This window comes from Priestia sp. TGN 0903, assembly GCF_050846855.1.
Lineage (GTDB): Bacteria > Bacillota > Bacilli > Bacillales > Bacillaceae_H > Priestia > Priestia zanthoxyli.
This window is the reverse complement of sequence record NZ_JBOZGL010000011.1, coordinates 1-57671: the sequence shown is the minus strand read 5'-3', so window position 1 is coordinate 57671 and position 57671 is coordinate 1. Positions and strand designations below refer to the sequence as shown.

Below are 57671 nucleotides of genomic sequence, written 5' to 3'. Positions count from 1 at the left end.
GAACCGATATGTGTACTAAGAGAAGCTTGCGTTAATTCAATGCCGCTTAGTCCCTGCTTATAGGCGGGAGATAAGAGAACGATAAATGCTGTGCTTGTACAAATCACGAGCGTGTCCGTCAAGACACCAAATGCTTGGATAAGACCTTGTTTAACTGGGTGACTCGTCACTGCAGTTGCCGCCGCGTTGGGAGCACTTCCCATCCCTGCTTCATTGGAAAACAGTCCGCGCTTTACTCCGTTGATTAACGTTGCACCAATTGATCCCCCAAGCGCCTGTTCAAATCCAAATGCATTTTTCACAATTAGAGATAGAACGGCAGGCATTTGATCAATATTTTTAAAGATGATGAACAGAGCCATTCCAATGTATAAAACGGCTAATACGACAACGATGTATTCCGATATCTTAGCGATGCGTTTGATCCCGCCAAAAATAATTATCGCAAATATAACTGTCATAATAATCCCAATCAATAAGCGGCTCGTTCCGAAAGAGTTCTCAAATGCCAGCGTAATCGTATTAGATTGCACAGCGTTAAACACCAGGCCAAATGACAGTGTAATGAGTACAGCAAATAGCCCGCCCATCCATCTTTTATTTAACCCTTTTTCCATATAGTAAGCGGGTCCTCCTCGAAATCCGTTTGACCCTTTTACCTTATAGATTTGAGCGAGTGTACTTTCTACAAAACTTGATACTGAACCGATAATGGCAATAATCCACATCCAAAATACAGCACCCGGGCCACCAAGAGCAATAGCAATCGCTATACCGGTAATATTTCCTGTTCCTACTCGAGCTGCCATGCTTATGCAGAAAGCTTGAAACGGGGAGACTCCCCCATCTTTAGCCGCTCGTCCTTCTTTCAAAACAAGTACCATTTCTTTCAACATGCGAAACTGCAAAAATCGAGAGCGGATCGTAAAATAAATACCGATTGATACAAGTAAAATAATTAATAAATTCGACCAAAAAAAATCATTGATGACACTAATTACACTTTCGATTGCTTGTTGCACGCCTATCACCTCATTAAAAAATTTGGTAGAACAAATGCAAAACATGAAAGTTTTTTCTCTTGGTGTTTATATTATTGAAGCGAATGAATAGTACGTAAATAGACTAAAAAATACTCAAATCCCATTCTTTTGCGATTTTTTTTAGCAGCGTAACGCCTTTTACGCTATTCCCGTACTCATCAATAGCTGGACTGTAAATTCCGATACCGCATCCGTCTGGAAATGGAGACTGCTTTTTCGTATTAGGTGGCACCAATGACATGATTCCTCCTGATACACCGCTTTTAGCTGGCATACCAACAAATGCCGCAAACTTTCCTGAGGCATTATACATACCGCATGTAAGCATAAGCGCTTTTGTTAATTTAGCTACTTCTTTTGGAATTACTTGTTTGTGAAACACTGGATGATATCCGTCTAATGACAGAATTAATCCGATCAGCGCAATATCTTCAGTCGTTACTTCAATTGAGCACTGCTTTAAGTAAACCTCTAGAACTTCTTCTACTTCTCCTTGTAAGTAGTTTGTTTCTTTTAAATAGTAGGCAAGCGCACGATTTCGATGAGACGTTTGCCATTCTGATTCAAAGACGGTTTCATTAATGAGTGGTGTTTTCCCAGTAAGCATTGTTATTACATCAAACAAATAGCTTAGTTTTTCTTTTGCCGTCTCTCCAGATAAAAGAGATGAAACCGTTAAAGCACCGGCATTAATCATAGGATTGAACGGCTTTCCTGGTTTATGCATTTCCAGTCTTATAATAGAATTAAATGCATCTCCAGTTGGCTCTACATCTACTCTCTCTAGTACGTAGGGAATGCCGCAGCATAAGCAAGCTGCTATAAAGCTAATGACTTTAGAAATACTTTGAAGAGTAAATACCGCTTCATAATCCCCAGACTGGATAACCGTTCCGTCAGCACCAATCAAACAAATACCTAATTGAGACGAGTCCATATCTTTCAGAGCGGGGATATAATCAGCCGTTTTTCCTTCTGACGAAAATTCTTTTATTTGCTCTACCCACTCGTGTAACTGCTCTTTTGCAGTGACCTGTAAGTAAGACATTTCCTGTTCAATTTCTCTTTTCATTAAAATCACCTCATCACTTCATTAACTTTTTATTTTAAAGCGCTTTCATAAAGCGGGATTTCATTTTCGTTTTTAATGTACAATGCAACCTACGAGAGCATACAAAAACCTACAAAACTTTTTGGAATTATATTTTTATCTTTGGTACTCTTCTCCATTGTGCTGGACGCTGTCACAATGTATACTAATTCACGAATCACTTCAGGAGGTGTAATTATCTGAATTTTAAATCTTTCATTCGAAAAGATCCGTACATTTTATTGCTCATGCTCATTACTGTTCCGCTGGCGGGAGAGCTAAAATTTTATCCGTTAAATGAAACATTTCGAATTACATTTGGAGCTCCAACATTTTTCTTTTTCCTATTGCTTTTAAAACGGAAAACCGTTTTATCTGGCGGCTTGTTAACCGCTTTAAGCGTCGTTCTCTTTCGCATCATGCTCGATTATATCACGCTCGATCATTTTCAATTTGCGGCTTCTGCACATACGCATTACCCTACGTTTTTCTTTTACTTTACGTATGCACTTTTATTTTTTATTTTTAAAGTAAGCCGCATGAACTATAGTGCTATTGTGATTGGATTAATTGGACTCATCATTGAAATAGCTGCTGATATAGTCGAACTAACTGCGCAGTATATCGTTTTGCACACAACCATTCATATCGATTCATTATCCGACATGGCCGTTATTGCTTTTGCTCACAGCTTCATTGTACTTAGCTTTTTTAATATGATGACAATTTATGAATCACAGTCACGAGAACGTCAAATTCGCAAACAAAATGAGCACATGCTAATGCTTATTACAAGCCTTTATGAAGAAACCGTTCATTTAAAAAAGACCCTTCATAATACAGAAGTGATTACAAAAGCCTCGTACGATTTATACCGTGTATTACATCAGCAGGAAAAAGATCATTCTGTGCTTAACCAATCGCTCAGTAAAAAAGCGCTTCGGATTGCCGGAGATATTCACGAAGTAAAAAAAGACAACCAGCGTATTTTTGCGGGCTTATCTAAAACAATTTCAAATGAAAGTTTCCAAAATTATATGAAAGCAGAGGAATTAATCGAGCTGATCGTACGCATCAACAAAAAATATGCCGATTCTCTTCACAAACAAATTAGCTTTTTTTCCTCTGTCACCGGGGAACATTTCAGCTACCACGTTTACACAATTTTATCGATCATTAATAACTTGGTAGCAAACGCAGTGGAGGCGATTAAAGATGAGGGAATGATTGTTTTATCCGTACATAGACAAGCTGAATTTGTAGAATTCCATGTACAAGATGATGGTCCTGGCGTGCCTTTGAAGTACGAAAAAGCTATTTTTGAACCTGGTTTCACCTCAAAATACGATCAATTTGGAAATCCCTCTACTGGAATTGGCCTTTCTTACGTAAGAGATATTGTTCAAGAACTTGGAGGTACGATTGAAGCTAAACAAGGAGATAAAGGGATGATTTTTATCATTCAAATACCTCTTTGTAGTCTAATTCAGAAAGGATGAGTTTATGCGATTTTGTATTACAGATGATGATTCAGCCATTCGTTCAACGCTCAGTCAGCTGATTGAAGATGAGGATTTAGGAGAAGTTGTAGAAGAAGTCGTAGACGGCAGCTTTTTAGATGCCTCTACGTTAAATTTAAAGCAAATTGATATTTTATTTATTGATTTACTTATGCCAGGACGAGATGGAATCGAAACGATCCGTCATTTAAAAGATTCATTTAAAGGAAAAATGATTATGATTTCACAGGTAGAGTCCAAAGAATTAATAGGAGAAGCCTATTCATTAGGAATTGAATACTATATTACAAAACCAATTAATCGAATTGAAATTTTAACGGTTATTCGAAAAGTAATTGAACGAATCTCTCTTGAGAAATCAATCGATGATATTAAAACCTCCTTGAATAGTTTAGCGACAGCCCATCACGCTCCCCCTTCAAGCCAGCCGATAACGAAACAAGCCCATCTATACGATGTAGGGAAATTCTTATTAGCCGAATTAGGTATTGTAGGAGAAAATGGTGCAAAAGATTTACTGGATATTTTACAGTTTCTGTACACTTATGACCAAAGAGAAAGTGTGGAAAAACATTTCCCTTCTCTAAAAAATATTTTTGTGAATGTCGCTGAGAAAAAATTGGGAGCTCACGCGTCTTCTATTGAAATTAATCGTGAAACCAAGGCTTGTGAACAGCGAATAAGACGAGCAGTTACTCACTCACTGAATCACTTTGCTTCTATTGGATTAACAGATTTTTCAAATCCAAAGTTTGAAAATTATGCTTCTAAGTTTTTTGACTTTACAGCCGTTCGTAAAAAAATGAAAGAACTGCAGGGAGATTCTAAAATTTTGCCGATTCGCATTAACACCAAAAAGTTTATTCAAATATTTTTTCTTGAAGCCAAGCGTTTGTTAAGCCAAGAAAAAAGCTGGTATTGACAGAAAAGACGGAAAAGGTTCAAATCCCTCATCCGTCTTTTATGCTAATTGATTCAGTTTTACTAAGGCAGGACCATATACAGTACGCAGAAGCAGCGTCTCTTCGCCTTTTGCGTATTCCGCTAGAGAAAAGGCTCCTTTTTCTGTTTCTACCTGTACATCTACAGAAACTGGGCATCTCTTTAGCTTACTGACTATCATTTCCGCTTGTTTCACCGACAAATAAGAAGAAAGGCGAATAAGTACATCTAAATCACTGGTTGTCGTGACAACTTCTTCACCGCTTGCAAGCTCGAACCCTACACTGCCGGTTGGTCCCCACGCAAATTTTTCAAAAATAATAGCCACCTCTTCCAAAGCGCGTATAGCTGGCATGTTTCTAGACTGGGCGTTTTGAAAAAATGAAACGAGATTTTCCGGCCTAATTGTTTGTTTAATGGCCTCCTCAGATAAAAAAGCACCAAAACGCTGATTCCTTCGTTCTCCTCTTACTCCAATAGGTATCAGTTTATCTCGGTGAACAGCACGCCTTACCACTACAAATGGAGCCTTGGCTAATGAATATTCCACCCACTCGGGGATAGGTGTATAACTGATAAGCTTTGCTTCCTCTTTTAACTGAAGCAAATCATGAGCTATATATTCCATTGTTTTTCCAACTCACCTCTTACCCATAAAGAAGCTTTTCGCCCTTCCTTTCTTGCTTGCTCACTGTGCAGCCGGCTGCTTAAATCGTATACACCTTCACAGCGAACATCTTCTACTGCTCCAATTAAAATATCTTGAATCATTTGAACGTCGCGCTCTGTGGGCTGCTCTGCTTGAATACCGCTAACCAGCTCATATAAAGCGCCAAGTGAAGCAAATGATTTAATATCATAAGCCATGGACGGGACTTTCTTTGAAGCCTCCTCAAGTTCTTTTATACTTCTTTTAGTAATGCGCGCTGCCGACTGTTTGGACATGGCGTGAACATTCACTCCTTCGTCTTTTAAAGCCAAAATTCGATTCGATTGGTATCCATGAGCCAAAAATGCTCCTGAAATTGCTTTTCCGACAATTAACGTAATAACCGGATGACCTGCTAAGCGCGCTGCTGCATAAGCATCAGCTGCAGCACCGCAAGCATAGTGAATACCTAGAAGTTCTTCATGATAGCCATACGCTTGACTCGGTACGTCCACAATGGCAATTATAGGGCGCGGAGATTGATTTCGATCTTCTTTTATTACTTCACGAACGTGCTTAGCAATTGCCCATCCTTCATCTAGTCCTACTTCCCCTTTTCGTGCACGTAAGAAACGATTATAAGGATTAGGTACAACCGATATATATCGAACCTTTTCTTTTCCTAGCAGTGCGTCTTTATAAAGAACGGAAGGAATTTCAAAATCTGCTTCTTCATCATTTATTAAAGCGTTAATCCACACGCGACCGCGACTGTTAGGCATGCTACCTGGAACTTCGTTCAACGAGTAAGAGACTGCTGAAGGGATATATTCATTTTTTGTTGCTTTATACAATTCTTGAAATTGATAAGGAGCCATTTTTTCTGAAGGATCAACCTTGCTAAGCAAATGCCTATAAAAATCTACTTGTTCTGTTTTACTAGCTACTTTTTCTTTTTTTTGAAACGTCTCTTGAACCGCTCGTTGAATAGCAGTAACATCATCCTGTGCTAATGTATCTGCAAACCCCGTTTCATAGCGTTGAATACCGCCAATCGTTTTCCAGATTAAGCTTCGGTCTCTTGCATCAAACTCTTCAACCCCCGCTTCTTGTTCGATCACTTCCGGGCCGTTAAGACCAAACCTTGCTTCTTTTGTCACAATGAGATAACTAAAGAGTGAAGCAGTGATAGACATTCCTCCAAAGCAGCCTACATTTCCTGAAATAACTCCGACAACAGGTGTATGCTCACGCAGAGCAACTACCGCTGAGCCAATTTCAGATATCGACAAAAGTCCATAATTCGCTTCTTGCAGCCTTACCCCTCCTGTATCGAATAGAAAAACAGGTCTAACAGGAACACCTTTTTTGTGATTATTAAGAGCTAATTCTAAAGCTCCTGCAATTTTAGCTCCCGATACTTCACCAATGCCTCCCCCTTGAAATCCTCCTTCTATTGAAATGACAACTGCTGGCTCCCCTGCTATTAGCCCACTTGCTATGATGACACCATCATCGCTTTGAGGAACAATATTTTGCTTAGGTAAATGAGGCGATTCGATCCCGTCAAAAGGGCCGAGCAGCTCACGAAATGTACCTTGATCTAAGATTGCCTGCGCTCGTTCTCTTCCATTTAACTCAATAAAGCTTTGATTATTCACTCCCATTTTCACTCACCTCCAAAGCTTGTGCAAGACGCAAAGCGACTACACCGGGCGTAGCACCGAAATCATTAATTACAATTTTCGCTTGAATCATATGAGCACTAAAAAACCGATCTAATACGGCTTTCCAGGTTTTACTAAACCCTTCACTTCCTGTTCGTACTGATACGTGAGCATGTTCTTCATCAGAAGGAACCATTAAGATTTCTAAATCCCCTGAACCAACAACGCCTACATGTGCGCGCTGAGTTAACTTTCGATCGGCTTTGTATTTAAACACTAACGTTTCCATTAGCCACTCACTCCTCCCTGCAGACGTTTATGATTCTTTAAAAAGAGATATTCGATCTAAAAATAATACAGCAGCCAGCAAATCTGCACTTCCACCTGGAGAAGCGTTAGATGATAGAAGAATATGATCTAACGCTTCCAGCCGCTGTTTTCCTATTGATGTAGATACCCCTCCAACTTCTAACACATTGGATGCCGCCATTTTAACCTCCTCTAACACAACTGGACCAGCACGATGCAAAATACACGTATCATCAAGATTGGCGATTAGTGTTACTAAAGTATCAATCCGCGCTGATGTTTCATGTATGCCTAGCTTGCGAGCCTTATGTAAAGCAGGCAAGCCTATATGAATCACGTGAGGAAATCCTTGCTTCGCCTCTCCAGCCGCTCCTTTTGCGCCATACTTTTTTTTCACACGAAGTCCATTAGATGAATGCAGAGTACAAAAGCGATCTGCATAACGAGCAATTTTTCCTGCAGCTTCTGTGATGGATGCAGGTGATGCTTGAATACCGCAAACCGCTGTTGCAGAAGCAAGTAGACCTAATGCCCAAATAGCTCCCTTGTGTGTATTGACACCATCCGTAGCCGCGTACATAATTTGTTCACCTTCGCGTCCAATTCGAGCAATTTCTTCCCTTAGCACCTGACTTGGCTGCTTTCCTTGACTATATAATGCAATCTGTGAGAAGGTCGGTTGTAAAGCATAAGCAGAGGCTAGCAGCGTCTCAATATTCATATCTTGATGAGATCCAGTTGTTGCTGCATCTACAAGCCCCGGCTTAGGTGTAAGTACCGCTTCATCAACCAAAGCGGTAACTGCCATTTTAGCTATCAGGCATGAAGAAAACACAGTTGTTTTTGGCTCTTCTTGAATACGCATATTTTTTACCAGCTCCTAAATTTAGCAGGCGGATTATATAAACCATCTGACCATTCTACTAAATCTTCTACACTTTTCGCCGCTAACAGCGAACGCTTTGCTTCCGTACGGCGAATCTGTAAATCTTCCGGAAAAGCCACTAAGCCATCTCTGCGCATTCTTTCCACTTTATTTTGGTTGTGCCGTAACCCTATAGGCGTTACCCCCGCTACTGCTTCAAGCGCTGCTTTTCTTTCTTCCAAGCTTTGTGCTTTATATAAATAAGCAATTCCTTCTTCAGTCACGACATGTGTCACATCATCCCCGTAAATCATGACAGGAGCAGTAGCTAAGTTTGCTTGTTTAGCTACATTTACCGCATCCAAAGACTCAACGAAAACAGGCTCATTTCCTGATTGAAAGGTTTCAACCATTTGTACAACTAGCTTTCTGCCTCTTGCTAATTCATGCTTATCGTTCATCATATCCAACCAAGCAGACGTAGAATGCCGTCGGCCTCTAGGATCATGCCCCATGTTAGGCGCTCCGCCAAACCCTGATAAACGTCCAGATGTGACGGTAGAAGAATTTCCTTCTCCATCTATTTGCAAAGTTGATCCCACGAAAGCATCTACCGCATATTGACCAGCCACTTGACACATCGCACGGTTTGAGCGCAGGCTGCCGTCGCGTCCTGTAAAAAATACATCTGGACGGGCTGCTGTGTATTGTTCCATTCCTACTTCTCCGCCAAAGCAGTGTACGCTCTCAATCCATCCGCTTTCAATAGCTGGAATTAACGTAGGGTGAGGGTTCAGAGCCCAGTGCTTGCATATTTTACCTTTCAGCCCTAACTTTTCTCCATAGGTAGGCAGCAAAAGCTCAATTGCAGCTGTATTAAAGCCAATGCCATGATTTAATGATTGTACGCTGTGGCGCTCATAGATACCTCGAATCGTCATCATAGCCATTAGAATTTGAAGCTCTGTAATATGACGAGGATCTCGGGTAAATAAAGCTTCCAATTGATAAGGCTGATTGGCCACGACGATACAATCAATCCAAGAAGCCGGAATATCAACTCGCGGAAGTTCTTCAACAAGTTCATTTACCTGCACAATGACAATTCCGTCCTTAAACGCTGTTGCTTCGATAATCGTCGGCGTTTCTTCCGTATTTGCTCCTGTATATAAGTTACCTTGTGCATCCGCTTTATCGGCAGCCACTAATGCAATATTGGGAATTAAATCAATGAAAAGGCGTCCGTAAAGCTCTAGATATGTATGAATTTCTCCCATTTTTAACGTGCCATCTTCAATCATTTGAGATACGCGAAGACTTTGAGCACCGGCGTACGAAAAATCAATTTTTTCAGCAATTCCTTTCTCAAATATGTCGAGATGTTCCGGGCGTGAAATACTAGACATAATCATATGAAGAGCGTTTATTTTATCAGCGCTTACTTCATTCAGCGCCTTTGATAAAAAAGATGCTTGCTTTTGATTGTCTCCTTCAAGCACTACTTTATCTCCGGGTGATATAAGCAATTCTAACGCTTCAATAATGTGTTCATTATCCAATAACTTTCCTTTAAGAAGTTGGTCTATTTTCGCAAGGCGAGCTGCTTTTTGATCTCGGCGGGTTGTCCATGATTTTGAAGTTTTTTTTATTCCACTCATGTTCTAGCTCCTTTCTTCTACTCCTAAATTAATGCGCTTACATTTTTTCTTTCTCCATTAAAATTAACACAGATTTCATAGTAGATTCGGCTGCAGAAATAGCCCTTGCTTCCGGAAAGCTCTTAGCAGTCAAATCCGTTAGTACTCTTCCTGGAGCCATTTCAATATATAATCTTGTACCCATTTCATACATAACTTCCGTCATATCATGCCAACGGACGGGCAGGGCAACACTCGCTGCCAGATCTTCCTTAATATCAGCAGCTTTCCATAATTTCCGAGCTTTACAATTACCTATAAAAGGAACGATCGGGTCTTTTCCTTTCACTTCCGTTATTATTTTTCGTAATTCGCTCGAAACTCCTTCCATAAGAGGACAGTGAGAAGGCACCGTTACATGAAGCATTTTGGTTTTCCTAGCCCCTTCTTTAGATGCTTTTTCAAGAACTTCCTCAATTGCTTTTAAGGTGCCAGAAAGCGTTATTTGATCAGGAGCATTTAGGTTCGCTACGTAAACAGGAGCTGCATCGGTGGATATTTCATGTACAATAGAGAGAAGCTGATGTTCGCGCAGTCCCATTACAACCCCCATACCATAACCATCAGGATAGGCATTTCCCATCAGTTCCCCTCTTTTTCCCACAAGAAAAAGAGCTTCTTTAAAAGATAACACTTCAGATATAACTGCTGCTCCAAACGCCCCTATTGAATGCCCTCCTACCACGTCTGGCGAGTAACCTTTGTTTTTAAACGACCTAGCCGTAGCCACTCCTGCAATAAAAAGACATATCTGAACATTTTTATTATATTTTAATTTTTCTGACGAATCTAACGATAATACGTCTTGATTTAAAGCCTCACTTGCTTCTTCAAACGTAGTCGTTAATCCCCATTTATTTTTTATATCATGAAGCATACCAGCATATTGTGCACCTTGTCCTGGAAATAGAAATGCAACACTCATCGTGTTTCTCCTTTCGACTTTATATCACCCAAGGAGATAATGGATACTTTTATTATAAAGAACATAGGATCAATAACTCTAATACATATTTCTTATATATCCTATAACTTGAAATCTATATAAAAAGAGCGTTAGACATAACGAAATCAATGGAATCTGGAATCTAAAGATGAGCGAATTGGATAAATGAAAAAATCCGAACGATTCATCGTTCGGATTTTCCTTTAAGTAAACTGCTTTTGTCTCAGCCTCTTTTTGTTTGCTACATATGAGACGGGAAATGCGGAAGCACTTCTTCACCAAGCTCATGTATGACTTCTTCAGCCGGACGCTTACTATCAAAAAGAGCAAAAAAGAGATGGTTAACTCCTATTTCTTTATAAATAGAAAGAAGCTCAATTAATGTATTACGCCCTGCTCGAAATCCTAAACGAATTGGCGTTGGCATTTCATTTGGATCTTCTGCCAAATCTAGATGCATAGGTTGTGTAAAAGGTTTAAAAACGCCTGGATGATAGATATCAACCAGTTCTCTCCACTGTTTAATGGCTTCTGCTTGAAAATGCGGATGACGAGGATAATACATCCAGCCGTCTCCATGCTGTGCAAACCACTCCATATTTTGCTGGCTGTATCCCGTGATCATCGTTGGAATACGTTTCGTTGGCTTAGGAACAACATTTGCTCCTTGAATGGACCCCAAAGCAGAATGGATAGTTGGAAATTCTTTATTTAACGATTCTTCTAAATAATGAAAAGCCTCTGCAAATCGCTTTCCTCTTTCTTCATGAGGAATACCTAACCCTCGAAAATCTGCTTGACGGTCTCCAGAGGATACGCCCATAATCAAACGCTCAGGAAAAAGCTGATCAATGGTTGCCATTTCTTTAGCTACACGAAGCGGATGACGTAAAGGCAGCACAATAGCAGATGTACTGAGAGCAATTTCTTTTGTTTGACTGGCAAGGTAAGTCAAATAAATAAGCATATCATAAATTTGACCCGTGGCTGGATCGCCAAATGATGGATCTTGAAGAAGGACATCACGGAACCATAAGCTTGTAAATCCATATTGTTCTGCAAGCTGCGTGAGCTCTACTTGTTTCTCCATCGTAGGCGTGGCATACTGATAATTTTCAAGCGGCATATGCAAACCTAACGTTAACTCATTCTCCTTGTACATACGACGATACGCCTTATGATGTTGAAATGTAGTCATTTGCTTCCTCTCCTTTTATAGCTAAGAGATCATCGCAAAAGGCGATGATCTCTGTTTTATTTTGCTTTTGCTTCTATTGAGCGGCTCCATGCGGTTAATAAGACCGCTCCTAAAACCATCACTCCTCCAATCCAAGGAGTATGAACAAGACCAATGGAATCAACAATCAGGCCGCCTACAAAAGAACCAATAGCAATTCCAACGTTAAATGCAGCAATATTCAGCGCAGAGGCTACGTTTACTGCTGAAGGAACATACTTTTCAGCTAAGTTCACGACCAGCACTTGCAGTCCAGGTACGTTCATAAATGCCAATAAGCCCATGGCAAAAATCGTAATTGTTCCCGCTACTTTAAACGATGCAGTAAACGATAAAATAACTAAGATAACAGCTTGAATTAAAAACATCCAAAATAATGCTTTTAACGGATTTTTATTCGCAGCTTTTCCTCCAATCGTATTTCCGATGGCTACTGCTACGCCGTATACTAATAGCAAGATACTAACTGCGCTTGGTGCGTATCCTGTTAACTTTTCAAGAATAGGTGCTAAATACGTATAAGCTACAAACGTTCCGCCATAACCTAAAGCAGTAATAGCAAACGATAGTAAAAGCGGCCCGTTTTTCAAAATTTTTAATTGATCACTAAACTTTGCCGGCGGCGCTTCTTTTAAGTTTTTAGGCACTAAAAGAGCACTGGCAATAATGGCAATAACGCCAAGTAACGCTACTCCCCAAAATGTTGCTCTCCAGCCGAAAGCTTGTCCGATAAATGTACCAAGTGGAACACCTGTAACAGTTGCAACTGTCAAACCTGTAAACATTAAAGCAATGGCACTTGCCCGCTTATCTTCCGGCACCAAATCAGCAGCGATAGTCGCACCGATAGAAAAGAAAATCCCGTGTGAAAATGCAGTAATAATTCGTGCTATAAGCAGCAGCCCAAAGCTTGTTGATAAAGCTGCTACTGAGTTTCCTACGATAAAAATAACCATTAATAGCATCAGCAATGATTTTCTGCTCATTTTACTTGTTAATGCTGTTAATACGGGCGCTCCAAATGCAACTCCCATTGCGTACCCTGAAATTAATAACCCTGCTAGTGTAATGGAAATATTTAAATCATCTGCAAGCGATGATAATAAACCTACTGGAACAAACTCTGTTGTCCCGATTCCAAAGGCGCTAATAGCTAGCGCTAATAGCGGCAAAGCACCGCTTTTTTTACTTTGTTGTGTTTGTGAAAGTGTATTCACTTCTTAACGCCTCCTGTTCGTTATAATAACTTTTTATAATAGCTTCTCTTACAGCTGATTAGCTTAGGTACCCTTCATATATTCGCTAACCGGCCATCAACAATTGTTATTATGAGCGATGTAAAACCAAAGAAAAAGTACGCACTTTCAAGTGATATAGGTACCTGGAGGTTACAATAAGCGTAAATACTAAAGTCATGAACTATTGGGTATTCTAAAAAAATGCTTACACCTAGAAAATTCTGCGCTATAGTGGTATGATAAACATCAGAAAAAATGCGAAACCATGCATTTAACCGTTATCTCTAGAACAAGGAGAGTTGTTAACGTGAAAAAATATAATATTCCAGTGGAAGCGGCATTAGAAGTCATTGGAGGCAAGTGGAAAGTCGTTATTCTTTGCCACTTAATTAAAGGGACAAAACGCCCTGGAGAATTAAAAAGAATTATGCCGCGCGTTACACAAAAAGTATTAACGCAGCAGCTTCGTGAGCTTGAAGCAGACGGCATCATTGTTAGAAAAATGTACAATGAAATGCCGCCTCGAGTAGAATATTCTTTAACAGATTACGGATGGTCTTTAAAAAGCATTCTTGATTCACTATGCTCTTGGGGAGAACATCATATTGAAAAAACGTACCCTGATAAAGAAGCTGTACTTATGCAGCCTGTAGAAGAAGTCACTGTTTCTAATTAAAAAAAGCTGACTAGATAGTCAGCTTTTTCATTCCCTTACTTTCTTTATTTTTTCAGACGATGTACGTATTCAGGAGGAACCTTTATGACAGAACAACTTAAAAAGAAAATTAGCCTTCAAGATGCTATCAAACAGCAGCTTGCTAATAAGAAAAATCAATCTTCAAGTAAAGCTAAGAACGGCAGTACCAATCAAGCAACCAAAAAGCTGACGAGTCAACAAACCAAAAAAACGAATAATCAGCGAAAGAGAACAGGTGTATAATGAACGGACAAAATAGAAAAGACGTAGCCCCTGGAATTGAAGTCGACATTGTTTTAAAAGCAGATCAGCGTTCTGGAAAACTTACACACGGAACGGTCAAAGACATTCTGACCAATTCAAGCTTTCACCCGCACGGTATCAAAGTTCGTTTAACAGATGGACAAGTCGGACGCATAAAAGAAATTTACCCAAATTAAAAAAGCATGTATTTTACATGCTTTTTTAATTTACACTTCAAATAAATCTACTTATCATTTCCTACTTTTGTTAAAATAAAGAAGCACTGTCGTCCCCTTTCTTTCCCTTGGGAACTCACGCAAGGAAAAAAAAGGTGGTGGATAGTCTGAGACGAATCCTCAAGTCATTTTTCCTAGATGCTGAGAATGTTCAGCTCCTAACGGCTTACGTGGAGCTTTTAGGAGCCATAGTCGCTCTTATTTTGCTATTTTTCCAGTAGTAAAATAAGTAATCACCGATAAGTATCGTCTAAAGGGTTCTTCATCCATAAGGCTCGTGTGCTGATTGTCTTTAGGGAATGGTGTTTGGCGGCACTTCCCTATAGTAAAAAGACAGCTTCCTTGCAGAAATGGACAAGGTGTAATCAACTACGGCCGATTATGGGTGCAGGACCTTTTTCTTTATTAGTCTATGTCTTTTTTTTACTTCCCATACACAAAAATAAAAAAACCTCCGAGTTGGCGGTCTCGAAGGTTTTTTCTAGTGAATCGTTTTCGACAAATCCTCATCCGGGCTAACAAGGTTCAGATCTAATAAGATTATGTGATGAATTTCTTCACCTTACAAGTTAAACTTGTCAAAGCTAAGAATTCATTCGCTTGTTAAGAATAACTGAACGTGCGCTCCGGATTGTCATTTTTCCTAGCCTTAGTATATCATATTTGTTGAAAATAGGTAAAAAAAGTGTTCGACAAAGCTTGTCAGCAGCTCTTTACCTATTTCATATTTTTCAAAACAAAAAACATTTTACAAATATGAAGGAATTTCATACTATTAGATAAAAGATAGAAGATAGAAGTATTCTGACTTGGAGAGGATTTCAATGAAGCAACCACAGTTAGAAAAAGAAATTCGAGCCTTACAATCAGATATTTACCAATTAGCTAAGAAAACAAGCAGCTATTCTCACGGTGAGATCTTAAAATTAAGTCAAAAGCTAGATCAAAAAATTGTTCGTTACCAAAAGCTTTTTAACCATACCAAATAAGAGCCGCGTAGGACTTTCACTTGCTATCCCCCAAGTACCATAAACCTACAGATAAAACAGATGTGTTTTATTCGCAATAGGTACATCTCTGCTTCCCTAATTAATTAGGGAAGTTTTTTATTTAGAAAATTAAAACCTTCTCCTTTCCTTTGGTTAGTTGTCATACAAATTGGGTATTCAATCAGTAGGCCTTAAAACTTATTTAAGAAACTTAAAGGAGAGAATGCATGATGAGTAATGCTGATACTACCGAAACAAAAAAAGGCGCCGATTTACTAGTAGAAAGTTTGGCAAGTCAGAATGTGCCTTATATTTTTGGCATTCCAAGAGCCAAAATTGATGGCGTATTTGATGTTTTGAAAGAAAAAGGACCGGAAGTAATTGTTTGCCGCCACGAACAAAATGCTGCGTTTATGGCAGCTGCTATGGGAAGATTGACAGGTACGCCGGGCGTTTGCCTTGTCACATCAGGTCCAGGTGCCGCTAATTTAGCCACTGGCCTTGTCACTGCTACTTCTGAAGGTGATCCAGTGGTAGCCCTAGCAGGAGCCGTTCCAAGAGCAGATCGATTAAAAAAGACGCATCAATCAATGGACAATGAAGGACTATTTAAATCTATCGCCAAATTCAGCGTTGAGGTAGAAGATGCTGCAAACGTTCCAGAAGTGATAACAGACGCCTTTCGTGAAGCTGTTTCTTCTCCTTCAGGAGCATCTTTTGTCAGCTTGCCGCAGGATGTAATGGATGGCGAAACATCAGCTTCCACTCTATCCTTTCTAAAAACTCCTACGATTGGCGCTGCTAATTTAGACGCTGTTGCCCAAGCTATACACACTATTCGCACAGCAAAACTACCTGTTTTACTTTTAGGTATGAGAGCAAGTAAATCTAAAGCAGTGGAATCAATCCGTCAACTCGTAGCAGAACATGACCTTCCTGTCGTAGAAACGTTCCAAGGTGCGGGAGCTGTTTCACGAGAGCTTGAAACTCACTTTTTTGGACGAGTAGGTCTTTTTCGCAATCAGCCTGGAGACGTCTTATTGAAGCATGCTGACGTCGTCTTAACAATCGGATATGACCCAATTGAATACCCTCCTTCTCTTTGGAACTCAGAAAGTCAAAGAAGCATTATTCATTTAGATGATGTACAAGCACAAGCTGACCACCATTATCAGCCGGAAATTGAGTTAGTAGGGGATATCCCAAGCACCATCGACATATTAACGGATAAACTCCCACATTTAATACGTTCAACAGAAAGTGCTTCTTTTTTAAAAACGCTAAAAAGCAAACTTGAACAACCTGACGATCAGTACGAGTTTTCTAATGACACTCACCTTCATCCCCTACAGTTAATTGAAGCTCTGCAGGACTTTGTTGAAGATGATACTACCATCACATGTGACGTTGGTTCGCATTACATATGGATGGCTCGTTATTTTCGTTCCTATGAACCTCAGCATTTACTATTCAGCAACGGCATGCAAACGCTAGGTGTTGCTTTGCCTTGGGCTATTTCAGCTGCACTCGTTCGCCCCCATAAAAAAGTTCTGTCCATGTCTGGAGACGGCGGGTTTTTATTTTCAGCTATGGAGCTCGAGACAGCCGTTCGGTTAAACTTACCAATTGTTCACATTATCTGGAACGATCAAACCTACGATATGGTTGGCTTTCAACAGCAGATTAAATATGGCCGAAAATCTGCGGTAGAGTTCGGGAGTGTAGACTTTGTTACGCTTGCTGAAAGTTTTGGTGCCAAAGGATTTAGAGTGAACTCACCAGAAGAATTTTCGGACACTCTAGCAAGCGCTTTTCGTGAACAAGGCCCCGTTATCATCGACGTGCCTGTAGATTATAAAGATAATGAAAAATTAAATACACAGCTACTGCCAGATCAAATTAACTGAAAGGACTGAGTAAAGAATGAGCAATAAAGAAAAATTAACGATTCACCAAACTTCCACTATGATTGCTTTATTGGACGGAGTATTTGACGGTGTTGTCACATACAGGGATTTAGCTAAGAAAGGTGATTTCGGCATCGGCACGTTTAATCAGCTGGATGGTGAAATGATTGCCTTTGACGGAGAATTTTATCACATTGCTGATGGGAAAGCCGCACCTATTAGTGAAGATGCAAAAACACCTTTTGCCATTATGACAACCTTTTATGAAGATATCTCTTATCGTGTAGAAGAGGAAATGAACCGTGAACAACTAGAAACCTTAATGAACGAGCTTATTCCCAGTCCGAATTTATTCTATGCAGTTCGTATTGACGGGAAGTTTAAAGAAGTAAAAACTCGCACTGTTGCAAAGCAAGAGAAACCCTATCCTTCCATGGTAGATGCAGCTGCTGATCAGCCTACATTTACATCTTCAGATGTAAATGGAACACTAGCAGGTTTTTACACGCCAGAATATTCTTCAGGCATCGGTGTTCCCGGGTATCACCTGCACTTTATTGATGAATATAAAAAAGAAGGTGGACATGTTTTAGACGTCTCCGTTCAAGATGTTACCATTCAAATTTGCAAAAAAACGAAATTAAATCTCAATTTATCGGAAACAAGTGAATTTCTAAATGCTAATTTAGAAGACCATGATGTAGAAGAAGAAATTGCGACGGCTGAATAAGCAACGATACTTTTACTGATAAAAAAACTCTCATCGCTGCGCATGACGATGAGAGTTTTTTTATGAACATTTCGTGTATCTTTAAGTTTCCTCCCATTTCTATTAGTAATATAGGTCTCCCATAAAACCACGGAAGAAAGCCTAACACAGAATGATACATAAGAAAGAAAGCGTAGTATCATAATTACCATATTGCAACAGCTTTACGCTGTATATAAAAAAGGAGGTTTTTAAGCAATGTTTTCTAAACGGCCCTTATCTGTACTTCTTATCTCGACTTTATCTATGATTATTGCTTTTTCAGTATGGTCTGTCTTCGCGCCTATCGCCGCAGATATTCAAGTGATGTATTCATTAACCAATGCTGAAAAAAGTATCTTAATTGCCACTCCCGTCTTATTAGGTTCACTCATGCGGATTCCGATGGGAATTTTAACAGATCGCTTCGGCGGAAGAAAAGTGTATTCGTTAACAATGCTTGCTCTTTTACTCCCTACCATTTGTGCAGGCTTTACTCATTCTTACTCCATGCTGCTCTTTTGGGCATTTTTTATCGGCATGGCTGGAACAACATTTGCTATTTCCATTACATATGTCTCTAAATGGTATTCACCTCAAAAGCAAGGTTTTATTTTAGGAATTGCCGGGATGGGCAACTTAGGATCAGCGGTAGCAAGCTTTAGTATTCCACTTATCTTTTCTTCTTTTGGCTTGCCTTGGGTATTTTGGAGTTTAGCAATTGCGGTAGCTTTAATGGCTCTTTTATTATGGGTAGGAACTTCAGACCACCCTTCTGCTGCTTCTCCTAAAACGCTGCAGGAATCTTTATCGGTATTAAAATTTAGAGAAACGTGGTTTTTGTCCGTTTTCTATTTTTTAACATTCGGTGGATTTGTCACATTCAGCATCTATCTCCCTACCATTTTGCACGATCAATTTAATGCATCAACCGTAGACAGCGGGCTGAAAACAGCTATTTTTGTTGTATTAGCAACGTTTGTACGGCCTCTTGGAGGATATTTATCGGATGTATTCGGAGCAAAAAAAGTACTCACCTTTGTCTTTACCGGAATGCTGCTAATAGGATTATTTATCGCCTTTACCATCAGCTCCTTCGCGCTATTCAGCGCAGGTTGCTTACTTGCAGCCATTACCCTTGGTATCGGAAATGGAGCTGTTTTTAAAATGGTTCCATCTGTTTCAACAGGAAATATTGGAGCTGTTACGGGGATCGTAGGAGCATTCGGAGGAGTAGGCGGCTTTTTCCCTCCTATTGTGCTAGGCTTTATAAAAGATACAAGCGGAGATTACGTTGTCGGTTTTCCCTTACTAGCGCTTTTTGCTCTATTCTGTCTCTTACTGAATTATTCTGGATTCAAAAAACAAGATGTACGTATTAACCAAAAGCACCTTGCCTGATTCCACGTAAAAAGCCTCTTTTTGCAAGAGGCTTTTTGCATCAGCATTTTTAATAACTGCTTCTTTTTACAGAAGGGCTAATATTCACGGCACTTACTTTAAAGCCAGGCATCTTACAGGCGGGATCTAATTTCTCAGAAACAAGGTTATTAACATTTTGAGAATCCGCCCAGTGAAAAGGAACAAATACGGTATCTGGCCGAATGCCCTCTGAAAATTTACTTCTTACCACAATCCTTCCATATGAAGATTCAATTTGTACTAATTCTTGATTCGATATTTCATATTTTTTCGCTGTTGAAGGGTGAATTTCCATAAAAGATTCGAAATTTCTAGCAGATAAAGATGCACTTTTTCGCGTTTGTACACCCGTTAAATAGTGTGACACCACTCTCCCTGTTGTTAAATAGAGAGGATATTTTTTCGTTATTTTTGCTTTAGGAACAATAGCTTGATTCGAGACAGGGACCATCATCGCCTTTCCATCACTATGAGCAAAACGTGTTTCAAACAGGCGCTCGGTTCCTTTATCTGTTAAGCTTCTGCATGGCCATAAAATTCCTTTTTCCGCTCGTAATCGTTCGTACGTAATACCGGAGTAATCCGCGATTCCTCCTTTACTTGCTATTCGCAGTTCATTAAATATTTCTTCAGCTGATGAAAACGAAAAATATTCTTCTTTCCTTAAAACTTTAGCAATTTCACATAGTATTTCCCAGTCGTGTTTGATTTCGCCACGGCGCGGAAAGCTAGCTTCGCGCAATGTAACTCTTCCCTCTACATTTGTCATCGTTCCTTCATCTTCCAAATAAGAGGACGCTGGTAAAATTAAGTTTGCTAATTTTGCCGTTTCTGATTCAAACATATCTGCTACCACTAGAAATTCAAGCTTTTCAAAAGCCTTCTTAACAAAATTAGCGTTTGGATTTGAAACGGTTGGATTTGAACATACCAGAAACAGCCCTTTAATTTCACCGTCATGAATTTTTTCAATCATTTCATATGCAGAAACACCTTTTCTAGGAAGATCTTTCTCCTCTATGTTCCAAACATCTGCTATATACATCCGATGCTCGTGATTTTCGATTGAACGGTAGCCTGGAAGCTGATCTGCTTTTTGACCGTGTTCTCGGGCTCCCTGCCCATTTCCTTGACCAGTAATGGCTCCATATCCGCAGCGGGGTTTACCGATTTTCCCGACAGAAAGTAGAATATTCAAAAAGTTCTGCACAGCAGCACTCCCGTCTGTTTGCTGCTCTACCCCTCTAGCAGTAAAAATCATTCCTGTTTCTCTTTGACCAAACATACGGGCAGCTTGATACATTTTCTCAAGCGGCACTCCCGTTATTTCTTCAATGACACTAAATTCTAGAGACGCCACATATTGCATTACCTCTTCAAATCCATTAACACGTTCTTGTAGAAATCGTTCATCTAGATAATTTTCTTCGATAATGACCTTCAAGATTCCATTGGCTAATGCCGCGTCGCTCCCCGGTTTAAGCTTCAGGTGTAAATCAGCTATTTTAGTTGTACCTGTCTCTCTTGGATCAATAGCAATAATAAAAGCTCCGTTTTCTTTTGCTTTTTCAAAATAAGGCATAATCGTTGGCTGGCATTCCGCAATATTTGTTCCAGCTAACATAATACATTCAGTAAACGGAATCTCTTGTAAGCTATTCGTAAATCCTCGGTCCATGCCAAATGTTTTACTAGCAGCAGAAGCAGCAGCTGACATACATAAGCGTCCATTGTAATCAATATACTTTGTTTTTAACGCAACTCGAGCAAATTTCCCTAATAAATAAGCTTCTTCATTTGTAATAGAGGCACTTCCATAAACACCTAGCGCATCTGCTCCATTCTTCTCTTGAATCTCTGTAACGTGCTCTTTAATATAGTCAAGAGCTTCCCTCCAAGAAATCTTTACAAACTCTCCGTTTACTTTTAACAAAGGATATTGAATCCGATCTTTATGCAAAGGATGCTGGTGCGCATTCATTCCTTTGATACATAATCTTCCTTGAGAAGTAGGGTTGTCTCTTCCAATTGTTTTATACGTTTTTCTTTTTACATGTGTTTGTTCAACTAACTGCATTTTGCACTGCATGCTGCAGTAAGGACACTGCGTATTATAGATACGCTCGGTTTCAACTTGCTTTTGCTGCTCACGAAAATATTTCAACAGCATCTCAGTCATCGTAGGTCACCCTTCTTTCCTATAATAAATATGTGATTGCACGAGAGCGTTCTGAGCTGAGCTGCTTCATTAAATACTCTCGATTGTCTGCCTCAAACAAAACTTCTCTGACATGAACAATTCCTACTCGCTCGATCCAGCTGCCGACAGCTTCTAAATAGTTTCCCGTTTCACGGTAATATTGAATCAAAGAACAGCTGATTTCTATCGCTTCTTCGTTCGTTTCGGCCACATAAAACAGCTCCCCGCTTCTGGCTTCTGTGCTGCTTCCGCCAGCATATATTTCCCAACCTCTGTCTATTCTTCTTAATCCTATATCACTTGTTGTGACATCCTCTGTAATGTGAAAACAAGAAGCAATACTGATTTTGATATCGCATGGGGTCTTTACGTATTCAAGCTGTTTGTCTAATTCATTTGATAAAGCAAGAGCAGGTTCATACTGACAAATACACGTTCCTTTTCCTATATAAACAGATACATTTTTAACTGTACGTTCATATAGCTGCTGAAGTCCTCTATCTATTTCCTCACTTATCAACGAAAGATATTCTTTTTTCACTCCAATAAGTTGAATGCGCTGATCACTTGTTAAACGAATATTCGAGATGTTGTACCTTTCAGCTACATTTGCTATGTTCCTTAATTCCTGTACATTTGTCAGACCACCGTGAATTTGCGGTACCACTGCATAAGTACCGTCATGAAGCAAAACGGCCTGTTCATTCTCCGTAGTAAATAAAGAATGTCGATTATTTTCATAATGAGGATTCATCATATTTAAATAGTAATGAAGACCGCCTTCACATAACGAGCAGCCTTTCATGTCTTTAAACTTTAACATTTCTCTTACTTGCTGAACCGTTTCAAATTGATATTGCTGCATTTCTCTTACCAGCTCATCTTCTGATAGATGTGTACAAGCACAAAAGGTTTTTTGTTCAATGTTTTCATCAAATTCATCGCTTTGAATATACGTTAAAAGATCTGTTACAAGGGGCTTGCATCCTCCGCATGAACCAGAAGCTTTCGTGCAATTTTTTATTTCATCTACTGTCGTTAAATCATGTTTCTGTACTGCTTCAATAATACCTCCCTTGGTTACACCGTTACAGTTACATACCATATCTGTAACTGACATAGAAGCTGCTGCATTTTCCTTTTCATATTGAGAAGGAAATAATTGTACTTTTTCCGCTTGCGACAAATCCTTTTTTTCACTAATCATTTGTGATAGCTTTATAGCCTCACTGGTATCCCCAAAAAGAACGGCTCCCACTATTTTCCCTTCGCGAAAAACTACTTTTTTGTATATACCATCTAACATATTAGAAATCGTAATAGCTTTTGCACCTTGATTTTCCTTAAACTCTCCGACCGAATAAACGTCTATTCCTGATATTTTTAACTGAGTGGAAAGAACGGACCCGCCATAACCCTCATTTTTCATTTGGCAAAGGTGTCGCGCTAAGACTTTTCCTTGTTCGTAAAGAGGAGCAACAAGGCCGTATGTGATCCCTCGATGTTCAGCGCATTCACCTACTGCATAGATATCCGGGATGCTCGTTTCTAAATAATCATTTACGATAATTGCTCTATTTGTTTCTATTCCGCTTTTTTTAGCTAGATTCACATTTGGCCTCACTCCTGTAGCCATTACAACTAAATCAGCTGCAATTTTGCTGTTATCATTAAATCGGACGCCTTCTACTCGGTTTTCCCCTATAATCTCATCCGTATGTTTGTTTAATAGAAAACTCATGCCTTGCTTTTCCAATTCTTCTCTTAACATAGCAGATGCTGCTCTGTCTAGCTGTCGCTCCATTAAAAAACCCGAATGATGAATAACTTGAACATCCATTCCTAAATTTAATAGTCCTCTAGCAGCTTCCAGCCCTAACAGACCCCCTCCAATAACCGCTGCTTTTTTATACCGTTTAGAAATTTCAATCATTTTTCGACAGTCTTCGATGGTACGAAAACCGAGGACCCCTTCTTTTTCAGCCCCTTTAACGGGGAGCATATACGGGCTCGAACCGGTAGCAATAATAAGCTTGTCGTACATCGTCTCTCTGTTTTTATCTGTTTTTATTATTTTTCTCTTGGTGTCTATGTGCGTAACACTTTCTCCTTTAAATAAAGTGATATTATTTTCGTTATACCATGCAAAAGAATGAATGTTAATATCTTCAAGCTTTGTACTGCCTTGTAAAACGGTTGATAATAAAATTCGATTATAGTTAACGTGAGGCTCACTTCCAAAAACAGTAATATCAAAACAATCTGGAGAATGAATAAGAATTTCTTCAATACAGCGCATTCCCGCCATTCCGTTTCCGATTACTATCAGCTTTTGTTTCGTCATATAAAAACCTCCAACACATAGATTCAGACCGTAAAATATACATTTTTTATTATTTCATAAACTTCTCTAAAAGAAATGAACCTTGTTATAACTTCTAACATTAAAATCTGTTTAAAGCGTATGAATACGCCGATACCTTTCGCTGAAAGCAGGCTTTTATATAGAAGATTAATCTGCTTTAAAAAGGGGTAGAAAAAAGGATGCTGTGCTTGCATTACCTTTCTCTACGCTTTATAAGTACTCTATATAAAATTTTGTTATCTTCTTTTTGCCTACTATTTATTTATTTTGAAATCAATTATGATAAAAGAAAGAGTCTGAATTGGAGGTTTAAAACATGTCAATAACCGTTCACGCCACTCAGTGGATTCATTTTCAAATTAAATTGTATAACCTTCATTCCAAAACGAGATCGCTTAAAGATCAAAAACTAGAATTACCTCTACCAGAATTCCATCAAAACCTGATCATATTTACATCAGCAGCACGTCATGGCCTTACGTTTGGATATCAAGCCATTCAATGGGATACACCCTATACTTCTTCTCCGATTTACATAGAGCATCAGTCTATTCCGTGGTCCACTTTAGAACAACGTTCCCATAAGCGTATAACCGAACATATTACAGCTATTTTCTTAGAGACAATGTTTTATAGACAAAGTCAATTCAAACAATGTCAATTTTGTTTTGAATTTATCATTCCTGAGAGTCTTTTTGACCATACAACCTGCCAAAACTGCGCATCACGACATTTTGGAGTGGTGTATTAACAAATAAAAGCCTGAAGAAGTCAGAGGTTTTCTGACATCTTCAGGCTTTTATTACATGACTAGCTGAACAAAAAGTGGAATAACGGCAACTGTGACGACACCTACAATAACAACTGCAATACTTGCCATGGCTGCCTCTACTTCTCCCATTTCAATCCCTACGGCTACTCCCAGCGCATGCCCAGAAGTCCCAAGAGCTAATCCTTTCGAAATTGGATTCTTCACCTTGAATACTTTTAAAAATAAAGCGCCCAGTGCATATACAATGACTGCATTAAAAATAACAGCAAAGGAAGTAATAGCAGGAATCCCTCCAATATCTTGAGACAATGGCAGCGCAATCGCTGTTGTAGCTGCTTGTGGAAGCATTGATTTCATCACGACTTCATCCATATGAATACCTTTAGCAATCGCAAAAATAATCGCTACCGAACAAACTGACCCTACCGCAATAGAAGAAAGAATTTGCCACCAGTACTTTTTTAATTTATCGGCTTGCTTATATAAAGGGATGGCAAAAGCAATTGTTGCCGGTTCTAAAAAGAAGCTAATAATTTTTCCGCCGCTACTGTACTCCTCATAAGAAAAGTGACCAAGTTTCAAAAAAGCAATCCCGAGCACCATTGCCACAAATAAAGGAGTAAATAAGAAAAACCCTTTTGACTTTTTAAATAAATACGTTCCAATACCGTACGCAGCTAAAGAAACCACGATTCCAAAATACGGATTCATCTTTCCAACCACCTTGTCTCTTTATAATTGATATTACGCAATGCCCTGTTTTTTTGTTTTTTCACTCATATCTACATCTTTTATTTCTTCTTTTGCTTTATTATCTTTTGTCATGCCAAGTATAAGCTGTGAAAATAAGCCTGTAACGCCTAACAAAATAATCGTTGCCACGATGATAACTAAACAAATTTGAATGCCGTACTGCTGCATAACACCTAATGAATTCATAACAGAAATACCTGCTGGTACAAATAAAAATCCGATCAAAGAAGTTAAAGCCGTTCCCAGTGATTCAACTTGCTCTAGTTTAATAATCTTCAAGCAGAGTGCAAGAAATAACAGCACAAGTCCAATAACTGAAGCTGGCATCGGAAAAGGCAAATGCTCTGCAATAAAATCTGAAATCAACATAATTACGGAAAAAATAAATGCTTGTGTTAAAAAGCCATACACTTTTTTAGCACTCATTTCTTTCACCTCTCTCTGTTTGTTGACTTCATTATATAAAATGAAAACACGTTAGAAAGCGTTTTCAAATCAAAGAGTCGAATATTTGTGCTCACTTACAAAAATCGAGCCTTGAAATGCAAAAAACAGCCTGCTAAAATGCATACGCAAGCTGTTTCTTACTTAAATTCCTAAACGCTTCTTCAATTCTTTAGCATATGTACGGCTGACAGGAACTCGCTTATCGTTTTTCATCACTAAATTATACGTGGAATTAAACCATGGCTGTACTTCGGAAATATGATGTACGTTGACGATATAACCCCGGTGCACACGAACAAACGACTGAGAAGGGAGCTTTTTTTCTAGCATAGCCAGCGTATCTGCAGTATGATAGGATTCGGTTATGGTTTGAATGGTAACTTCTCCTTCTATTAGCCCTACAAACAAGATGTCCTCTATATTTACTAACACAATTGAATCGTCTACAGAAATCGCTAACTTTCCCGTTTGAGAAGAAGACTCTCCTATCGGTTCTTCTTCTTTAACAGCGTGATGAGGAACACGCATTTTTTTATATTTATGAATGGCCTGCACCACTCTTTCTTCATCAAAAGGCTTCAAAATATAGTCAATTGCATCTACTTCAAAGGCTTGTAAAGCGTACTGATCGTACGCAGTTGCAAATATAATAGCAGGCGGGTTTTTCATTTTTTTAAGTCTTTTCGCAATATCAAAACCGCTGTCATCTGACAATTGTATATCTAAGAATAATAAATCCGGCTTTTCATCCATCATTTTATCCAACGCCTCTTCGATACTTTCAGCTTCTTCAATGAAGTCTACTTCTTTCGTTCGGTGGAGTAAATATTTTAATTCATCTCGCGCTAACATTTCATCGTCTACTATTAGTACTCGCAGCATATTACATACCCTCGCTTTTTAATTCAATTGGTATAACAAACGAAACTGCTGTTCCCTCTGTTACGTCAAACTCCAGTGTCGTTTCTTTTCCAAACAATCCATGTAAACGTTGTTTAATATTGTAAAGAGCCGTCCCCGTTCCTTTTTCTGAAAAAACAGGCTCATTGCCAAGCAGTTCCAATCGTTTTGTGTCTATACCTTGTCCATTGTCTTTTACCTTTACGTATACATATTTATCTTTTGTCTCAATATAAACTTCTACGCGACAGTGTTTTTGTTTGCGCGGAAACGCGTGCCGAATGGCATTTTCCACAAGTACTTGAAGAATAAACGGCGGAAGCAAGACATCATCTAGTCCTTCTTCAATATACATCTCAATTTCGTATTTATTAGGGAATCTGGCTTGTTCAAGCGATAAGTACGCGTGAACATGGTCAAGCTCTTTTGATAACGGAATCAACAGCTGCCTTGCACCTTGCAAATTAGAACGAAAATAAACGCTTAGTTGCAGTAGCAGTTTTCTAGCTTTTTCTACGTCCTGTCTGCACAGCGCCGATATCGTATTAATGGCATTAAATAAAAAGTGAGGATTCACCTGTGCCTGTAAAGCTTTAATCTCCGCATCTTTTAGCAATTTACTTCGAAGCTCTGCTTCGCCGAGCTCTAGCTGAGTTGAAAAAAGTTTGGCCAATCCTTCTGCCAGCTCTTCCTCCACCCGGCTTAACCCGCTTGCATCTTTAAAGTACATTTTTAGTGTTCCAATGGTAGTACCGTGAGAAGTAAGCGGCATTACAATTGCGGCATGAAGCGGGCAGTCTTTATGCTGACAATCAATTTGTTCTCTCGATTTTGCTTTCATAATTTTTCCCGTCTTCAGCACTTCGTGAGACAGCCCGGTAATTAAACTGTGCGAAGGAACATGGTGATCAATTCCTTCTCCCACATGAGCTAAAATTTTGTGCGTATCCGTTAACGAAACAGCGTCCGTACCTGTGAAGCGATGAATAATATTTGCAACATTTTCACATGATTCACTAGTGAGACCCTGCCGAAAATGCGGAAGAGTTTGATCCGCGATTAATAATACTTTGTGTGTCTGAAGCGCTCTCATTTGTTCCTCTTGCCGTAAAATGGACTGAATAATAGATAAGAAAATATAGCTTCCCGTACCATTTACAATAATCATTGGAATAGCAATAATACTCACTAGCGTCCATGCCGAATCAAACGGTTTAGCAAATAATAAAATAATCAGCATCTGAAGCGTTTCCATCGCTATGCCTACAAGTGCAGCAAAGCGCGGTGTAATCGTTCGATGTTTTTTCCGGTAGGCATAACCGATATATCCAGTTAACACTCCTGCCAAAACGGATGAAACAGCGCAGCTAAACGCCGTACTCCCACCTAACATAAAGCGATGAACGCCGGCAAGTAGTCCTACTCCTAAACCAACAAAAGGACCGCCAAGCAGACCGCCCATTTCCACACCCATAATCCGCGTATTTGCAATGGAGCTTGATGGATCTACTTTTAATAATAAATCTTCATTTCGAATAATCGTTCCTTGAATTTCAATTCCCGTGTAGTTACTAATAATGCTAAAAAGAGAAAAAATAAAAATAAGTACAGCTTTTCCCTTATAACCTTGCTGTTTACGGAGAAATTGCCGAAAAACTTTTGTATGTGCTAGCAAAAAACCTATAATGACAATAACTCCGACTCGTTCTACCATCATAATTAATAAATGAATCATTTCTAGCCACCCTTTGCTGTCTGTTTCTATTTTATATTGTTACATTGATGGTGTCAGAAATCTAGCTGTATAAACAGAAAAAGCTGTTCGAATACGTACTGTATTCGAACAGCTTGACTTTAAGCTTGAACCGTTTTAAAAAATTGAGGCAAGTAATCTTTATGAGCTTCTAACATCTCATCGACAATTTGTTTAGCTAGTTTATCAGAAGCAACAAGAGGATTAATGGTTAATGCTAAAATAGCTTTGTCATACTCTCCTGTCACTGCTGCTTCAGCAGCAATCCGCTCAAATGACTTAATGGTTTGAACAAGACCGCGGACAGGTACGGGAAGATCGCCGACTGAAATTGGCTTTGGACCATCTTTTGTAATGATACAGCTTACTTCTACAGCAGAATCAGCTGGAATGCTTGCAATAGCGCCATTGTTCACTGTGTTTACAGGTTGAATATCGCCTTTATCCGTATAAATGGATGTAATCAATCGAACCGCTGCATCACTATAATAAGCACCTCCGCGCTGTTCTAATTGAGGCGGTTTAATGTCTAGGTTAGGATCTTTGTACAGTTCAAACAGCTCTTTTTCCAACTGTTTCACGACTTCTGCTCTGGTTTCACCTTTTTCATAATTAACAAGCTCTTTTTCTACCATTTCACGCGTTTTGTAATAGTACATGTGATATGGACACGTTAACGCATTTAGCGCTTTTGTGAATTCTGGCTCCCATCCAAGTCCTGCTACATTTTTCACAAAGCTGCTGTTAGTTGGATCACTCAATAAATCAATAACTTGATCTTTGACACTTACACCATCTACATATACATCTAATCCGTAGACCATGTGATTTAAACCAGCAAAATCAATTCGAATGCGAGAGTGGTCTACATCAAGCAGCTTAGCAATCCCCATTTCCATTCCGATTGGCACATTACAAAGTCCTACAATCTTTTTAATGTTACTATAGCGAAGCACAGCTTCTGTTACCATGCCAGCAGGATTTGTGAAGTTAATCAGCCAAGCTTCTGGACATAACTCTTCAATGTCACGGCAGATATCTAAAATAACGGGAATGGTGCGAAGTCCTTTAAATAATCCTCCCGGTCCGTTTGTTTCTTGACCGAGCACCCCGTATTTAAGCGGGATTCTTTCATCTTTCGCTCGTGCATCTAACAAGCCAACGCGAAATTGAGTTGTTACGAAATCCGCATCTTTTAGTGCTTCTCTTCGATTTAACGTTAAATGAACCTCGATTGGCAAACCTGATTTTTTCACCATTCTCTTCGCTAAATTTCCAACAATCTCTAATTTTTCTTTTCCTTCTTCCACGTCTACTAGCCACAGTTCTCGAACTGGAAGTTCATCATATCGTTTAATAAACCCTTCTATTAGTTCAGGCGTATAGCTTGAACCTCCGCCAATCGTTACAATTTTAATACCTTTTGTCATAATGTAATCCCCCCAGAAATTTTGATTGCTTCATATAAATCTACAAATTCAGTAGCCATTTCTTTTACCGTCATCGCATTCATTAAATGATCTTGAGCATGAATCATGAGCAGAGAAATTTCTGTGCTATCCCCTCTAATTTCTCCTTGAATTAACGACGTTTGGATATGATGAGCAGCATTTAATTCTTCCCCAGCTTGTGTAAGCTTTTCACGCGCTTCTGAAAAATCTCCCTTTTTGGCAGCCGCTATCGCTTCCATTGCTGAACTTCTGCCGTTTCCACCGTGTAAGATTAATTTAAAAATATATTCTTGAACGCTTTCCATTCTTTATCCCTCCTCACACAATATCTTTCTGTGTATCACTTGGTACCCCTTCAACTGCAGGCTGTATACCATGTTCTTCAGTGAATTTTTGTTTATCCCACATTCTAAAGAAAGGATAATAAATGCAAACAGAAATGCCGATGTTAATAGCTTGCATAACTGCACCCGATAATTTTCCTCCTGTGGCCAAATAGCCAGAAATAATCGGAGGCATGGTCCAAGGAACCGCAATACCTGCTGGTTTTGCTACCAGTCCTGTCGACATGGCAATATAGGTTGCTACTACCGTCACAAGAGGGGTAATAATAAACGGAATAAGCATCATTGGATTCATCACCATCGGAAGTCCAAAGATAATCGGCTCATTGATATTAAAAAGAGCTGGCCCTATTCCTAATTTACCAAGCTGCTTCATTTGTTGACTGCGCGCTTTTAAAATCATGGCAACGACTAGAGCTAGTGTCGCTCCGCTGCCTCCGATATTAATCCAAATGTCAAAGAACTGCTGTGTGAAAATATTGGGTAATGCTTCATGGTTAGCAAATGCAATTCTGTTTTCATCCATAGCTCCATACCAAATTGGAGCCATAATTCCACCGACAATATTCGCTCCATGAAGTCCACAAGACCACATGAGCATAATAACAAGCTCGGCAACTAGCGTACCGCCTAAACTGCCGCCTAACACACCTAAAGGCTTTCCAAGCAATTCTCCAACGATATTATGCAGACTTCCAAAATGCGTTTGTTCTACTAACAAACGTAAAATCCAAATAAATGCTATTACCGTGAAGCCAGGAATAAGAGCGGCAAACGATTTTCCAACAGCGGGTGGAACTCCATCAGGCATCTTGATGACAATATCTTTTTGAATAAACCATCTGTAAATTTCCGTAGAGAGAATCGCGACAATCATTGCTACGAAAAGTCCTTTACTTCCCATTAAAGCGGTTGGAATTCCGCCGTCTACTAAAATAGCTTCTTTAGCGCCGCTTGGGAGAAACGACACTTTATACGGAGTAGCAAGTAAAAAGGCAGCAAGTGAAATAGCACCTGCGGACAAAGCGTCTACTCCATATTTTTCAGCTAATCGATAGGCTATTCCGAAACAAGCAAGCAGCGCCATAATATCGAATGTAGCTCCAACTGGATACGCCATTTTTGTGGCCCATTCTTTTCCGAAAATCCCTGCCATAAAGTCGTTGTAACCTGGTATCGGTAAATTCGATAGTATTAAAAATACGGAACCGATAATAATGAGCGGCATTGTTAGAACAATACCGTCTCGAAGTGCTTGTAAATGGCGTTGACCTGCCATTTTCCCGGCGATAGGCATTACTTTGCTTTCAAGCATACTATTAAATTTGCTCATGTAGTCCACACTCCTATTTTGAAACTAGTTGAGCTGCAAATTTTAACACTTGTTCTCCATTACACGTTCCGTAGTGAACAGGATTTATAACGTCAACTGGCACTCCTTTTTCTTCACCTAGCTTCTTAAGCTGCGGCAGCAAGTAGCGCACTTGAGGTCCTAATAACAGTACATCTGCTTGATCAATATGGTTGCGAACAGAGTCACCAGGAACTGCCCAAATTTTATACTCCGTGCTTTGGTCCTGAGCACTTTTTTCCATTTTTGTTACTAGTAAACTTGTAGACATTCCAGCTGCACAACATAATAGAATATTCATCTGTCATTCCCCCGTTTTTTTATTTTGCTATCTGTTTTGTTGATAGTTTTATCTTAAAATAAAAGCGCTTACATTTATACACAACCTTTTTCCGTTAGTAACGGAAAAATTATGTTTGAACATTCAGATAAAAGAAGAAGCCCCTCTCTTGGACTTCTTTTATCTAATATTTTTCATAAATACCTCTATAAACTCCTCATAATCCTTGCACTTTACTAAGCGCTGCACGACCTGCTTGTCATCCACAACGCGAACCAACAAACTGTACATCTTCTGCAAATCGCCTTGATTATTCGCTTTTACACTTAAAAGACAAATAAATTGCACAAGATTTCCTTCCCACATAATCGGTTTTTTTAACGTGCAAATGGCCCAAAACGTCGTATCGGTTTGAGGAACCATAGGATGCGGAATCGCAACGAGATTGCCAAAACTTGTTGGGGATGCAGCTTCTCTTTCAAAAACAGATTCTATAAATTGAAAAGGAACTAGTCCTAGATGAGTTAATTTCTCTCCTAAAAAATGAAGCACTTCTTCTCTTGTTTGAAATTCTTGCTGTAAATATACTAATTCTTTTTTCGTGTATTCTAACGAAGACTGCGGTTTATTCTTCATTAAACATTCAATTTTTTTAAAATCATTGTTTCCTAGAATTGTACTTACTTGTACTACAGGAACAGGAAGATCCTCTGGAATTGGAATGGTACTAACAATAAAATCTAAAGAGTGCAGCGACATTTGGTGAAGCTTATAATACTGAGTTGTTCCTAAAATAGTAAGATTTAATCCAAACGTAGCCTGCAGCTTATATGATAATAGCTTGGCACTCCCTACTCCCGATGCGCATACAATCAAACAGCGCTTAGGCTGATTGATAATTTTCCGACGTTCAATGGCCCCTCCAATATGTAAAGCTAAATAGCCAATTTCCGTTTCATGCATGTCAATTTCAAGGCGATTTTTTAAAACCTTCCCAGCAATAATTCCAGCTTCAAAAGCAAGAGGGTAATGACTCTTAATTCCTTCAAGCATCGGGTTTCGCAGATTCATTCCATATTTATAGCGGTTGATTGCCGGTTTCAAATGTAAACTCATGCCAAGAATCAGCTCTGAATCTTCACTAATTCCTAAATGAAGTTCTTTTTCAATTGCTTCTAATATAGCCGCTGTTAATTCATAAATATCTGCGGCAATAAACTGCTTTACTTCTTTGTCTTCATGATTGCTATTGTTGAGCATTTTTGTACCTAACAAATGAATGGCGATATACGCTGTTTCTGATTTCGGAAAACGAATCTTGAAGGCCTTTTCAATTTCCCTCACAATTTCAGCTGCTACTTCATATTCTTTATGCTCCATAATTTCAAGCAAGTCTTCTGAATACAAAGAGATAAAATTTTCTTCTTGTATTCGCTTACAAGCTATTGCTAAATGAATGATTAAATTATTTAATCCAATATCTGAAACCATAATATTGTATCGTTTTATTTGATTTAAAATGTGGGCTTTAATCGTTAAGATTGATTCTTGGGGCAGGATGGATATTTCATTGTATACCATATCTACTTCTTTATCTTTTCGGTTAAATATGTACTCAGACATACAGAATCTCATTTTCATTTCGTCCCCTTTAGCTTTCAAGCCATAGTTAGGACGTTTTTCTAAAAGAATATCATACTTACACAGCTGTTTTTTAACATCTCTTAAATCGTTTTGAACCGTTGATTTACTAATATACAACTCGTCTGCTAAATCTTCGAGCTTCAAATATTCGTCTGCTAGCAGCAGTCTTTTAATTAAATAATGCACGCGGTCATCAGGAACGGTTGGAATAGAAGTTGAATCAAATAATTGATTAGCCGAAAGTTCTTTTAATAGCTGATGAAATTGTTTTTCATCTAAAACGCTAAGTTCATATCCCGTCCCTCGAGCTGATTTAATTTTGGCCCCGTACTGAGACAACATGTCATCTAACTGTTTTATATCCGTTCGAATAGTTCGAGAAGATACCTGATTTACTGTTGCTAAATATTCGCTCGTAACGGTTGATAATGTAGACTGTACGGACATTAGTTCTCTTAATATGACGATCATTCTTGAATTAAGCATGTTTGTTTCTCTCCATTCTCAGAAGATTTCCTCTTTATAAAATAAATTAAAAGAGCTGGTTATTTTAAACAAAAGCAAAAAATACCTAAACAGCAACAAACAGAAACTACCTTTTCTGTCCTTGCAGCTTAGGTTTTGCCTGCTTCATCAGTAACAACCCTAAAACAATAGGAATAAATGTCTTTATTTGTAATCTATCATTCTTTCTGTTTTTTTTCAATTTCCACTAAAGCGTTAGGCTTAGTGGCATTAATGAAATTTATGGGGTCTGTTCATACCGGTGTAGCCCCAATACAAACGTACGAATTAAAAAATCTAGTGTCTCATCAGTACTCAACGGCATTCCAAATCCCCCTTTTTGCTCCAAAGAAGAAAATCCATGTAAAATGCTGCGGAGACTTCTAACAGCATGAAGGGCTTCACTTTCCGGAAGATGATACGGTTTTAACACCTCCAGCACTAAAAATACGATGTTATCAGATGCTTTTTGTACTTCTTTATCCTGTATCGTTGGTGCCACCGTTGCCGTTGCTTCGTATATTCCGGGAGACTTTCTTACAAATGAAACGTACGCTTTACTTAGCTGATAAACAGCGTCTTCTGCAGAAGCATGTTCAACAGCACTTTTTAGAAGATAGTGTAGCTGCTGCAGTCCGCTTAAAGCCAGTTCTTTGCGCAGCTCTTCTAACCCTTTTATATGATTATACAAAGACGGAGGGCGAACATCTAATTCTTTGGCTAATGAAGCAATTGTAACAGCATAAAACCCTTCACGATTGGCCAAATTTTCACCTGTTTGAATAACCTTTTTGAAATCTAGTCCTTGTCGTGGCGACATCCCTTCATCTCCTCTTTTCTATTTTTACTTTTGCTTGTTGTATTGCTTTTTCCATCATTTTTAGCGGTTGAGAAAGCATTCTTCCGTGTCCAACAGCAAGAAGTGACGGGTTTAATTCATATAGCTTTTCTGCACTTTTAAGCGCTAGCTCTTTGCTCCACGTTCCAAAGGCAGGAAACGGAAACAGCGGTTTTAACTGACCTGATACGGCAACTCCTCCCCGCACTTGGAAAGAATCTCCCGCAATTAATGCGTTTGTTCTCCGGTCTAAAAAAGACATAGACCCAGGTGTATGTCCAGGTGTAAAAATAGGAGCAAGTGAGCCTATATAAGACTCTTCTTCGATGAAATGATCAATTTTAGTTGAAATCTTTCCTAGTTTTGGTATTCCTCCACGGATTGGGTTTTGAGGTTCTTCAGAATTGAGTGTAAAGTCTCCTGAAAATAATCGATAATCTCTTTGCGACATATAAACAGAAGCATTCGGCAAACTTTTCTTCACATTATCAATTGCTCCGATGTGATCTTCATGAGTATGAGTAAAAACAATTCGAGTAATCGGTTTTCCAATTTGATCTGCAGCTTTCAAAATACCTGACGCGCTGTAAGGAAGAGCCGCATCAATTAACGTAAGACTGTCTTTCTCTTCGACTAAATAACAATTCACTGGAAAAAATCGAGGCAAAAACGTCAATTGATACAACATTTTCTCACGAACTATTCTCATTTCCTCATCCCCTATTATCAAAATAAAAACTAATGGTATTAGTTTTTATTTTAACTAATACCATTAGTTTTATCAATCATATATTGGGAAAAACAAAAAAGAGTGTGAGACATAACGAAATAGAGTGAATTTAAAGACGAACAAATGGAATAAAGGAGCTCGTATAGATCACTTGTTACACCGTCCCCATAAAAAAATCCGAACGCGGCTGATTCTTGATAGAGAATCAACCGCGTTCGGATCTTACTTTAACTAAACTACTTTTGCCCTAGCCTCTATTAAAATTAAACGTCTTTTCTTTCTCCCGTAGCAGCCACTACAATCGCACTGCCTTTCTTTAACTCTTCTTCATATTTTTTAGTTTCGTCTTTTGATAAGCCTAGCGAAGCCATTTTTGTTCGAAGCTCATCTTCTCTTGTTAAAAATAAACTCGCTGCTGAATGTAAAGGACCTTCTTCAGACAGTCGAATAATATTTGTGTCCGTTACTTCAGTTAAATTTTTAGAATTTTCCTTGTCATAGGTAAACACGTATACTTCATTTTTCTCAAAACCTTTATCTGCAAATTGATTAACTGCTTCGTTAATATTCGCTCCGTTTTCTACTACTTCAACATGTTTCATTATTTATAACCTCCTGTTTCTATCGCACATCTTTCTTTTATACTTAGTAAAAGAATGTACTTCTTACTACTATATATACCCGTTTTCAGAAAGGAAAACCCGCATTTAGCGCTTTAAAGAGAGTTTGAAACTTATTCCATATTATCTTTTAATTAAATATATACCTCTTTTTATTAACGGATCTAAAACGATCCTTCAGCTTATTTTCAGCTAACATTCATAAGAACTTCATCTGCATTGCTTACCATAATAAAGAAAAAAGGCGCTAATCAGGTACTTTCTACGCATAATGAATGTCTGTGTCAGAGTAAGCCGGATATGAATGTAACCATTCATATCCGGTTTTTTATATGAAAGAACTTCTAACAACATCCTGTCCTTGCACCCTATAACATACTATAATTCTCCGTATTAACTAAAAATTCAGGTTATATAGGAGGTTACAAATGAACAGCCATCCACAGCCACAGTTAAAAAAAGAGTTAAAGATCCGGCATATCACCATGATTTCTCTTGGAGGAATTATTGGCGCTGGATTGTTTATTGGAAGCGGATCACTCATTAACACCGCTGGACCCGGCTCTATTTTTTCGTACGCATTTGCTGGTTTACTCGTTATTTTAGTCATGCGAATGCTTGGAGAAATGTCTACTGCAAATCCTTCCAGCGGTTCGTTTTCCACTTATGCAAAAGAGGCATTAGGCCCTTGGGCCGGCTACACAATTGGCTGGCTCTACTGGTTTTTCTGGGTTATCGTTATTGCTGTTGAAGCCATTGCAGGTGCAAATATTATTCAATACTGGTTCCCGTCTTTACCGTCTTGGGGAGTTAGTCTGACTCTTACTTTTTTATTAACGATGACCAATCTGTACTCTGTTAAATCTTTCGGAGAATTTGAATATTGGTTTTCTCTCATTAAAGTTGTCAGTATCGTTCTTTTTTTACTTTTAGGTATTGCTATTATTTGTGGATTCATTCCAGGAATTGATTCTCCCGGCACTTCCAATCTTTTGCATAAAGGCGGCTTTTTACCGAATGGAATTAGCTCTGTATTTTTAGGAATCGCCCTTGTCATGTTCTCCTTTATGGGAACAGAAATTGTTGCAACCGCGGCAGGTGAATCTTCTCAACCTGAAAAAGCCATTACCATTGCGACCAATACCGTTATTTATCGTATTTTATTTTTCTATTTAGGATCTATTTTTATTTTAGTAACCGTTCTTCCGTGGAATTCATCAAGCCTAATGAAAAGCCCATTTGTCTCTATTCTTGAATTAGTAAACATACCGGCCGCCGCTCAAATTATGAACTTTATTATTTTAACAGCTGTCCTTTCTTGTCTGAATTCTGGTTTGTATACAAGCTCTCGTATGCTGTTTTCCATGTCTCAAAATGGTAATGCGCCAAAAAGCTTTTCAAAATTAAATAAAAAAGGCGTACCGGTTAGCGCGATATTAGCATGTACAGTTATTTCGTACATCAGCGTCATCTTTAACTATATTTCGCCAGATAAAATCTTTTTGTTCTTAGTGAATGCATCAGGCGGCGTAGCCCTTCTTGTGTACCTCGTTATTGCATTTTCACAAATTAAAATGAGAAAAAAATATGAAAAAGAAAACCCTGAAGCATTAAAAATTAAAATGTGGTTGTTTCCTTACTTAACTTACGCTACAATCCTTGCCATCACTAGTATCTTTATTGCCATGGCATTTATTGATTCATTGCGTTCGCAGTTCTTTTTAACTCTTTTAATTGCTTTACTCGTCGTAGGTTCGTTTTTCTTTCAGCGTACCAAAATGACGAGCGGCTTAGCAGCAAAAGAAAACACATCAAAATAAAAGAGGTTGAGACATAACGAAATGAATCCAACCTAAAGATGAACAAGTGAGATAGATGAGCTGGACTGCTTATGACACCGCAGTTGATTTCCGTGCAAGGCTTCGCTTTCCGCGGGCGGGCGCTGAGCCTCCTCGTCGCTTGTGCTCCTGCGGGGTCTCATCTATTCCGCTGTTCCCGCAGGAGTCTTCGCCTTGCCCTCCAATCACCTGCTAGAAGGAACGAAACACATAAAACTATATTTACCATCACAAAAAAACGAACCACCAATCAAACATGTTGATTAGTGGTTCGTTTTTCACTTTGACTAACATACTTTTGTCCCAGCCTCTTTTTATTTAACCCGATAAATCTCCTACAATTTTTGTTCCGTGTAATTCAGTCGCCTGTGTGTCTTTTATAACCCGATCTGCGTTGCCTTCATGAATTCCTCCGCCGGGCAAAATAATAAGACGGTCATTGGCGTATGTGATCAGTTCTCGGATCACCTGCAAGTTTTGCAAAGCAGACCCTTTCCCACCTTTGGTCAAAATGCGGTCTGCTCCCATTTCACTAAGTATATCAATGGCTTTGTATTTATCATTAATCTCATCAAATGCCATATGAAACGTAACGCTTAAAGGACGAGCTTCTGCTATTAATTCTTTAGTGCGTCCGTGATCGATTTCATTTTTTTCTGTTAATATGCCGAATACTACTCCGTTTACTCCAAGGTCTTTACATGCTTTAACGTCTTTTTTCATAATTTGAAATTCTGCTTCCGAATATACAAAGTTCCCGCTTCTTGGGCGAATAATCACGTTGATATCTGTATCAAGATGTTCACTTGCATGTTGAATGGTGCCGTAACTTGGCGTAGTGCCTCCTTGACTGAGATTGTCACACAATTCAATGCGGTCTGCTCCTAGCTTTTCCGCTTTTTTTGCCTGCTCATACCCTTCTACACACGCTTCTTTTATGTACTTCATACTCTCAACTCCTTTATTGGCTGTATAAATAAAGCCCATCTTTAAAAAGATGGACTTCCCTTTATTATTTAATCGCTTTATGAACTTTTAATTTCTTTCCTTTAATTGTTTTGTTTTTCATTGCTTGCAACACTTTGGGACCTTTTCCATTCAGAATCTCTACATACGAGACATTTTCTTGAATCGTAATAATTCCAATATCGTCTGCGGTTACTCCGTCTAATTTTGCGATTGTTCCTACAAAATCGACCGCTCGAATTTTCTTTTTCTTTCCTCCGTTAAAATACAGCTTCATAATGTCTTTATTTAATGACTCGCTTTTATCTTTTTTAACTTCTGGACGCTCATTAATTTTTTCATTAAAAGCGAATGCTGCCTGCTGTACTTCTTCTTTAGAAGGAGGAGTAGATACTGGAATCGAAAAACCAATATATTCTTCAATTTCCGATAGCATTCTCTCTTCATAAGGCGTTACAAATGTGATAGCCTTCCCTTTTTTACCGGCACGTCCCGTTCTTCCCGTACGGTGAACGTAGCTTTCTTTTTCCAACGGAAGGTCATAGTTAATAACGTGCGTGATATTATCAATATCAATTCCTCTCGCAGCTACATCTGTTGCTACTAAATAGCGGAATTTCCCTTTTTTGAAATCATTCATAACCTCAAAACGGTCTTCTTGCACCATTGCCCCATGAATTTTATCACAAGGATATCCAAGATCATCTAAATCATCTAACAGCGTATTTACCTGCTCTTGCGTGCGGCAAAAAATGATGCAGCTGTCCGGATTTTCTACTGTAGTTACGTCTTTCAGCAGTTCAAATTTACGTTCATTTTGTACTGTTATAACAGAATGGTCAATCGTGCTTGTTGTTAATCCGTTCGCTTTGATTTCAACATCAACCGGCTTCTTCATATATTTGCGAGACAGTTCTTCAATATCTTCCGGAAGCGTAGCCGAGAAAAGCATCGTTACACGCTCACTAGGAAGATGTTGAATAATCGCTTCCACTTGGTCAATAAAACCCATATTTAGCATTTCATCTGCTTCATCAATAACCAAATAACGAATTTTCTCTAATGCCAGCGTTTCTTTTTCTATATGATCAAGCACTCGTCCAGGCGTACCTACAACAATATGTGTTTTTTGCTTTAATTCTACTTTTTGCTTTGCAAACGGTGATTTTCCGTAAACAGCTGCTGCTTTAATTCGCTTAAAACGGCCGATATTTGTAATATCTTCTTTTACCTGCGCAGCCAGCTCTCGTGTAGGTGTTAACACTAAGGCTTGGGGCTTATTTTCTTCCCAGTTAACTAATTCACACAGTGGAATGCCGAAGGAAGCCGTTTTTCCACTTCCTGTTTGAGACTTCACGACCACATCTCTTTCTTCTAGCGCAATGGGAAGCACCTTACTTTGTACTTCCGTAGGATGATTGTATTGCAGGCTAGAAAGCGCCTTAGCTACCTTGTCACTAAGACCATATTGACTAAAACTTCTTTGATTCATTTTGTACCCTCATTTATTTTAAATTAGTGATTATCTTTATCATGACCTGATGCACTATGTTTCATTATACTTTAATTCTTCTATGCGCGCTCAAGATTTAATATAGCATTGGTTTGTTAAGCCAAAGAGAAAAGCCGCTCTCTTATTAATAAGAAAACGGCTTTGGTATGAGCGATGAGGGATTCGAACCCCCGACCCCATCCCTGTCAAGGATGTATTCTCCCACTGAACTAATCGCTCGTGATATGTATTGACTATATTATAGAAAGAGTTATCCAATTTTGTCAACTATTTTTCCACAGTCCCCAAGTTGGAAGAACCGTCTTTACTTTTGATAAACTAAAAACATGCCATAAAGGAGCATGACGGGATGAAAGCACACGCTGAATTTTATTTTGATTTTGTCTGTCCACTATGTTTTCTAGCCACTAATCCTTTAAGAGAAGTCAGTAAAGAACAAAAAGCTGAGATTGAAAGAATTTGCTTCCAAAGAAACCATTAAAAAAACGCTGTTACATGAATATTCTGCTAAGCTTAAAGACAAAGAGAAATGATTCACTAAGAGGTGTATTTGATGAATATTAATTATTATTTTAGTCGGTTTTTAGCTAAGAAACCGGATAGTCCAACGTATGAAAACTTAGCTGCTTTACAGAACAAGCATATGCTTCATGTTCCGTTTGAGAACTTAGACGTTTTGTCTCAAACTCCTATTATCATTGATTTAGAACGGATCTTTCAAAAAGTAATTGTAAATTTGCGCGGAGGATTTTGCTACGAATTAAACGGTTTATTTGGCTGGCTGTTAAAAGAAAGCGGTTATGAAGTCTCGTACGTTTCAGCTACCGTCAAAAAACCCGATGGCACGTGGACCATTGAAGGAAGTCACGCTACAAACCTTGTGACAGTTAAAAATCAGTCTTATATCGTAGACGTTGGATTTGGAGATTCTGTTCGCAAGCCAATGCCTTTAAATGGCGAAGTAGTAAGAGATGTAAGCGGCTCTTATCGTATGACAAACGTTGCTGAGCATATGTATGATTTGCAGCGATGGGAAGATGATGTATGGAAAACGCTGTACCGTGTGTCTACGCTTCCTAAGAAACTGACAGACTTTACTCCCATGTGTGAGTTCAATCAAACGTCAGCTGATTCTCCGTTTGTACACAAACGCCTTGTTACGATCGCAACACCTACAGGGCGAATTACCCTCTCTGGTGAAACACTAACTGTAACAGACAGCGGAAAAAAGACGAAAAGAAACGTTTCAGAAGAAGAAGTTCCTGATATTTTGCAAAATCATTTTTATATTATTAAAGGGTTTTATTAATATGTCCTTACACAAAAAACCGGCCTCTTATGGGGTCGGTTTTTGTATAGGAGTAATCATCCTGTTTTCTACAGGCGACTTTAAAATAATTGAGGTATTCACATTTCCATAAGGAATCAGTTCATCCACGAGCATTCTAAGTCCATCCATTCCAGACACGGCTGCTTTGATAAAATAAGAAACCGGTCCCGTTACGCGATGACATTCAAGCACATCTTCATTTTGCTCAATAAAGTCTTCAAATTCCTCTGGTTTTCTTTTTAATTCGCTTACTTGAATAAACAGCTGTGTATCTCTCCCTAAAGCTTTCGGAGACACCGTAGCGCTGAAACGCTGTATCACTCCTCGTTCCTGAAGGCGCTGCAGCCTTTCTGATACGCTTGGACGGCTAAGAGCCAGCTTTTTTGATAAATCACTAATCGTCATACGCCCGTCTCTTTGCAAAATAGACAATAATTGTACATCGATTTGATCCATACAAACCTTTCCTTTCAAAATGAATATAATAAATAAAATCTTTATTCAAGTTGATAACAGAACAAGTATTATTTCCTTCATTTATACATGTGTTTTCTTTATTTAATATCCTATCATTAAAGTAGATAATTGAAAATGAAAATTCCGAAAAAACAAACAAAGGGGTTTATTTATGAAAAAAGTTTTATGGATTATTCTTGGATGTACGATTGCAAGTATTGGTGTTCTTATCTTGCGGCACTCTCACGTAGTGACGGGGGGAACAGCTGGTCTGTCTCTTAGCTTATCATATGCCCTTCCTTTGTCGTTTGTGGTGATTTTTTTTCTCATTAATATTCCTTTTTATCTCTTTTCCTTCTTTCAAATGGGATGGAAATTTACCGTCACAACTATAGGATCAGTGTCTTTGCTATCACTTCTCACTTCACTCGATCACTTGCTTCCTGCTTTTACACTTCCCAGCCTGATGGGTGCTGTTACGGGCGGACTAATTGCCGGTCTTGGCTTATCCATTTTATTTATGAACGGAGCTTCTCTTGGGGGTGCTAATATTCTAGCGTTATTCGCGCAGCGAAAATTCGGTTGGGATCCTGGAAAAGTGAATTTTTCATTTGATTTCCTCGTCGTGCTGTCGAGCATGTATTCAATTGGATTTTCAAAAGGAATTTTCTCTTTTATGTCCATTGCGATTACAGGGTTTGTCATCAGCTATTTCAAACAAAAAATTGCTTTACACAATCAATCGACACCCACTGCTGCCACACAGCCTTTAGATAATGTGCTCTCTAAATAAAAACCACGATTTAGCTGTGACTAAATCGTGGTTTTCGTTTAAAGCTTTTCTACTTTTATAAAATCAAATTGGGCCTCATATCCTTCTCCTTGAGGACTACAAGCGTAAATCCCAACTTGAACAGGTTCTTTGGATGAGTGCAATAAGTGAGCGAGTCGGAGCTGAGTCCAGGAATCTCCATCACTTGAATAACAAACGGTGTAATCATCATTTTTGCGCTGAATTTTAAAATAAAGCGCTGATTTGTTTTGAGTAAAATTTTGACTGGACCAATCTGAGAAGCCCTGGTTGGTTACGACTGCTCCTAATTGGTTAGGGCCATCGGGATTGTATTCAACTGACGTTTTGATCCACGTATCTTTTGATACACGAATCATGAGACCTGCTTGATCGTAGCGATTAACTGGATATGTATGCACCTTTGTCATGATTTCAAAGTCGCCTTCTACTTCACGGTAAAGAAAGTGTCCATTGTCCGCTTCAAAGCCATAATGAGTACGCTGCCAAAAATCTGTTTTAGCGTCTGTTTTAATCACTAATCGATTCGTTTCCGTATCAATTTGAAATTGAGCTGGTGGACAATACCAAGAAACGTCTGAATCTAATTTTCCTTCTGAAAAGTTTGTGAAAAATACTAGTTGATTACTCACTCTCTGTCATTCCCTTCTTAGAAGCTATTGTTCTTCTATTTCCATTTTGCCATAATTTAACGAATAAATAAAATATTTTGATTATTTTTCTAGTAAATTCTTTTCTTTCATAAAAAAATAAGACTCTTTTACATAGAGTAAAAGAGTCTTATTTTTAGATTATTGCATTTAGAATAAGTGCTCCTGCAAAAGCAATAAAGGATAGAAGCGTTTCCAGAACAGTCCATGTTTTGAACGTTTCTTTTACTGTTAATCCTAAATACTCCTTCACCATCCAGAATCCAGCATCATTAACGTGAGAGAACATTAGTGAACCCGCGCCCGTAACGATAACCAGAAGTTCTAAATTAACACCAGACATGTGCTCAATGATCGGTGAAACAATACCCGCCGCTGTTGTTAATGCAACTGTTGCTGAACCTGTAGCGATACGAATTAATCCAGCAATTAAAAATGCAAGTACAAGTGGTGATAGAGATAGATGTTCAGACATTTGACCAATCGTTGTACCTACTCCACTATCGATTAATACTTGTTTGAAGCCACCGCCTGCACCAATAATCAAGACAATAGATCCTACAGGAAGCAAACATTCTTCCGTTAGTTTTTTAATCACATCTTTTGTCATACCTTGACGTTTTCCAAGCAGGTAAAACGCTGCAAAACAAGAAATTAAAAGTGCAATTAATGGACTTCCTATTAATTCTACAAACTTCACTACGCCGCTTGGCAAACCGTTAATAATAGGCACTATTGCTGCTAAAACCATTAATAAAACAGGAAGTAAAATAACAAAGAATGAAACGCCTGTACCAGGAAGATCTTTAGATGTTGTCGTGATACGAATTAAATCCGGCTCTCCTTCTGGAATTACTCGTTTGTTAACCCATTTTGCAAAAACTGGTCCAGCGATAACTGCTGCTGGAATTGAAATGATTAACGCGTATAAAAGCACTTTCCCCGTATTTGCTCCGTAAATACTAATAGCTGCCATCGCTCCCGGATGAGGAGGAACCAGACCATGAACAATTGATAATCCTGCAATAACTGGCAGAGCAATCAATAATATATTTTGTTTTGTTGTTTTATGAATCGAAATAACTAAAGGCAGTAAGATTAAAATTCCTACTTCGAAGAAAACAGGAATACCAATAATGAAACCTGCTACTAGCATTGCCCAAGGCAATCTTTTCACACCGAATATTCTTACAAAATAATCCGCTACCTGCATGCCAGCGCCTGAATCAGCCATCAGCTTACCTAAAATTGTTCCCAGTGCTAAAATTCCTACTAAGTGTCCTAAAACACCGCCCACTCCCGTTTCGTAAGCGGCAACAATTTTATCCATTGATAACCCAGAAGCAATTGCTAAAAACAAACTCGCAACCGTTAAACTGATAAACGCATGCCATTTAAAAACTGAAACACCTACAATAACAATAACAATTGCGACAACCGTAATAGCTAATAAGTATGCATCCATCTTGCTTTCCACCTTCCCTTTAAGTAAACGCTTTCTTTATGTAGCAAAAAAGCTCTAAACCTGTTAATTTTTTAAAAAATACGTTTTAATTATCGAAATCGTTTACATTAATTAAATCAGAAAACGATTTCATCTTTTTATTACTTAAATTATATGAAAAAAAAATTCTTAAATCAATAAAAAAACTCAAAAAAATTTTATCAATTTTCTTCCATAGAGTTTCAACGCACAAAAAAATCCAATCATGTTAATGATTGGATTTATCTTATTTATTTAGTGATGGTGGGATCAGCGGTATGACTGTCGATAATTGGTTTTTCGCTTGTTTTTAACGTTATTTCTTCATATTCTCCCGGCGCTAATACACTTTTATCTCCTCTCATGAGATACGTATAGGCGATGATAGAAATGAATAGACCAAATGTCCAGGCATTATCCCATAAAAAGCGCAGTCCAGGAATCAGTAAGCCTAAAACAGGTATGGCCACGCCAATTACTAATGCATAAATACCGTTTTTATTAAAACCAGTTGAATAACTATAGCGACCGTTTACCTCGTATAAATCCTTTAATGCCATCTGTCTCCTTCTTACAAGCCAGTAGTCAGCAATGGCGATCCCGTCTATAGGACCAAGCAGCGCTCCGTATGTTCCAAGCCATCCAAAGATATAATTCCCGAAATTAGACATGATGTACCATGGCTGAAGCAAAATAGCAAAGATACCGGTTACTAGCGCTCCCATCGCAAACGTGATTTTCTTTGGATTCAGATTCTCAATTGCACGGGCCGGCGCCACAATATTTGCTCCCACATTAATCGTTAAAGAAGAAAGCACGATAACGATTGTTCCTAAGAAAATGATAAACGGAGGGAATTTAGCTACTAACGCCACTGGATCCCAAATAGCTTCTCCGAATATAACGATGGTTGCCGAGGTAACAGCAATTCCAATAAATGAAAAAATACTCATTGTCAATGGCAAAGAGAAGGTTTGCGCAACCATTTGGGATTTCTGGCTTCTAGCATATCGACAAAAATCCGGAATGTTCAAAGCGAGCGTCGCCCAAAATGCAATGACTCCGGTTAAAGCAGGAAAAAATACAGCTAGAAATTCTCCGGTGGATGTAAATTTAGAAGGTGTAGATAAAATGGGCCCCCACCCTCCTGAGTTTGTATAAGCCCATATAAAAAGAATAATAGCTGAAATACCAATAACCGGAGCAGCAATCGCTCCTAACACTTTAATTGCTTGCGGTCCTTTATACGCCACTCCTACATTTAAAAGCCAAAAGAGAGCAAATACAATGGCTGTATGACCAGCTAAACCATTCCAAGATGAAAATGAAGCGCTTAGCAGTGTATCAATTGCTTCCGTTCCAATCCATGTATTAATTCCAAACCATCCAGCAGCCACAATAGCCCTAGCCAGTGCTGGGATATGTGCTCCTTTATCTCCAAACCACAGGCGGGCAAATACCGGATAAGGAATGCCAAACTTGGTTCCAGCGTGAGAATTAAGCAAAATAGGAATAAGAACAATTACATTTCCTAAAAAGATTGTACCAATTGCCTGCCACCAGTTCATTCCAAGCGTCATCATTCCGCTCGCCATTGTGTAAGCTGGAATACACAGACACATCCCAATCCAAAGCGTGGCAAAGTTAACTCCTTTCCAAGAATGTTCTTTCATCGTAGTAGGACGTAAATCTTCATTCCAAAGATCGCTGCCGCTCAGCTGATTGTGCGTCTCATCTGTGAGCGTCACAATTCCATCTTGCTCGATTTGTGTTTTCATCCATAAAACCCCTTTTCATAAAATAAGTTCATTTCAAAAAACAAATTTTATTTGAATTTTCTGAAATATAAAGGCGTTTGTGACGATTCCTTCTAGTATGTGATCAATACTAACGTTATTCCTTATTATATTTAATGCGAAACAGGGATACACTGGACAAATTGTAACATTATTTGAGGGAACTTTTATATATTGTGTAGTGTTAACTCTTTTGGTTGTTAGATAACCTAACACACAAAAAATCATCGCCTGAAAGCTTCAAGCGATGATTTTTGAACTTAATGTACGTATTTTTTTTGAAAAGCCGTAATGCTTTCGTATTCTTCTTTAAATAAACGAGCCAAACGAATATAGATAGTCGTTAACTCTTTATATACTTCACTGTTTTCTTTGATTGGATAATGATGATTAGTCGCTCCAACCATATCGGAAACAACGTTTAATGAGTCGACTTCGCCAAGGCTATATAAGCCAAGAATAACTGCTCCTAGACATGAACTTTCAAAGCTTTCCGGCACGGATACTTCTTGGTTAAAAATATCTGCCATCATTTGGCGCCAAAGTGCGGAACGTGCAAATCCGCCTGTTGCCTGAATTTTTGTAGGTTCTCCAATTAACTCTTCAAGTGCTAATAATACCGTATACAAGTTAAAAATAACGCCTTCTAATACGGCGCGAATCATATGTTCTTTTTTATGATGCAAACCTAGGCCAAAGAACGAACCTTTAGCATTTGCATCCCAAAGCGGCGCACGCTCTCCTGACAGGTATGGATGAAACAATAAGCCGTCTGCTCCAGGTTTCACTAAAGCCGCAATATCCGTTAATACTTCATATGGATCTTTTCCAAGACGTTTAGCTGTTTCGACTTCCGACGCTCCAAATTGATCACGAGCCCATCTAAAAATCATGCCTCCGTTATTTACAGGGCCGCCAATTACCCAGTGGTCTTCTGTCAACGCATAACAGAAAATACGACCTTTAGGATCGACTACTGGCTTGTCAGTGACTGCTCGAATAGCTCCGCTTGTCCCAATTGTTACTGCAACAACGCCTGGTTCAATCGCATTTACACCTAAGTTTGATAATACGCCATCGCTTGCACCTACAATAAAGGGCGTATCCGGCAGTAAGTGCATCTCAACTGCAAGCTCTGTGTTTAGCCCTTTCACTTGATGCATAGTTGAAACAGGAGTGGATAGCTGATCTGTCGTCACACCTGCTACTTTTAATGCTTCTTCATCCCACGCAAGATTTTTCAGATTAAATAAACCTGTTGCTGATGCAATCGAATAGTCGATCACATATTCGTTAAACAACTTAAAGAATACATATTCTTTAATTGAAATAAACTTATGTGTTCCCTTCACTAATTCAGGCTGTTCATTAGAAAGCCATGTTAGCTTGGAAAGTGGCGACATTGGGTGAATAGGCGTGCCTGTACGTAAATAAATCTCATGGCCGTTGTATTCATTTTTAATTTTTTCCGTCCATTCTGCACTTCTATTATCGGCCCACGTAATACATTTTGTCAGCGGCTTTCCCTGCTGATCAACGGCAATAACACTGTGCATAGCTGAGCTGAATGAAACGCATAAAATATCCTCAGGTTTTACATCGCTTGTTTTTACAACCGTTTGAATGGTACGTACAACTGCTTGAAAAATTTCTTCAGGATCTTGCTCAGCCATCGCGGGCGTAGGCGAGTATAGTGGATACTCAATCCCATGGTTAGCAATGACTGTACCGTCTACTGAAAATAATACAGACTTTGTACTCGTTGTTCCGATATCTACACCTATTGCATATTTTTTGCTCATGCTGCTGTCCCCCTACTTTACTACTTTACTTATTTACAACACCGTGACCGCCGAATTCATTTCGAAGTGCTGCTACAACTTTTCCTGTAAATGTATCTTCCTCTAATGAACGATAGCGCATCATTAGCGATAAAGCAATAACAGGAGTTGCCGTTTGAAGATCAAGGGCAGTCTCTACGGTCCATTTCCCTTCACCAGAAGACTGCATGACTCCTTTAATACTATCTAGTTTAGGATCTTTTGAAAACGCATTTTCCGTTAGTTCCATTAACCAAGAGCGAACGACAGATCCGTTATTCCAAACGCGCGCTACGGCTTCATAGTCGAAATCAAACTGACTTTTTTCCAGAACTTCAAATCCTTCAGCAATGGATTGCATCATTCCATATTCTACACCATTATGAACCATTTTTAAAAAGTGACCGCTTCCGCTTTTGCCTGCGTACATAAATCCATTTTCTACGCAAATATCACTAAAAATTGGTTCAATTGTACGGAATGCTTCTGCATCTCCGCCAATCATTGTACACGCTCCGTTTCTTGCACCTTCCATTCCGCCGCTTGTCCCTACATCAAAGAAGTAAATACCTTTTTCCTGAAGATCCTGAGCACGTCGAACAGATTCTTTATAATTAGAGTTTCCTCCATCTATTACAATATCTCCTTCTGACAGAAGGTCTTTTAGTTCTGTAATCACATTTTCCGTTACTTCTCCAGCCGGAACCATAACCCATACAACTTTAGGTGAAGGGGGAAGTTCGTTGACTAGCTCTTCAATAGTAAAGGCACCAGCTGCTCCTTCATTTGAAAGTTTTTCTACCGCTTCTTTATTCACATCATAAGCTACAACTTCATGATGGTTGTCCATTAAATTTAATGATAAATTATATCCCATTTTTCCTAAACCGATTAATCCAATTTTCATTTTATAAACTCCCTTTGAAAAAAAATTTCACATTACCTCCATTATACGAATTATTTTTCATTTTGCAATCGTTTACAAGAAAATTTTTTTCACACATATTTTTGTGCTATACTCTTTTTACTACTAAATTCGTGGAAAGGAACATCAGTTATGACGCAAAATTGTTTAGGAAAAATTCGTTCTCACTATGCTAGATTCAGTGAAAAAGAGAAAAAAATTGCAAATTATATTTTAGAACAGCCGGAACAAATTATTCACAGTACCATTAACGAAGTAGCAGACGATTTAAATGTAGCTGATGCAACAGTCTTTCGCTTTTGTAAACGAATTGGCTTCAAGGGCTATCAGGCGATGAAAATAGCGCTGGCTGCTGAAATTATGACGCCTATTCAGCAGATTCACGAGGAAATTTCTGAAACGGATAATGAAAAAACGATCGCTGAAAAAATCTTTCGCTCCAACGTGCGAACGCTTGAGAATACATTACAAATACTAGAGGGCAATGCTATTGAAAAAGCCGTCAAACTTTTAATGAAGGCCGATAAAGTTCAATTTTATGGCACGGGAGGCTCTTCAGTCGTAGCTATGGATGCTTTTCATAAATTTGTGCGAACAGGAATTAAAACGTTTGCATTTATCGATTCCCATTTCCAGCTTATGTCCGCTTCTCAATTGACGAAACAAGATGTAGCGGTAGTGATTTCTCATTCTGGAACAAATAAAGACACGATGAACATTTTAAATACAGCAAAAGCGAACGGCGCCAAAACGATTGGGATCACGGGTTTTCCTAAATCTCCATTAAGTCAAAACGTTGACGTTTCTCTTTATACAAGTTCAGAAGAAACCGAATATCGATCTGAAGCTCTCGCCTCGAGAATTGGACAGCTAAGCCTCATTGATGCTTTGTATGTTAATGTAATGATTGCGAATAAAGACACCTCTAAACACTCGCTTGAAAAAGTACGCGATGCTATTGCTGAAACTAGAATTTAATGTTTCGCCCTTATATATTCTTCAACTACAACATCAAACAGAGCATAAAATATATGCTCTGTTTAGTGCGGTTCTTCACTTAAAATTTTCAGGTTTTCATTCTCATTTAACATTTTCTAAGTTGCTACATATGATAAAGCACAACTTTTAAAAAGTAGGTGAAGTGTGTATGGATATTATCTATCGCACTGCAAAACTAGATGATTATACAGAAGTAAATAAAATATTAGGGGAATCACTAGAACTCCACGCAAATGCGCTCCCTTCTATGTTTGATAACCAAATGGCTGTTTTATCTCCAGAACAATATCAAGCTACCCTTTATTATGCAACCATTGATATTCTTGTAGCTCAATATCGAAATCAAATTATTGGAGCGTCTGTTGTTGAATTAAAATATAACCCTCCCACCACGTTAGCTCCGCTTTCCTACACAGCATACATCCAATATTTTGGTGTAAAAAAAGGCTTTCAAAATTATGGGGTAGGAAAAGGTCTTTTTTCTGCTACGAAACAGTGGGCTGTACAAAAAGGAGCAAATGACCTCCAGCTTACCGTATGGGCATTTAACGAAAAAGCACGTGCTTTTTATGAAAGTCTTGGACTGGAAAACTTAAGCTATCTTATGACTACTTCACTACAGCCATAAATCGTTCCATTAACGGAGGCTAGGCACGTATCTCCTACGTGCCTAGCCTCCGTTATTCAAATAAAAGACTAAATCATTTTAACGCGTTAATTTACGCAGCTTATATACATACTAAAAGAAGTTTATTACGTAGCCGGATTGCCTTCTTGCAGCTGTTCTTGTTCATCACGCTGACGGTGAGCCAAACGACTTGCCGCACTAGAAGCTACGCTCGCTACCAAATCATCTAAAAAGGTATTAACTCCTTTTTCTTTTTTACAGTCCAGCTTTTCAATAATACCTACTTTTACTTTATCTAAATAGCCAAAGGTCGTAACAGCGATACTGCCATAGGTTAAAACGGCACCTAAAGCAATCGTTTCGTCAACGCCAAACAACCCTTCGTCTTGTTCTACAATACTTTGAAGAGGTTCTGATAATTTATTTTGCTCAGCTAACTTATCAAGTTCGATTCCAACTAGAAGGGCATGCTGAATTTCTCGCTTTTGCAGTACTCTCTCTACGCTTTCAGCGCATTCCTGAATGGTTAGAGCTGGATGATAAGGAAGCTGTAAATCATACACAATTTCAGCAATATCCAAAACTGTTACGCCACGCTCTTCCAGCAAATTAAATGTTGCCTTTGCTACTTCTTTGCTCGTTGGGATTTTTTTCGCTGTCATGTCTCTCTCTCCTTTTCAAGTTGTTGTCTCTCTTTATACTAAATTCGATGAGAGCCGCTAAAAACCTTTTTTGTTCATCCGCCTGAGTTCATAAACTCGTCACATATCTCTTTAGGCGCTCATTACATTTACTTGCTATAATAAAATTATCGAATCAGGAGGTTTGTCTACTGTGGAAGAAAAACAAAGTAAATTTAGCAGAGGCTTATTATTATTTTTCATTGGCGCAACAGCCCTTTTCTTTATCATCTTAATCGTTCTGTTTCTCATGTCTACTTTTGGAAAAAGCGAAAAAGAAGCTGTGGCTCTGCTCGCAGGAAATCACTATGCTATCGTTAAAGAAGAGAATTCATATACTCTTTATGATCAAAAAGAAAATAAGCCTATTTTGAAAGATGTAAACGGCTATTTCGGTGCTCGCAATATCCGAAGTTATGTAAAGAATGACACAGAATTGGTTTCGATTGATGAAAAAGAAGAGGAATATACGAAAAAACCGCTAGAAAAAGCCACTCAAGCAGAAAAAGATATGTTTAAAAAGATGAAAAAATTAGATTAACAAAAAAACGAATCATCAATCAAACTGTTTGATTGATGATTCGTTTTTTTTGTTAAAGTGGACGCAAATTTTATCTGTTTCATTCCTTCTATCAGTTGGTTGGAGGGCAAGGCGAAGATTCCTGCGGAAACAGCGGAACAGGTGAGACCCCGCAGGAGCACAAGCGACGAGGAGGCTCACCGCCCGCCCGCGGAAAGCGGAGTCTTGCACGGAAATCAACTGCGGCCGAGCAAGCTGCCCAGATTATATATCCAGATTGTTCATGCTTGGATGAAATTCATTTCGTTACGTCCCAACCTCTTTTTTTAGCAACGCATGCCTCTTTCTCGTCATTCGCTAAAAAATTCGTTACAATAAAATAAAGAACGATTTTTAGAAAATGTGTTACAATAAAGGTAACGCTTTCATTCAAATGCATAGGAGTCGATTATTCATGTCAGAAAGTAAGCGGAAGTTAGAAGAAATTTCTTTTTATAGTGACGCACTGCAAGAAGATGTCACGTTACTAGTCTATTTGCCGTCAAACTATTCTACGCTCTATAAGTATTCTCTACTTATCGCCCAAGACGGAAAAGATTATGTTATGTACGGACGTACACCTCGTTTAATCGATGATTTAATGAACGAGTCAGAAATCGATCGTACTATTTTTGTTGGAATTCCATATAAAAGCGTGGAAGACAGACGCGATAAGTATCATCCAGAAGGAAAGCAGGTAGATGCTTACATTCGCTTTTTAGCACATGAACTTGTGCCATTTTTGGATAAAACATATCCTACATATCAAATGGGAAAATCGCGTGTTCTAATTGGTGATTCGCTTGCTGCTACAGTTTCACTGCTGACGGCCATTGCGTATCCTCACACGTTCGGGAAAGTAATTATGCATTCTCCTTTCGTGAACGATGCTGTATTACAAACGGTCAACTCATTTGCTTCTCCTTCACTTCTGGATTTGTATCATGTTATTGGAACGGAAGAAACGGATGTCAAAACAACACAAGACGGTATATTGAACTTTATTGAGCCTAACCGCCTGTTGCACGAACAAATGAAGCAGCGTGGATATTCTGTTTTCTACGAAGAATTTAATGGAAATCATACGTGGAAATACTGGCAAAAAGACGTAAAGCGGTCGCTTCAATATATGTTGAAGTAGAAAGATATCATATTTTTTGAAAATTTGTTATAATAAGCTCGCTTTATACATATTTTATGATCTTACTTTGGAGGGATTTTTTATGAAATTTGGCGTTGTACTTTTTCCATCTAAAAAATTGCAAGATGTAGCGAATTCTTATCGAAAGCGCTATGATTCTCACTATTCATTAATTCCGCCTCATCTTACATTAAAAGAAGTCTTTGAAGCTACAGAAGACCAAATTGACGAAATTGCGGCTAATTTGCGTAAAATTGCCGAAGAAACAAATCCATTTACATTAAATGTAACGAAAGTAAGCTCATTTTCACCAGCCAATAACGTTATTTACTTAAAAGTGGAACAAAAGCCAGAACTGACGTCACTTTACAATAAACTTCATGAAGGCAATCTCGAACAACCAACTGAGTATTCATTTATTCCACATATTACAATTGGTCAACGACTTTCAGATGATGAGCACTTAGATGTGTATAGCCAGTTGAAGCTTGTAGATGTCGCTCATGAAGAAACAGTTGATCGCTTTCATTTAATGTACCAGCTTGAAAATGAAACATGGACTGTGTTTGAAACATTTCGTCTTGGAAAGGGATAAGATACGTGAACATCAAAGTACTAACGAACAAACAAGATCCTTCTGATGCTTACTTCGTACGTCAAAAAGTATTTGTAGAAGAACAGCAGGTTGATGTAGAGCAAGAAATCGATGAATACGATTCCGAAGCCCTGCATTTAGTTGTATACAAAGGAAATGCACCAATTGGGGCAGGACGCTTCCGTATGGTAGAGGACTATGGAAAAGCCGAACGAATCTGCGTTCTTTCTTCTTATCGAAAAGACGGTGTAGGAAAGCTTTTGATGGATAAGTTAGAAGAGATCGCAGCAGAGCATGAGATTGAAAAGATTAAGCTGCATGCTCAAACGCATGCGGAAGGATTTTATAAAAAGCTAGGCTACGTAACGGTTTCAGGTGAATTTATGGATGCTGGAATTCCACATGTGGAGATGGTAAAGAAACTAAGTAAAAAACACTAGGAATTGAACCTGGTGTTTTTGCTTTTTTAAAGGATAAGAACCTTTGCTTTGCTTATACTAATACCTAATCATGTGAATTAGGTGAAAATATGGATGAACTTATCGGAATTGCACTAGAACTCTTTATCGGATTTATCTGCTTGTTTATCTTAACTAAATTTTTAGGCAGAGCGACGATCACTCAGCTTACCACTTTTGATTTTATCTCTGCTCTTGTATTAGGAGAGTTAGTAGGAAATGCGTTATATGACTCAGAAGTAGGCATAGGCAAAATTTTATTTGCTGTTATCTTTTGGGGAGCGCTTATTTATGTCACCGAAGTTATTACTCAAAAAAATATTCGCCTGCGCTTGTTTTTAGAAGGACGGCCATCTATTATTATTCGAAAAGGGAAAATTTCGTACAAAGAACTTAGCAAAAATCGATTAGATATCGATCAGCTTCTTCATATGCTGCGTTCAAAAGACATATTTTCCATTCGTGAAGTTGAATATGCGATTTTAGAAACAGATGGCTCGCTAAGCGTATTGCCAAAATCTGATTATGCTAAGCCAACAAGAAGCGATCTGCAGCTGCCTCCTTCTGAACCTGTTTTATCTATCGCCTTCGTCAGTGATGGACGTTTGCTTTTGAAAAACTTAATTCAGTCAGGCTTTGATGAAGACTGGCTAAAGAAACAATTAAAAAAACAGGGATTTACCGATTATAAACAGGTGCTTTATGCTGAATGGCAGCAGGGCCGTACACTTTTTATTGAATCTTACTAAGGTGTTTTTTACTTGTTCATTACTTTGTTAAAAATCGTGAGCGCATTCATTCTGCTGCGTTCACGATTTTTTCTATTATACCCGTGTATTAATCACTAGGCCCTTATTTGTTAGCTTGCTGTATACACGCTCTGCTGCTTGAAGCTTTTTTCGCTTTTGTACTGAACTTGGCGTCAATTCCAATGAGTGAGAACGCGATTCAAACTCTTCGTCAAAGCTTTTTTTCTGGACAGGCCAAATACGATTTGAAAAAGAAGCATTATTTTTTTGAAGGCGATTTGCATATTGAATAGACTGATAAGGCGTGACGGGCAGTATATATCCCATATGAACCCTCCTCTTTTTCAAGATACCTTCTACTCCCAGACCTCAGTATTTTTCGCAAGAAGTATCGACATTGAAACAGCTCACTTACGCCCTCTTCTAGACTTGTTCAAAACAGATAGCACTTTGTATCTATACCTCCTTTTTTTGAACATATGTGATCTCTTACTCAATATATACCCTTTTTTATATCGTATCCCTCCAAAAATATCCGTACTCTTTTTAAAAAAAGATGATTTTGATATGATAGACTTTGATTATAGAATAAAAACTGTGCGTATATACACATCTATATCGATGTAGAACAAGAGCGGCTTCTTGCTTTAACTCCCTCTTATTTACTATTGATTGTTCATGTTTTACAAAGGAGGCCATGTTTTTTGCAACGTGCACTTTATCAAAAACAGATACTTAATCTTGCTATAACGGCTAGAGACCGATTTCAATATTTATATGAAGCTAGTCTCCGAGGAGAAATAACATGTGCTCACTGCGGAGAACCAGTTAAATTATATCTGGGGATTGAACATTCTCCTTACTTTTATCATGCTCAAGTTCCTCATGAAAGAGAAGAGTGTTCAGACACACTATCAGAAACAACAGCTGTACAACAAATAAAAGAAACTCCGGCTGAATACAGAGAAACCAATGGATTTCGTATTCCTAAAGGACGAGCTATTGGTGAGAAAAATTCAACTGTAAAAGAGAAAGCGACATGGAGGTCTTCCGCGCCTTTTTCAAGTGTTCCTGCTTTTCGCTCAAAACCACCTGTTCCTAAACACTCTGACTCTCCTTATTTAAATGAATTTAAAGAGAGCGGTATTGAATTAGATTCGAACCAATGGAAAGCTGTTACACATTCAGAAGGACCTCTTCTTATTCTAGCCGGTGCAGGAAGCGGAAAAACGCGTGTGTTAACAGCTCGCACCGCATATATGATACAAGAAAAACAAATTGATCCAAAATCCATTATGCTGGTGACTTTCACGGCTAAATCAGCTAAAGAAATGAAAGAACGATTGGCTACATATCCAAAGATGTCCGGCTTACATCTTCGTCAAATGCTAGTTGGAACTTTTCACAGCATTTTCTTACGTATGATTGTTCATCACAATCCTCAAGCGTGGCAAATAGATCGCCTGCTGAAATGGGATTGGCAAAAAGAACAGATCGTGAAAGAAGCAGCAAGAGAGCTCCACGTGGATGAAAAAGATTTCCCGTTTGATCAGGCACTTCAGCAAATCGGCTATTGGAAAAACACGCTTGTTGGCGTGAAAGATGTTCGCCCAAAAGACAAATGGGAACAAGATGTGCACTTTTTATATCGTCGCTATGAAGAAGTCAAAAAGCAAAAACAGCTATTCGATTTTGATGACATGCTGTATGGATGTTATGAAATGCTAAAACAAAATCCCGATTTGCTAACTCGTTATCAAAAAAGATTTCGCTATTTTTTAATTGACGAATTTCAAGATAGTGCGACACGTTTCTAACTTAAAAGGTTAGACATCGAATTTTATTCGATAGAACTATTCACATGAAGAATCAAATGA

Annotated in this window: 58 protein-coding genes and 1 tRNA gene (1 of these 59 running past the window's edge); 23 read left to right on the top strand and 36 right to left on the bottom strand. The window is 38.6% G+C overall.

Annotation, left to right across the window (positions count from 1 at the left end; all coding sequences use genetic code 11):
• Together ACRPLY_RS24410 and ACRPLY_RS24405 are read right to left on the bottom strand one after the other, a co-directional pair.
• A protein-coding gene (locus ACRPLY_RS24410; protein WP_028412289.1) for an alanine/glycine:cation symporter family protein crosses the window boundary here: on the bottom strand, window positions 1–1022 show its 5' portion. It extends 409 nt beyond the left edge of the window; 1022 of the gene's 1431 nt are visible here — the first part of the coding sequence; the start codon lies at window positions 1020–1022; the stop codon falls past the left edge of the window.
• A 103-nt stretch (window positions 1023–1125) separates the two neighbouring features.
• Window positions 1126–2115, bottom strand: a complete 990-nt coding sequence (locus ACRPLY_RS24405) for a glutaminase (protein WP_028412290.1) — start codon at window positions 2113–2115, stop codon at window positions 1126–1128.
• 266 nt (window positions 2116–2381) lie between these two features.
• Here ACRPLY_RS24405 and ACRPLY_RS24400 point away from each other — a divergent pair, with 266 nt between their 5' ends.
• Entirely contained in the window at window positions 2382–3632 is a 1251-nt protein-coding gene (locus tag ACRPLY_RS24400) for an ATP-binding protein (protein WP_033578101.1), read from the top strand.
• 4 nt (window positions 3633–3636) lie between these two features.
• The gene (locus ACRPLY_RS24395; protein ID WP_028412292.1) at window positions 3637–4575 is read left to right on the top strand and encodes a response regulator; all 939 of its coding nucleotides are present in this window, start codon (window positions 3637–3639) and stop codon (window positions 4573–4575) included.
• 39 nt (window positions 4576–4614) lie between these two features.
• Here the strand turns inward: ACRPLY_RS24395 and ACRPLY_RS24390 are convergent, their stop codons facing one another.
• The 8 genes from ACRPLY_RS24390 to ACRPLY_RS24355 all read right to left on the bottom strand — a co-directional run bounded on the left by ACRPLY_RS24390 (window position 4615) and on the right by ACRPLY_RS24355 (window position 13182).
• The gene (locus ACRPLY_RS24390; protein WP_028412293.1) at window positions 4615–5223 is read right to left on the bottom strand and encodes a malonate decarboxylase holo-ACP synthase; all 609 of its coding nucleotides are present in this window, start codon (window positions 5221–5223) and stop codon (window positions 4615–4617) included.
• Window positions 5211–6911: a biotin-independent malonate decarboxylase subunit beta gene (gene mdcD, locus ACRPLY_RS24385; RefSeq protein WP_224979849.1), complete on the bottom strand. Its 1701-nt coding sequence runs from the start codon at window positions 6909–6911 to the stop codon at window positions 5211–5213. The genes ACRPLY_RS24390 and mdcD overlap by 13 nt, the downstream gene beginning before the upstream one ends.
• On the bottom strand, window positions 6898–7200 hold the full coding sequence (locus tag ACRPLY_RS24380) for a malonate decarboxylase subunit delta (RefSeq protein ID WP_367077533.1): 303 nt from the start codon (window positions 7198–7200) through the stop codon (window positions 6898–6900). The genes mdcD and ACRPLY_RS24380 overlap by 14 nt, the downstream gene beginning before the upstream one ends.
• A gap of 27 nt (window positions 7201–7227) precedes the next feature.
• On the bottom strand, window positions 7228–8085 hold the full coding sequence (locus tag ACRPLY_RS24375) for a triphosphoribosyl-dephospho-CoA synthase (protein ID WP_224979848.1): 858 nt from the start codon (window positions 8083–8085) through the stop codon (window positions 7228–7230).
• Window positions 8086–8090: 5 nt separating this feature from the next.
• Window positions 8091–9743 carry a malonate decarboxylase subunit alpha gene (gene mdcA, locus ACRPLY_RS24370; protein WP_224979847.1) on the bottom strand — a complete coding sequence of 551 codons (1653 nt, stop codon included), beginning with the start codon at window positions 9741–9743 and terminating at the stop codon, window positions 8091–8093.
• A 37-nt stretch (window positions 9744–9780) separates the two neighbouring features.
• On the bottom strand, window positions 9781–10707 hold the full coding sequence (locus tag ACRPLY_RS24365) for an ACP S-malonyltransferase (protein ID WP_224979846.1): 927 nt from the start codon (window positions 10705–10707) through the stop codon (window positions 9781–9783).
• Window positions 10708–10969: 262 nt separating this feature from the next.
• A complete protein-coding gene (locus ACRPLY_RS24360; protein WP_224979845.1) occupies window positions 10970–11926 on the bottom strand; it encodes an LLM class oxidoreductase in 957 nt (318 codons plus the stop codon).
• A 56-nt stretch (window positions 11927–11982) separates the two neighbouring features.
• A complete protein-coding gene (locus ACRPLY_RS24355; protein ID WP_014461498.1) occupies window positions 11983–13182 on the bottom strand; it encodes an MFS transporter in 1200 nt (399 codons plus the stop codon).
• Window positions 13183–13510: 328 nt separating this feature from the next.
• Here ACRPLY_RS24355 and ACRPLY_RS24350 point away from each other — a divergent pair, with 328 nt between their 5' ends.
• From ACRPLY_RS24350 to ACRPLY_RS24320, 7 genes are all read left to right on the top strand, one after another.
• On the top strand, window positions 13511–13879 hold the full coding sequence (locus ACRPLY_RS24350; protein ID WP_013055500.1) for a winged helix-turn-helix transcriptional regulator: 369 nt from the start codon (window positions 13511–13513) through the stop codon (window positions 13877–13879).
• 84 nt (window positions 13880–13963) lie between these two features.
• Window positions 13964–14143, top strand: a complete 180-nt coding sequence (locus ACRPLY_RS24345) for a hypothetical protein (RefSeq protein ID WP_028412301.1) — start codon at window positions 13964–13966, stop codon at window positions 14141–14143.
• Window positions 14143–14340, top strand: coding sequence for a YwbE family protein (locus tag ACRPLY_RS24340; RefSeq protein ID WP_013055498.1), 198 nt, complete (start codon window positions 14143–14145; stop codon window positions 14338–14340). Before ACRPLY_RS24345 ends, ACRPLY_RS24340 begins: the two co-directional genes overlap by 1 nt.
• Before the next feature lie 863 nt (window positions 14341–15203).
• Window positions 15204–15368 (top strand): aspartyl-phosphate phosphatase Spo0E family protein, encoded by a 165-nt coding sequence (locus ACRPLY_RS24335; RefSeq protein WP_080754377.1) that lies wholly within the window; start codon window positions 15204–15206, stop codon window positions 15366–15368.
• 227 nt (window positions 15369–15595) lie between these two features.
• A complete protein-coding gene (gene alsS / locus ACRPLY_RS24330; protein WP_432232140.1) occupies window positions 15596–17275 on the top strand; it encodes an acetolactate synthase AlsS in 1680 nt (559 codons plus the stop codon).
• Between the two features lie 16 nt (window positions 17276–17291).
• Window positions 17292–18005, top strand: a complete 714-nt coding sequence (gene budA / locus ACRPLY_RS24325; RefSeq protein ID WP_028412303.1) for an acetolactate decarboxylase — start codon at window positions 17292–17294, stop codon at window positions 18003–18005.
• Between the two features lie 237 nt (window positions 18006–18242).
• Window positions 18243–19424: an MFS transporter gene (locus ACRPLY_RS24320; protein ID WP_224979844.1), complete on the top strand. Its 1182-nt coding sequence runs from the start codon at window positions 18243–18245 to the stop codon at window positions 19422–19424.
• 49 nt (window positions 19425–19473) lie between these two features.
• Here ACRPLY_RS24320 and nasC read toward each other — a convergent pair whose 3' ends face one another.
• Entirely contained in the window at window positions 19474–21624 is a 2151-nt protein-coding gene (nasC, locus tag ACRPLY_RS24315) for an assimilatory nitrate reductase catalytic subunit NasC (protein ID WP_224979843.1), read from the bottom strand.
• Window positions 21625–21643: 19 nt separating this feature from the next.
• Window positions 21644–23989, bottom strand: a complete 2346-nt coding sequence (gene nirB / locus ACRPLY_RS24310; protein ID WP_224979842.1) for a nitrite reductase large subunit NirB — start codon at window positions 23987–23989, stop codon at window positions 21644–21646.
• Between the two features lie 337 nt (window positions 23990–24326).
• Between nirB and ACRPLY_RS24305 the strand changes: the two genes are divergently transcribed.
• A complete protein-coding gene (locus ACRPLY_RS24305) occupies window positions 24327–24761 on the top strand; it encodes a hypothetical protein (protein ID WP_033578088.1) in 435 nt (144 codons plus the stop codon).
• 51 nt (window positions 24762–24812) lie between these two features.
• On the opposite strand, the gene lrgB is transcribed toward ACRPLY_RS24305, so the two are convergent.
• The 12 genes from lrgB to ACRPLY_RS24245 all read right to left on the bottom strand — a co-directional run bounded on the left by lrgB (window position 24813) and on the right by ACRPLY_RS24245 (window position 36379).
• A complete protein-coding gene (lrgB, locus tag ACRPLY_RS24300) occupies window positions 24813–25493 on the bottom strand; it encodes an antiholin-like protein LrgB (RefSeq protein WP_028412309.1) in 681 nt (226 codons plus the stop codon).
• A 33-nt stretch (window positions 25494–25526) separates the two neighbouring features.
• Window positions 25527–25961 (bottom strand): antiholin-like murein hydrolase modulator LrgA, encoded by a 435-nt coding sequence (gene lrgA, locus ACRPLY_RS24295; RefSeq protein WP_028412310.1) that lies wholly within the window; start codon window positions 25959–25961, stop codon window positions 25527–25529.
• 162 nt (window positions 25962–26123) lie between these two features.
• Window positions 26124–26864: a LytR/AlgR family response regulator transcription factor gene (locus ACRPLY_RS24290; RefSeq protein WP_033578087.1), complete on the bottom strand. Its 741-nt coding sequence runs from the start codon at window positions 26862–26864 to the stop codon at window positions 26124–26126.
• A gap of 1 nt (window position 26865) precedes the next feature.
• Entirely contained in the window at window positions 26866–28617 is a 1752-nt protein-coding gene (locus ACRPLY_RS24285) for a sensor histidine kinase (protein ID WP_224979841.1), read from the bottom strand.
• A 119-nt stretch (window positions 28618–28736) separates the two neighbouring features.
• Window positions 28737–30065, bottom strand: coding sequence for a 6-phospho-beta-glucosidase (locus ACRPLY_RS24280; protein ID WP_028412315.1), 1329 nt, complete (start codon window positions 30063–30065; stop codon window positions 28737–28739).
• Window positions 30062–30391: a PTS lactose/cellobiose transporter subunit IIA gene (locus ACRPLY_RS24275; RefSeq protein WP_028412316.1), complete on the bottom strand. Its 330-nt coding sequence runs from the start codon at window positions 30389–30391 to the stop codon at window positions 30062–30064. The genes ACRPLY_RS24280 and ACRPLY_RS24275 overlap by 4 nt, the downstream gene beginning before the upstream one ends.
• 13 nt (window positions 30392–30404) lie before the next feature.
• Window positions 30405–31763: a PTS cellobiose transporter subunit IIC gene (celB, locus tag ACRPLY_RS24270; protein WP_028412317.1), complete on the bottom strand. Its 1359-nt coding sequence runs from the start codon at window positions 31761–31763 to the stop codon at window positions 30405–30407.
• Between the two features lie 13 nt (window positions 31764–31776).
• Entirely contained in the window at window positions 31777–32082 is a 306-nt protein-coding gene (locus ACRPLY_RS24265; protein WP_028412318.1) for a PTS sugar transporter subunit IIB, read from the bottom strand.
• A gap of 159 nt (window positions 32083–32241) precedes the next feature.
• Window positions 32242–34191, bottom strand: a complete 1950-nt coding sequence (locus tag ACRPLY_RS24260) for a BglG family transcription antiterminator (protein WP_028412319.1) — start codon at window positions 34189–34191, stop codon at window positions 32242–32244.
• A 259-nt stretch (window positions 34192–34450) separates the two neighbouring features.
• Complete coding sequence (locus tag ACRPLY_RS24255; protein ID WP_028412320.1) at window positions 34451–35029, bottom strand: TetR/AcrR family transcriptional regulator; 579 nt, start codon at window positions 35027–35029, stop codon at window positions 34451–34453.
• Window positions 35030–35033: 4 nt separating this feature from the next.
• Window positions 35034–35756, bottom strand: coding sequence for an MBL fold metallo-hydrolase (locus ACRPLY_RS24250; RefSeq protein WP_325077134.1), 723 nt, complete (start codon window positions 35754–35756; stop codon window positions 35034–35036).
• A gap of 284 nt (window positions 35757–36040) precedes the next feature.
• Window positions 36041–36379, bottom strand: a complete 339-nt coding sequence (locus ACRPLY_RS24245; protein WP_028412322.1) for a general stress protein — start codon at window positions 36377–36379, stop codon at window positions 36041–36043.
• 446 nt (window positions 36380–36825) lie between these two features.
• Here ACRPLY_RS24245 and ACRPLY_RS24240 point away from each other — a divergent pair, with 446 nt between their 5' ends.
• Entirely contained in the window at window positions 36826–38217 is a 1392-nt protein-coding gene (locus ACRPLY_RS24240) for an amino acid permease (RefSeq protein WP_028412323.1), read from the top strand.
• Between the two features lie 69 nt (window positions 38218–38286).
• Here ACRPLY_RS24240 and ACRPLY_RS24235 read toward each other — a convergent pair whose 3' ends face one another.
• The 4 genes from ACRPLY_RS24235 to ACRPLY_RS24220 form a co-directional block, all read right to left on the bottom strand.
• Window positions 38287–38424 (bottom strand): hypothetical protein, encoded by a 138-nt coding sequence (locus ACRPLY_RS24235; protein WP_186806731.1) that lies wholly within the window; start codon window positions 38422–38424, stop codon window positions 38287–38289.
• 129 nt (window positions 38425–38553) lie between these two features.
• Window positions 38554–39183 (bottom strand): copper homeostasis protein CutC, encoded by a 630-nt coding sequence (locus ACRPLY_RS24230; protein ID WP_028412324.1) that lies wholly within the window; start codon window positions 39181–39183, stop codon window positions 38554–38556.
• A 64-nt stretch (window positions 39184–39247) separates the two neighbouring features.
• On the bottom strand, window positions 39248–40693 hold the full coding sequence (locus ACRPLY_RS24225) for a DEAD/DEAH box helicase (RefSeq protein ID WP_034269394.1): 1446 nt from the start codon (window positions 40691–40693) through the stop codon (window positions 39248–39250).
• Window positions 40694–40861: 168 nt separating this feature from the next.
• Window positions 40862–40933, bottom strand: a tRNA-Val gene (locus ACRPLY_RS24220).
• Between the two features lie 130 nt (window positions 40934–41063).
• Here ACRPLY_RS24220 and ACRPLY_RS24215 point away from each other — a divergent pair.
• Together ACRPLY_RS24215 and ACRPLY_RS24210 are read left to right on the top strand one after the other, a co-directional pair.
• Window positions 41064–41195, top strand: coding sequence for a DsbA family protein (locus ACRPLY_RS24215; protein WP_260503669.1), 132 nt, complete (start codon window positions 41064–41066; stop codon window positions 41193–41195).
• A gap of 72 nt (window positions 41196–41267) precedes the next feature.
• Window positions 41268–42023, top strand: a complete 756-nt coding sequence (locus tag ACRPLY_RS24210) for an arylamine N-acetyltransferase family protein (protein ID WP_028412326.1) — start codon at window positions 41268–41270, stop codon at window positions 42021–42023.
• Window positions 42024–42050: 27 nt separating this feature from the next.
• Here ACRPLY_RS24210 and ACRPLY_RS24205 read toward each other — a convergent pair whose 3' ends face one another.
• Window positions 42051–42500, bottom strand: coding sequence for an Lrp/AsnC family transcriptional regulator (locus ACRPLY_RS24205; protein WP_028412327.1), 450 nt, complete (start codon window positions 42498–42500; stop codon window positions 42051–42053).
• A 172-nt stretch (window positions 42501–42672) separates the two neighbouring features.
• Here ACRPLY_RS24205 and ACRPLY_RS24200 point away from each other — a divergent pair, with 172 nt between their 5' ends.
• Window positions 42673–43293, top strand: a complete 621-nt coding sequence (locus tag ACRPLY_RS24200) for a YitT family protein (protein ID WP_325077139.1) — start codon at window positions 42673–42675, stop codon at window positions 43291–43293.
• 38 nt (window positions 43294–43331) lie between these two features.
• On the opposite strand, the gene ACRPLY_RS24195 is transcribed toward ACRPLY_RS24200, so the two are convergent.
• The 5 genes from ACRPLY_RS24195 to gnd all read right to left on the bottom strand — a co-directional run bounded on the left by ACRPLY_RS24195 (window position 43332) and on the right by gnd (window position 49967).
• Window positions 43332–43943 (bottom strand): DUF1349 domain-containing protein, encoded by a 612-nt coding sequence (locus tag ACRPLY_RS24195; protein WP_028412329.1) that lies wholly within the window; start codon window positions 43941–43943, stop codon window positions 43332–43334.
• Window positions 43944–44097: 154 nt separating this feature from the next.
• Entirely contained in the window at window positions 44098–45426 is a 1329-nt protein-coding gene (locus ACRPLY_RS24190) for a gluconate:H+ symporter (protein ID WP_034269380.1), read from the bottom strand.
• Between the two features lie 269 nt (window positions 45427–45695).
• Complete coding sequence (locus ACRPLY_RS24185; protein ID WP_325077142.1) at window positions 45696–47222, bottom strand: NCS1 family nucleobase:cation symporter-1; 1527 nt, start codon at window positions 47220–47222, stop codon at window positions 45696–45698.
• A gap of 278 nt (window positions 47223–47500) precedes the next feature.
• Window positions 47501–49042: a gluconokinase gene (gene gntK, locus ACRPLY_RS24180; protein ID WP_028412332.1), complete on the bottom strand. Its 1542-nt coding sequence runs from the start codon at window positions 49040–49042 to the stop codon at window positions 47501–47503.
• A 25-nt stretch (window positions 49043–49067) separates the two neighbouring features.
• Window positions 49068–49967 carry a phosphogluconate dehydrogenase (NAD(+)-dependent, decarboxylating) gene (gnd, locus tag ACRPLY_RS24175; protein ID WP_028412333.1) on the bottom strand — a complete coding sequence of 300 codons (900 nt, stop codon included), beginning with the start codon at window positions 49965–49967 and terminating at the stop codon, window positions 49068–49070.
• Between the two features lie 150 nt (window positions 49968–50117).
• Between gnd and ACRPLY_RS24170 the strand changes: the two genes are divergently transcribed.
• Window positions 50118–50963 (top strand): MurR/RpiR family transcriptional regulator, encoded by an 846-nt coding sequence (locus ACRPLY_RS24170; protein ID WP_098620772.1) that lies wholly within the window; start codon window positions 50118–50120, stop codon window positions 50961–50963.
• A gap of 169 nt (window positions 50964–51132) precedes the next feature.
• Window positions 51133–51612: a GNAT family N-acetyltransferase gene (locus ACRPLY_RS24165; RefSeq protein ID WP_028412334.1), complete on the top strand. Its 480-nt coding sequence runs from the start codon at window positions 51133–51135 to the stop codon at window positions 51610–51612.
• Window positions 51613–51737: 125 nt separating this feature from the next.
• Here the strand turns inward: ACRPLY_RS24165 and ACRPLY_RS24160 are convergent, their stop codons facing one another.
• On the bottom strand, window positions 51738–52274 hold the full coding sequence (locus ACRPLY_RS24160) for a phosphatidylglycerophosphatase A family protein (protein WP_028412335.1): 537 nt from the start codon (window positions 52272–52274) through the stop codon (window positions 51738–51740).
• A gap of 172 nt (window positions 52275–52446) precedes the next feature.
• Between ACRPLY_RS24160 and ACRPLY_RS24155 the strand changes: the two genes are divergently transcribed.
• The 6 genes from ACRPLY_RS24155 to ACRPLY_RS24130 all read left to right on the top strand — a co-directional run bounded on the left by ACRPLY_RS24155 (window position 52447) and on the right by ACRPLY_RS24130 (window position 55794).
• Complete coding sequence (locus ACRPLY_RS24155; protein WP_028412336.1) at window positions 52447–52833, top strand: hypothetical protein; 387 nt, start codon at window positions 52447–52449, stop codon at window positions 52831–52833.
• A 95-nt stretch (window positions 52834–52928) separates the two neighbouring features.
• Entirely contained in the window at window positions 52929–53195 is a 267-nt protein-coding gene (locus ACRPLY_RS24150) for a hypothetical protein (RefSeq protein ID WP_155010425.1), read from the top strand.
• 71 nt (window positions 53196–53266) lie between these two features.
• The gene (locus tag ACRPLY_RS24145) at window positions 53267–53992 is read left to right on the top strand and encodes an alpha/beta hydrolase (RefSeq protein WP_028412337.1); all 726 of its coding nucleotides are present in this window, start codon (window positions 53267–53269) and stop codon (window positions 53990–53992) included.
• Window positions 53993–54074: 82 nt separating this feature from the next.
• A complete protein-coding gene (locus ACRPLY_RS24140) occupies window positions 54075–54587 on the top strand; it encodes a YjcG family protein (protein WP_013055455.1) in 513 nt (170 codons plus the stop codon).
• Window positions 54588–54592: 5 nt separating this feature from the next.
• Window positions 54593–55027, top strand: coding sequence for a GNAT family N-acetyltransferase (locus ACRPLY_RS24135; RefSeq protein ID WP_028412338.1), 435 nt, complete (start codon window positions 54593–54595; stop codon window positions 55025–55027).
• A gap of 89 nt (window positions 55028–55116) precedes the next feature.
• Window positions 55117–55794 (top strand): DUF421 domain-containing protein, encoded by a 678-nt coding sequence (locus ACRPLY_RS24130; RefSeq protein ID WP_028412339.1) that lies wholly within the window; start codon window positions 55117–55119, stop codon window positions 55792–55794.
• Between the two features lie 75 nt (window positions 55795–55869).
• Here the strand turns inward: ACRPLY_RS24130 and ACRPLY_RS24125 are convergent, their stop codons facing one another.
• A complete protein-coding gene (locus ACRPLY_RS24125) occupies window positions 55870–56121 on the bottom strand; it encodes a hypothetical protein (protein WP_033578061.1) in 252 nt (83 codons plus the stop codon).
• A gap of 377 nt (window positions 56122–56498) precedes the next feature.
• Here ACRPLY_RS24125 and ACRPLY_RS24120 point away from each other — a divergent pair, with 377 nt between their 5' ends.
• Window positions 56499–57611: a UvrD-helicase domain-containing protein gene (locus tag ACRPLY_RS24120; protein WP_432232139.1), complete on the top strand. Its 1113-nt coding sequence runs from the start codon at window positions 56499–56501 to the stop codon at window positions 57609–57611.
• Window positions 57612–57671: the final 60 nt, after the last annotated feature.

Bases quoted from the DNA above. Each gene is read 5' to 3' on its own strand.
- ACRPLY_RS24365 (WP_224979846.1), bottom strand. From the start codon at position 10,707: ATGAGTGTTGCATTTCTATTTCCAGGACAAGGTGCACAATATGCTGGT.
- lrgA (WP_028412310.1), bottom strand. From the start codon at position 25,961: ATGAGTGCTAAAAAAGTGTATGGCTTTTTAACACAAGCATTTATTTTT.
- ACRPLY_RS24360 (WP_224979845.1), bottom strand. From the start codon at position 11,926: ATGACTACATTTCAACATCATAAGGCGTATCGTCGTATGTACAAGGAG.
- ACRPLY_RS24185 (WP_325077142.1), bottom strand. From the start codon at position 47,222: ATGAAAACACAAATCGAGCAAGATGGAATTGTGACGCTCACAGATGAG.
- ACRPLY_RS24140 (WP_013055455.1), top strand. From the start codon at position 54,075: ATGAAATTTGGCGTTGTACTTTTTCCATCTAAAAAATTGCAAGATGTA.
- ACRPLY_RS24390 (WP_028412293.1), bottom strand. From the start codon at position 5,223: ATGGAATATATAGCTCATGATTTGCTTCAGTTAAAAGAGGAAGCAAAG.
- ACRPLY_RS24210 (WP_028412326.1), top strand. From the start codon at position 41,268: ATGAATATTAATTATTATTTTAGTCGGTTTTTAGCTAAGAAACCGGAT.
- gnd (WP_028412333.1), bottom strand. From the start codon at position 49,967: ATGAAAATTGGATTAATCGGTTTAGGAAAAATGGGATATAATTTATCA.
- nasC (WP_224979843.1), bottom strand. From the start codon at position 21,624: ATGACTGAGATGCTGTTGAAATATTTTCGTGAGCAGCAAAAGCAAGTT.
- ACRPLY_RS24170 (WP_098620772.1), top strand. From the start codon at position 50,118: ATGACGCAAAATTGTTTAGGAAAAATTCGTTCTCACTATGCTAGATTC.
- ACRPLY_RS24205 (WP_028412327.1), bottom strand. From the start codon at position 42,500: ATGGATCAAATCGATGTACAATTATTGTCTATTTTGCAAAGAGACGGG.
- ACRPLY_RS24285 (WP_224979841.1), bottom strand. From the start codon at position 28,617: ATGATTCATTTATTAATTATGATGGTAGAACGAGTCGGAGTTATTGTC.
- ACRPLY_RS24190 (WP_034269380.1), bottom strand. From the start codon at position 45,426: ATGGATGCATACTTATTAGCTATTACGGTTGTCGCAATTGTTATTGTT.
- ACRPLY_RS24380 (WP_367077533.1), bottom strand. From the start codon at position 7,200: ATGGAAACGTTAGTGTTTAAATACAAAGCCGATCGAAAGTTAACTCAG.
- ACRPLY_RS24340 (WP_013055498.1), top strand. From the start codon at position 14,143: ATGAACGGACAAAATAGAAAAGACGTAGCCCCTGGAATTGAAGTCGAC.
- ACRPLY_RS24375 (WP_224979848.1), bottom strand. From the start codon at position 8,085: ATGCGTATTCAAGAAGAGCCAAAAACAACTGTGTTTTCTTCATGCCTG.
- ACRPLY_RS24305 (WP_033578088.1), top strand. From the start codon at position 24,327: ATGTCAATAACCGTTCACGCCACTCAGTGGATTCATTTTCAAATTAAA.
- ACRPLY_RS24240 (WP_028412323.1), top strand. From the start codon at position 36,826: ATGAACAGCCATCCACAGCCACAGTTAAAAAAAGAGTTAAAGATCCGG.
- ACRPLY_RS24200 (WP_325077139.1), top strand. From the start codon at position 42,673: ATGAAAAAAGTTTTATGGATTATTCTTGGATGTACGATTGCAAGTATT.
- ACRPLY_RS24405 (WP_028412290.1), bottom strand. From the start codon at position 2,115: ATGAAAAGAGAAATTGAACAGGAAATGTCTTACTTACAGGTCACTGCA.
- ACRPLY_RS24255 (WP_028412320.1), bottom strand. From the start codon at position 35,029: ATGTCGCCACGACAAGGACTAGATTTCAAAAAGGTTATTCAAACAGGT.
- ACRPLY_RS24245 (WP_028412322.1), bottom strand. From the start codon at position 36,379: ATGAAACATGTTGAAGTAGTAGAAAACGGAGCGAATATTAACGAAGCA.
- ACRPLY_RS24320 (WP_224979844.1), top strand. From the start codon at position 18,243: ATGTTTTCTAAACGGCCCTTATCTGTACTTCTTATCTCGACTTTATCT.
- ACRPLY_RS24125 (WP_033578061.1), bottom strand. From the start codon at position 56,121: ATGGGATATATACTGCCCGTCACGCCTTATCAGTCTATTCAATATGCA.
- ACRPLY_RS24215 (WP_260503669.1), top strand. From the start codon at position 41,064: ATGAAAGCACACGCTGAATTTTATTTTGATTTTGTCTGTCCACTATGT.
- ACRPLY_RS24145 (WP_028412337.1), top strand. From the start codon at position 53,267: ATGTCAGAAAGTAAGCGGAAGTTAGAAGAAATTTCTTTTTATAGTGAC.
- mdcD (WP_224979849.1), bottom strand. From the start codon at position 6,911: ATGGGAGTGAATAATCAAAGCTTTATTGAGTTAAATGGAAGAGAACGA.
- ACRPLY_RS24160 (WP_028412335.1), bottom strand. From the start codon at position 52,274: ATGACAGCGAAAAAAATCCCAACGAGCAAAGAAGTAGCAAAGGCAACA.
- ACRPLY_RS24275 (WP_028412316.1), bottom strand. From the start codon at position 30,391: ATGGAAAGCGTTCAAGAATATATTTTTAAATTAATCTTACACGGTGGA.
- ACRPLY_RS24345 (WP_028412301.1), top strand. From the start codon at position 13,964: ATGACAGAACAACTTAAAAAGAAAATTAGCCTTCAAGATGCTATCAAA.
- ACRPLY_RS24260 (WP_028412319.1), bottom strand. From the start codon at position 34,191: ATGCTTAATTCAAGAATGATCGTCATATTAAGAGAACTAATGTCCGTA.
- celB (WP_028412317.1), bottom strand. From the start codon at position 31,763: ATGAGCAAATTTAATAGTATGCTTGAAAGCAAAGTAATGCCTATCGCC.
- budA (WP_028412303.1), top strand. From the start codon at position 17,292: ATGAGCAATAAAGAAAAATTAACGATTCACCAAACTTCCACTATGATT.
- ACRPLY_RS24400 (WP_033578101.1), top strand. From the start codon at position 2,382: ATGCTCATTACTGTTCCGCTGGCGGGAGAGCTAAAATTTTATCCGTTA.
- ACRPLY_RS24250 (WP_325077134.1), bottom strand. From the start codon at position 35,756: ATGAGAATAGTTCGTGAGAAAATGTTGTATCAATTGACGTTTTTGCCT.
- lrgB (WP_028412309.1), bottom strand. From the start codon at position 25,493: ATGAATCCGTATTTTGGAATCGTGGTTTCTTTAGCTGCGTACGGTATT.
- ACRPLY_RS24265 (WP_028412318.1), bottom strand. From the start codon at position 32,082: ATGAATATTCTATTATGTTGTGCAGCTGGAATGTCTACAAGTTTACTA.
- ACRPLY_RS24130 (WP_028412339.1), top strand. From the start codon at position 55,117: ATGGATGAACTTATCGGAATTGCACTAGAACTCTTTATCGGATTTATC.
- ACRPLY_RS24335 (WP_080754377.1), top strand. From the start codon at position 15,204: ATGAAGCAACCACAGTTAGAAAAAGAAATTCGAGCCTTACAATCAGAT.
- nirB (WP_224979842.1), bottom strand. From the start codon at position 23,989: ATGACGAAACAAAAGCTGATAGTAATCGGAAACGGAATGGCGGGAATG.
- ACRPLY_RS24230 (WP_028412324.1), bottom strand. From the start codon at position 39,183: ATGAAGTACATAAAAGAAGCGTGTGTAGAAGGGTATGAGCAGGCAAAA.
- ACRPLY_RS24165 (WP_028412334.1), top strand. From the start codon at position 51,133: ATGGATATTATCTATCGCACTGCAAAACTAGATGATTATACAGAAGTA.
- alsS (WP_432232140.1), top strand. From the start codon at position 15,596: ATGATGAGTAATGCTGATACTACCGAAACAAAAAAAGGCGCCGATTTA.
- gntK (WP_028412332.1), bottom strand. From the start codon at position 49,042: ATGAGCAAAAAATATGCAATAGGTGTAGATATCGGAACAACGAGTACA.
- ACRPLY_RS24225 (WP_034269394.1), bottom strand. From the start codon at position 40,693: ATGAATCAAAGAAGTTTTAGTCAATATGGTCTTAGTGACAAGGTAGCT.
- ACRPLY_RS24280 (WP_028412315.1), bottom strand. From the start codon at position 30,065: ATGACAAAAGGTATTAAAATTGTAACGATTGGCGGAGGTTCAAGCTAT.
- ACRPLY_RS24395 (WP_028412292.1), top strand. From the start codon at position 3,637: ATGCGATTTTGTATTACAGATGATGATTCAGCCATTCGTTCAACGCTC.
- ACRPLY_RS24290 (WP_033578087.1), bottom strand. From the start codon at position 26,864: ATGCTGCGAGTACTAATAGTAGACGATGAAATGTTAGCGCGAGATGAA.
- mdcA (WP_224979847.1), bottom strand. From the start codon at position 9,743: ATGAGTGGAATAAAAAAAACTTCAAAATCATGGACAACCCGCCGAGAT.